The organism is Nostoc sp. (assembly GCF_036919815.1).
In the GTDB taxonomy this organism is placed as follows: domain Bacteria; phylum Cyanobacteriota; class Cyanobacteriia; order Cyanobacteriales; family Nostocaceae; genus Nostoc.
This window is the reverse complement of sequence record NZ_JBALCE010000111.1, coordinates 1-53,030: the sequence shown is the minus strand read 5'-3', so window position 1 is coordinate 53,030 and position 53,030 is coordinate 1. Positions and strand designations below refer to the sequence as shown.

At 42.6% G+C, this 53,030-nt stretch carries 51 protein-coding genes and 2 pseudogenes; 30 read left to right on the top strand and 23 right to left on the bottom strand.

The features are described from left to right. From V7K15_RS25490 to nifB, 6 genes are all read right to left on the bottom strand, one after another. On the bottom strand, window positions 1-317 hold a 317-nt coding region (locus tag V7K15_RS25490), incomplete at its 3' end, for an AAA family ATPase (RefSeq protein ID WP_334910055.1). Window positions 318-616: 299 nt separating this feature from the next. Continuing rightward, window positions 617-973 (bottom strand): globin domain-containing protein, encoded by a 357-nt coding sequence (locus tag V7K15_RS25485; RefSeq protein ID WP_334910053.1) that lies wholly within the window; start codon window positions 971-973, stop codon window positions 617-619. Window positions 974-1,255: 282 nt separating this feature from the next. Beyond that, window positions 1,256-2,155, bottom strand: a complete 900-nt coding sequence (nifU, locus tag V7K15_RS25480) for a Fe-S cluster assembly protein NifU (RefSeq protein ID WP_334910051.1) — start codon at window positions 2,153-2,155, stop codon at window positions 1,256-1,258. Between the two features lie 111 nt (window positions 2,156-2,266). Beyond that, on the bottom strand, window positions 2,267-3,475 hold the full coding sequence (gene nifS / locus V7K15_RS25475) for a cysteine desulfurase NifS (protein ID WP_334910049.1): 1,209 nt from the start codon (window positions 3,473-3,475) through the stop codon (window positions 2,267-2,269). A 26-nt stretch (window positions 3,476-3,501) separates the two neighbouring features. Then, window positions 3,502-3,864, bottom strand: coding sequence for a DUF362 domain-containing protein (locus V7K15_RS25470; RefSeq protein WP_334910047.1), 363 nt, complete (start codon window positions 3,862-3,864; stop codon window positions 3,502-3,504). 127 nt (window positions 3,865-3,991) lie between these two features. After that, complete coding sequence (gene nifB, locus V7K15_RS25465; protein ID WP_334910059.1) at window positions 3,992-5,446, bottom strand: nitrogenase cofactor biosynthesis protein NifB; 1,455 nt, start codon at window positions 5,444-5,446, stop codon at window positions 3,992-3,994. 1,284 nt (window positions 5,447-6,730) lie between these two features. Between nifB and V7K15_RS25460 the strand changes: the two genes are divergently transcribed. Further along, window positions 6,731-7,309, top strand: a complete 579-nt coding sequence (locus tag V7K15_RS25460) for a Uma2 family endonuclease (RefSeq protein ID WP_334910045.1) — start codon at window positions 6,731-6,733, stop codon at window positions 7,307-7,309. Window positions 7,310-7,427: 118 nt separating this feature from the next. Here V7K15_RS25460 and V7K15_RS25455 read toward each other — a convergent pair whose 3' ends face one another. Together V7K15_RS25455 and V7K15_RS25450 are read right to left on the bottom strand one after the other, a co-directional pair. Continuing rightward, window positions 7,428-7,769: a XisI protein gene (locus tag V7K15_RS25455; RefSeq protein ID WP_334910043.1), complete on the bottom strand. Its 342-nt coding sequence runs from the start codon at window positions 7,767-7,769 to the stop codon at window positions 7,428-7,430. Continuing rightward, the gene (locus tag V7K15_RS25450; RefSeq protein WP_334910041.1) at window positions 7,751-8,173 is read right to left on the bottom strand and encodes an element excision factor XisH family protein; all 423 of its coding nucleotides are present in this window, start codon (window positions 8,171-8,173) and stop codon (window positions 7,751-7,753) included. The genes V7K15_RS25455 and V7K15_RS25450 overlap by 19 nt, the downstream gene beginning before the upstream one ends. A gap of 211 nt (window positions 8,174-8,384) precedes the next feature. Here V7K15_RS25450 and V7K15_RS25445 point away from each other — a divergent pair, with 211 nt between their 5' ends. The 14 genes from V7K15_RS25445 to V7K15_RS25380 all read left to right on the top strand — a co-directional run bounded on the left by V7K15_RS25445 (window position 8,385) and on the right by V7K15_RS25380 (window position 20,632). After that, complete coding sequence (locus V7K15_RS25445) at window positions 8,385-9,350, top strand: NAD(P)-dependent alcohol dehydrogenase (protein ID WP_334910039.1); 966 nt, start codon at window positions 8,385-8,387, stop codon at window positions 9,348-9,350. A gap of 157 nt (window positions 9,351-9,507) precedes the next feature. Continuing rightward, entirely contained in the window at window positions 9,508-11,547 is a 2,040-nt protein-coding gene (locus tag V7K15_RS25440) for a HEAT repeat domain-containing protein (protein WP_334910037.1), read from the top strand. Between the two features lie 138 nt (window positions 11,548-11,685). Then, a complete protein-coding gene (locus V7K15_RS25435) occupies window positions 11,686-11,940 on the top strand; it encodes a hypothetical protein (RefSeq protein ID WP_334910035.1) in 255 nt (84 codons plus the stop codon). A gap of 9 nt (window positions 11,941-11,949) precedes the next feature. After that, a complete protein-coding gene (locus V7K15_RS25430) occupies window positions 11,950-12,393 on the top strand; it encodes an HNH endonuclease (protein ID WP_334910033.1) in 444 nt (147 codons plus the stop codon). A 90-nt stretch (window positions 12,394-12,483) separates the two neighbouring features. Further along, window positions 12,484-12,960 (top strand): hypothetical protein, encoded by a 477-nt coding sequence (locus tag V7K15_RS25425; RefSeq protein WP_334910031.1) that lies wholly within the window; start codon window positions 12,484-12,486, stop codon window positions 12,958-12,960. A gap of 1,322 nt (window positions 12,961-14,282) precedes the next feature. Further along, on the top strand, window positions 14,283-15,113 hold the full coding sequence (gene cysE / locus V7K15_RS25420; RefSeq protein WP_334910029.1) for a serine O-acetyltransferase: 831 nt from the start codon (window positions 14,283-14,285) through the stop codon (window positions 15,111-15,113). Continuing rightward, window positions 15,103-15,345 carry an Asr1405/Asl0597 family protein gene (locus tag V7K15_RS25415; protein WP_334910027.1) on the top strand — a complete coding sequence of 81 codons (243 nt, stop codon included), beginning with the start codon at window positions 15,103-15,105 and terminating at the stop codon, window positions 15,343-15,345. Before cysE ends, V7K15_RS25415 begins: the two co-directional genes overlap by 11 nt. Window positions 15,346-15,649: 304 nt before the next feature. Continuing rightward, complete coding sequence (locus V7K15_RS25410; RefSeq protein ID WP_292795422.1) at window positions 15,650-15,847, top strand: DUF2949 domain-containing protein; 198 nt, start codon at window positions 15,650-15,652, stop codon at window positions 15,845-15,847. 370 nt (window positions 15,848-16,217) lie between these two features. Then, on the top strand, window positions 16,218-17,348 hold the full coding sequence (nifV, locus tag V7K15_RS25405) for a homocitrate synthase (RefSeq protein ID WP_334910025.1): 1,131 nt from the start codon (window positions 16,218-16,220) through the stop codon (window positions 17,346-17,348). Continuing rightward, window positions 17,338-17,625 carry a nitrogen fixation protein NifZ gene (locus tag V7K15_RS25400; RefSeq protein ID WP_334910023.1) on the top strand — a complete coding sequence of 96 codons (288 nt, stop codon included), beginning with the start codon at window positions 17,338-17,340 and terminating at the stop codon, window positions 17,623-17,625. Before nifV ends, V7K15_RS25400 begins: the two co-directional genes overlap by 11 nt. Beyond that, entirely contained in the window at window positions 17,600-17,803 is a 204-nt protein-coding gene (gene nifT, locus V7K15_RS25395) for a putative nitrogen fixation protein NifT (protein WP_196516559.1), read from the top strand. Before V7K15_RS25400 ends, nifT begins: the two co-directional genes overlap by 26 nt. Before the next feature lie 207 nt (window positions 17,804-18,010). Further along, on the top strand, window positions 18,011-18,553 hold the full coding sequence (locus V7K15_RS25390; protein WP_334910020.1) for a (2Fe-2S) ferredoxin domain-containing protein: 543 nt from the start codon (window positions 18,011-18,013) through the stop codon (window positions 18,551-18,553). 252 nt (window positions 18,554-18,805) lie between these two features. After that, window positions 18,806-20,005: a PD-(D/E)XK nuclease family protein gene (locus V7K15_RS25385; protein ID WP_334910018.1), complete on the top strand. Its 1,200-nt coding sequence runs from the start codon at window positions 18,806-18,808 to the stop codon at window positions 20,003-20,005. 51 nt (window positions 20,006-20,056) lie between these two features. Next, window positions 20,057-20,632, top strand: coding sequence for a Uma2 family endonuclease (locus tag V7K15_RS25380; RefSeq protein WP_334910016.1), 576 nt, complete (start codon window positions 20,057-20,059; stop codon window positions 20,630-20,632). Window positions 20,633-20,686: 54 nt separating this feature from the next. Here V7K15_RS25380 and V7K15_RS25375 read toward each other — a convergent pair. The 3 genes and pseudogenes from V7K15_RS25375 to V7K15_RS25365 all read right to left on the bottom strand — a co-directional run bounded on the left by V7K15_RS25375 (window position 20,687) and on the right by V7K15_RS25365 (window position 23,028). Beyond that, a pseudogene (locus V7K15_RS25375) lies at window positions 20,687-21,115 on the bottom strand (type II toxin-antitoxin system VapC family toxin). Next, window positions 21,079-21,360: a FitA-like ribbon-helix-helix domain-containing protein gene (locus V7K15_RS25370; RefSeq protein WP_334910014.1), complete on the bottom strand. Its 282-nt coding sequence runs from the start codon at window positions 21,358-21,360 to the stop codon at window positions 21,079-21,081. Before V7K15_RS25370 ends, V7K15_RS25375 begins: the two are co-directional and overlap by 37 nt. A 291-nt stretch (window positions 21,361-21,651) precedes the next feature. Then, window positions 21,652-23,028, bottom strand: coding sequence for a 1-acyl-sn-glycerol-3-phosphate acyltransferase (locus V7K15_RS25365; protein ID WP_334910012.1), 1,377 nt, complete (start codon window positions 23,026-23,028; stop codon window positions 21,652-21,654). A 736-nt stretch (window positions 23,029-23,764) separates the two neighbouring features. Between V7K15_RS25365 and V7K15_RS25360 the strand changes: the two genes are divergently transcribed. Together V7K15_RS25360 and V7K15_RS25355 are read left to right on the top strand one after the other, a co-directional pair. After that, complete coding sequence (locus V7K15_RS25360) at window positions 23,765-25,579, top strand: proline--tRNA ligase (RefSeq protein ID WP_334910010.1); 1,815 nt, start codon at window positions 23,765-23,767, stop codon at window positions 25,577-25,579. Between the two features lie 295 nt (window positions 25,580-25,874). Continuing rightward, entirely contained in the window at window positions 25,875-26,489 is a 615-nt protein-coding gene (locus V7K15_RS25355) for a GerMN domain-containing protein (protein WP_334910008.1), read from the top strand. A gap of 71 nt (window positions 26,490-26,560) precedes the next feature. Here the strand turns inward: V7K15_RS25355 and V7K15_RS25350 are convergent, their stop codons facing one another. The 3 genes from V7K15_RS25350 to efp form a co-directional block, all read right to left on the bottom strand. Next, window positions 26,561-26,908 carry an ArsR/SmtB family transcription factor gene (locus V7K15_RS25350; RefSeq protein WP_292795443.1) on the bottom strand — a complete coding sequence of 116 codons (348 nt, stop codon included), beginning with the start codon at window positions 26,906-26,908 and terminating at the stop codon, window positions 26,561-26,563. A gap of 62 nt (window positions 26,909-26,970) precedes the next feature. Beyond that, entirely contained in the window at window positions 26,971-27,528 is a 558-nt protein-coding gene (gene accB / locus V7K15_RS25345) for an acetyl-CoA carboxylase biotin carboxyl carrier protein (protein ID WP_334910006.1), read from the bottom strand. Window positions 27,529-27,638: 110 nt separating this feature from the next. Beyond that, entirely contained in the window at window positions 27,639-28,196 is a 558-nt protein-coding gene (gene efp / locus V7K15_RS25340; RefSeq protein ID WP_334910004.1) for an elongation factor P, read from the bottom strand. Between the two features lie 185 nt (window positions 28,197-28,381). Here efp and V7K15_RS25335 point away from each other — a divergent pair, with 185 nt between their 5' ends. Then, window positions 28,382-29,488 carry a peptidylprolyl isomerase gene (locus V7K15_RS25335; protein ID WP_334910002.1) on the top strand — a complete coding sequence of 369 codons (1,107 nt, stop codon included), beginning with the start codon at window positions 28,382-28,384 and terminating at the stop codon, window positions 29,486-29,488. Window positions 29,489-29,533: 45 nt separating this feature from the next. Here the strand turns inward: V7K15_RS25335 and V7K15_RS25330 are convergent, their stop codons facing one another. After that, a complete protein-coding gene (locus V7K15_RS25330) occupies window positions 29,534-30,142 on the bottom strand; it encodes a Uma2 family endonuclease (RefSeq protein ID WP_334910000.1) in 609 nt (202 codons plus the stop codon). 130 nt (window positions 30,143-30,272) lie between these two features. On the opposite strand from V7K15_RS25330, the gene thiL reads away from it, so the two are divergent. Beyond that, the gene (thiL, locus tag V7K15_RS25325; protein WP_334909998.1) at window positions 30,273-31,316 is read left to right on the top strand and encodes a thiamine-phosphate kinase; all 1,044 of its coding nucleotides are present in this window, start codon (window positions 30,273-30,275) and stop codon (window positions 31,314-31,316) included. 52 nt (window positions 31,317-31,368) lie between these two features. Here the strand turns inward: thiL and V7K15_RS25320 are convergent, their stop codons facing one another. Next, complete coding sequence (locus V7K15_RS25320; protein WP_334909996.1) at window positions 31,369-32,382, bottom strand: type I glyceraldehyde-3-phosphate dehydrogenase; 1,014 nt, start codon at window positions 32,380-32,382, stop codon at window positions 31,369-31,371. 116 nt (window positions 32,383-32,498) lie between these two features. Next, window positions 32,499-33,125: a nicotinate (nicotinamide) nucleotide adenylyltransferase gene (nadD, locus tag V7K15_RS25315; protein ID WP_334909994.1), complete on the bottom strand. Its 627-nt coding sequence runs from the start codon at window positions 33,123-33,125 to the stop codon at window positions 32,499-32,501. 404 nt (window positions 33,126-33,529) lie between these two features. Here nadD and murC point away from each other — a divergent pair, with 404 nt between their 5' ends. The 4 genes from murC to V7K15_RS25295 all read left to right on the top strand — a co-directional run bounded on the left by murC (window position 33,530) and on the right by V7K15_RS25295 (window position 37,242). Then, a complete protein-coding gene (gene murC, locus V7K15_RS25310; RefSeq protein ID WP_334909992.1) occupies window positions 33,530-34,993 on the top strand; it encodes a UDP-N-acetylmuramate--L-alanine ligase in 1,464 nt (487 codons plus the stop codon). Window positions 34,994-35,098: 105 nt separating this feature from the next. Then, window positions 35,099-36,133, top strand: coding sequence for a UDP-N-acetylmuramate dehydrogenase (gene murB, locus V7K15_RS25305; protein WP_334909990.1), 1,035 nt, complete (start codon window positions 35,099-35,101; stop codon window positions 36,131-36,133). Between the two features lie 212 nt (window positions 36,134-36,345). Beyond that, window positions 36,346-36,693: a YbaB/EbfC family nucleoid-associated protein gene (locus V7K15_RS25300; protein ID WP_069070420.1), complete on the top strand. Its 348-nt coding sequence runs from the start codon at window positions 36,346-36,348 to the stop codon at window positions 36,691-36,693. A 69-nt stretch (window positions 36,694-36,762) separates the two neighbouring features. After that, window positions 36,763-37,242 carry a low molecular weight protein-tyrosine-phosphatase gene (locus V7K15_RS25295; protein WP_334910057.1) on the top strand — a complete coding sequence of 160 codons (480 nt, stop codon included), beginning with the start codon at window positions 36,763-36,765 and terminating at the stop codon, window positions 37,240-37,242. A gap of 41 nt (window positions 37,243-37,283) precedes the next feature. Here V7K15_RS25295 and V7K15_RS25290 read toward each other — a convergent pair whose 3' ends face one another. Beyond that, the gene (locus V7K15_RS25290; protein ID WP_334909988.1) at window positions 37,284-37,967 is read right to left on the bottom strand and encodes a response regulator transcription factor; all 684 of its coding nucleotides are present in this window, start codon (window positions 37,965-37,967) and stop codon (window positions 37,284-37,286) included. 691 nt (window positions 37,968-38,658) lie between these two features. Between V7K15_RS25290 and smpB the strand changes: the two genes are divergently transcribed. Both smpB and V7K15_RS25280 read left to right on the top strand, forming a co-directional pair. Continuing rightward, complete coding sequence (gene smpB / locus V7K15_RS25285) at window positions 38,659-39,126, top strand: SsrA-binding protein SmpB (protein WP_334909986.1); 468 nt, start codon at window positions 38,659-38,661, stop codon at window positions 39,124-39,126. Window positions 39,127-39,308: 182 nt separating this feature from the next. Further along, complete coding sequence (locus V7K15_RS25280; protein WP_334909984.1) at window positions 39,309-39,596, top strand: WGxxGxxG family protein; 288 nt, start codon at window positions 39,309-39,311, stop codon at window positions 39,594-39,596. 78 nt (window positions 39,597-39,674) lie between these two features. Here the strand turns inward: V7K15_RS25280 and V7K15_RS25275 are convergent, their stop codons facing one another. Together V7K15_RS25275 and V7K15_RS25270 are read right to left on the bottom strand one after the other, a co-directional pair. Continuing rightward, complete coding sequence (locus V7K15_RS25275; protein WP_334909982.1) at window positions 39,675-41,093, bottom strand: IctB family putative bicarbonate transporter; 1,419 nt, start codon at window positions 41,091-41,093, stop codon at window positions 39,675-39,677. A gap of 485 nt (window positions 41,094-41,578) precedes the next feature. Beyond that, a complete protein-coding gene (locus tag V7K15_RS25270; protein ID WP_334909980.1) occupies window positions 41,579-43,132 on the bottom strand; it encodes a GAF domain-containing sensor histidine kinase in 1,554 nt (517 codons plus the stop codon). A gap of 531 nt (window positions 43,133-43,663) precedes the next feature. On the opposite strand from V7K15_RS25270, the gene V7K15_RS25265 reads away from it, so the two are divergent. The 5 genes from V7K15_RS25265 (at window position 43,664) to V7K15_RS25245 (ending at window position 50,878) form a co-directional block, all read left to right on the top strand. Next, window positions 43,664-44,857 (top strand): DegT/DnrJ/EryC1/StrS family aminotransferase, encoded by a 1,194-nt coding sequence (locus V7K15_RS25265; RefSeq protein ID WP_442949716.1) that lies wholly within the window; start codon window positions 43,664-43,666, stop codon window positions 44,855-44,857. Between the two features lie 98 nt (window positions 44,858-44,955). Then, complete coding sequence (gene crtB / locus V7K15_RS25260; protein ID WP_334909975.1) at window positions 44,956-45,849, top strand: cyanoexosortase B; 894 nt, start codon at window positions 44,956-44,958, stop codon at window positions 45,847-45,849. A 297-nt stretch (window positions 45,850-46,146) separates the two neighbouring features. After that, a complete protein-coding gene (locus tag V7K15_RS25255) occupies window positions 46,147-46,869 on the top strand; it encodes a cyanoexosortase B system-associated protein (RefSeq protein WP_334909973.1) in 723 nt (240 codons plus the stop codon). 238 nt (window positions 46,870-47,107) lie between these two features. Then, window positions 47,108-48,469: a polysaccharide biosynthesis/export family protein gene (locus V7K15_RS25250; protein WP_334909971.1), complete on the top strand. Its 1,362-nt coding sequence runs from the start codon at window positions 47,108-47,110 to the stop codon at window positions 48,467-48,469. A 219-nt stretch (window positions 48,470-48,688) separates the two neighbouring features. Beyond that, window positions 48,689-50,878: a GumC family protein gene (locus V7K15_RS25245; RefSeq protein ID WP_334909969.1), complete on the top strand. Its 2,190-nt coding sequence runs from the start codon at window positions 48,689-48,691 to the stop codon at window positions 50,876-50,878. A 109-nt stretch (window positions 50,879-50,987) separates the two neighbouring features. On the opposite strand, the gene V7K15_RS25240 is transcribed toward V7K15_RS25245, so the two are convergent. The 3 genes and pseudogenes from V7K15_RS25240 to V7K15_RS25230 form a co-directional block, all read right to left on the bottom strand. Beyond that, complete coding sequence (locus V7K15_RS25240) at window positions 50,988-51,659, bottom strand: rhomboid family intramembrane serine protease (RefSeq protein WP_334909967.1); 672 nt, start codon at window positions 51,657-51,659, stop codon at window positions 50,988-50,990. Window positions 51,660-51,786: 127 nt separating this feature from the next. Beyond that, the gene (locus V7K15_RS25235) at window positions 51,787-52,506 is read right to left on the bottom strand and encodes a rhomboid family intramembrane serine protease (protein ID WP_334909965.1); all 720 of its coding nucleotides are present in this window, start codon (window positions 52,504-52,506) and stop codon (window positions 51,787-51,789) included. A 93-nt stretch (window positions 52,507-52,599) separates the two neighbouring features. After that, window positions 52,600-52,935, bottom strand: a pseudogene (locus tag V7K15_RS25230) (SDR family oxidoreductase); the annotation flags it as partial. Window positions 52,936-53,030 lie beyond the last annotated feature (95 nt).

Genomic DNA, 53,030 nt, shown 5'->3' with positions numbered 1-53,030 from the left:
ATACCACGACCAGCACAACCTACACCGGGTTCTGGACCACCAGATTCTACGCAACGAACGTCCCGGAAGCCGGTCAGCATTACTTCATGGAGTTCTATATCTTCAACAGCGCCTCGTTCAGCAGCCAATTGGAGAACGCTTGTTTGAGCTTTGCTGTGCAGCATCAAACGGGTGGAGTCAGCTTTCGGGTCGCAACCAACGATAAGGATGCGTTGACCCATTTCTGCCATAGCTGCTAAGGTGTTTTGGGAGGTGGTAGATTTACCGATACCGCCCTTACCGTAGAAAGCTATCTGTCTAATCTTTTCTTCAGTCATGATTCGTGTTATCCTGCAATTGGTTGGTGGGTTTGTTGGCTCTCACACCTGTTGAGCTACAGCAGTGAGGGTATGTAGAACGGCGCCGGGGGCGATCGCTCTACAGCTAAAATGATCGAAAGCAAGTACATATATTTCCTGGCTAAATTTTTTTTCTTTTGTCCTTAGTCATTAATCATTTATCCTGACTAATGACTAAGAGATTACGCAATTTACAAATACGTCGTAATGTGTTTCAGCTTGAAAGACTAAATAGGACTTGATGTTGCTATTTGTCAACAATCAATGCTTAAGTCCGATTACTTGTTCAAAATAGCGCCCTTCATATTTGTGACGCGCTCTAGTGCAGCTTTGGTGTCTTCTGCTGACTCTCCACGCACAGCCATTGCTTCACCGAGATGCTTGGCGATCGCATCGAAGTGTGGTTGCTGTAGGTTCATTCCCGCGTGGGTTTTGTCCATTGGACGACCGGCGTATTGCTTTGGCCCCTCAAAAATTTGAGATAAGAAAGCAACTAGATGATTACGTTGCTTGTCCATATCTGTACCAGCAAAAATGGGATTGAGGAGGCTGTCTGTGGCAATGCGTTTGTGGAGTTCATCTACTATTTGTTCAATAGCTGGTTGTCCGCCCAGTTTGTCGTACAATGTACTCATATTCTGTTCCTTTGAAGCGAGTTAGATGATGAAAGAAAGCAAGTAGGCACTTAATCTATGAAGCCTATATGCTGTTAGCAGTAATAGTGGTAGGATTGATACCAATTCGTAATTCGTAATTTCGTAATTAAGAGAGTTAGATTTGAATCTGTCACTTTCTTTTGGCGAATTGGTATGAAGCATTGAGTGGAGACAATGATTCAGTTCAAATCCTACTTTCTGTTTCTGGCTGAATGCATATTAGGGCGTATTTGTAGAGTACGTTAAGTCCTACAGCAATTCCTAAACTGCTTCGACTACAAGGCTCTTGCTGACACGATCTTGTAATCTTGCTTCGATCGCAATTTTCAGAGTTGCTGTACTACTAGAACACGAACCGCAAGCACCTTGTAGCACAACTTTCACGCGATCGCCTTCGACATCATAGAGTTCTACGTCTCCCCCGTCAGCGATGAGTACGGGTCTGACTTCTTCATCCAGAACTTTTTGAATTAGAGCAATCTTTTGGACATTGGTTAGCGATCGTTCTTTAGACGTAACAATTTCTGTGGCAACTTTTACGCCGTAATCGTTGAGACCAGGTGAGGCGTATTCCTGTTGAACTGATTTTATTATATCATCGATGTTCGCCAAACAGGAACCGCATCCACCACCAGCTTTCACATAATTTGTTACCTCTTCGGCACCAGTGAGATTATTTTCTAGAACGACGCGGCGAATTTTGGCCTCGCTGATCCCAAAGCAACTGCAAATTAACGCGCCTTCATCATCATCATCATGGGTAGCTAGAGGTATGCCACGATAATTATAGATAGCGGCTTCTAGCGCTTCTTGTCCCATAACAGAGCAGTGCATCTTTGCTTCTGGTAAACCACCCAGGTAATCTGCAATGTCTCTGTTGGACACTTTCAGGGCTTCATCTAAGGTTAAACCTTTGATCATTTCGGTTAATGCACTAGAAGATGCGATCGCACTAGTACAGCCAAAGGTTTGAAAACGAGCATCTAGAATCTTATCAGATTCTACTTCCACTTTCAGGTGCAATCTCAGAGCATCACCGCAAGCAATGCTACCTATTTCTCCCATTGCAAGCTTAACCCCAGGTTCGCCAGATTCTTCAATGGCTCCCTGATTCAGGGGATTGTAAAACAGTTCTAATACTTTATCGGTGTAGTCCCACATAATGAATTTTAGATTTTAGATTTTGGATTTTAGATTGAGGTATGGGGCATTGGGGGGCATCGGGCATTGGTTTTATTCTCAATCCGCTATGCCCTATTCCCTATTCCCTAATTAACGATGAGCCAGTGCTTGCTCTTGTTCTTGCAGCCAACCCGCATTATCATTTTTGAAGGGTGAGAGGGCGCGTAAACGTTCTACAATAGTGGGCATTACCTCTATAACTTGATCGATTTCGGCTTCTGTAGTGTAGCGACAAAGGCTGAAGCGAATGGAACCATGCAAAGTTGTATAGGGTAAGCCCATCGCCCGGAGGACGTGAGAAGGTTCCAGTGAGCCGGAGGTGCAAGCAGAACCAGATGATGCACAGATACCGTATTTATTCAAGGATAGTAAGATGGCTTCACCTTCAATATACTTGAAGCCGATATTGGTGGTGTTGGGCAATCTCTGCGTAACGTCACCGTTAACTACACAATCGGGAATTTTAGCGAGTAAAGTTTGTTCCAGGCGATCGCGCAGCCTGATTTCTCTTTTGGTCGCTTCTTCTAAGTGTAACAGTTCCAGTTGGGCAGCTTTGCCCAAGGCAATAATTGCTGGAACATTCTCTGTTCCCGCCCGACGTCCGCGTTCTTGGTGTCCCCCAATGATGAAGGGACGGAACCGAACCCCGCGCCGGATATATAAAGCACCAATTCCTTTCGGCCCGTGCAGCTTGTGACCAGACAGGGTTAACATATCCACGGTGCTAGTCTTCATATTCAAGGGGATTTTTCCCACTACTTGCACCGCATCTACATGGAAGATAGCGCCATATTCTTTCACCCGTAACCCAATCTGCTCAATCGGGAAAACTGTCCCTGTTTCGTTATTAGCATACATAATTGTCACCAGGGCAGTGTTACCCGTCAAGGAAGCTTCTAGTTCATCTAGATCCAACTGCCCTTGATGATTTACTGATAGATAGGTAACAGTGTAACCTTGGGTTTCTAATTGTTTGCAGACATTGAGTACTGCTGGGTGTTCAACTTGGGTGGTGATGATGTGTCGCTTTTCTGGTTGCGACAACAGTGCGGCTCGAATCGCGGCGTTATCTCCCTCAGTTCCACAACTTGTGTAGACAATTTCTGACTCATCAGCTCCGAGGATGGCTGCAAGTTGTTCTCTTGCTGTTCTCAGTGCTTTACCGACTTGCCCACCAAAGGTATGCATACTGGAGGGATTGCCGTAATAGTCCGTCAGGTAAGGTAGCATTACCTCTATAACTTCTGGGTCTACCTTAGTGGTGGCATTATTATCGAGATAGATGCAGTTGTTTTGCATTGTTGTCTTCAATTAAGAATTACGAATTATTTAACGTAAGCTTCAGACCCCACCGATTGGGGTTGACGCTTTTGCAACTGTTCGGAGTATTTCTGGGAATAGCAGTTAAACCAACGCTCCCAGTAATCTTGTTTATTAGTTAATTTAGCAACTACGTGGTTGTAATTGGTAAACCAGCCTTCCCAATAATTGCTAGGCTGCTTAACGCAACCGTCGCAAGTGGGACAACCAGCTTTACACTGAGGCATAGTATGAATGCTACCAACGCAGTTTGTACAAAGTTCAGAGTCAATCCAGTGTTGTCCTTCAACTATCTTAATTGCACCAGTGGGACATATAGATAGACAGAGATTGCAGGAAATACACTGGCTAGTAATTTTGTAAGCCATGATTATTCTCCTTTTTTGGGAATTGGGCAAACAGGGCATTCGGCATTCGGCATTGAGGATTGGGTTGTAGGGCAGGGCATTAGGGATAATTCTTGTCCCATGCCCCATGCCCTGTTTGGCCGATGCCCTATTCCTTATTCCCTAATTCCTGAACGTATTGCTCGTAAAATTCCAAAGCAACCTTCTCAATCACGTCGTAAGCTTCAACACTCTGTATTCCAGCTTTTTGCAATTTTTCTTGAGGACTGTTACCAATTTTGGAGACTAAAACTGCTTTGCAATCTGCGATCGCTTTCATAATATGCTCAAAAGAAGCTTCCTCGCTGTATCCACCTTGGCAGTATTGGTCAATTTTGCGATGACCGACAAAACGAGCGTCGTTTCCATCCACTTCGTAAATTTGGAATTCTTTCGCATGACCGAAGTGCTGATTAACCACTCCACCGCCCTTGGTTGCTACTGCAACTAGGATTTTGGGACTGTTGGCAAATTTCTTGCCTTCTAGCGCCTTGTCTTTGGCAACTTTAAGTTCTTCTTTAAACTTCTCAATCCCTTGGTGAACTTCTTGACGTTTCTCCATGTCATATTCTGGAGTCATTTCCAAGAATTTCTCTTTGGAAAATTCTTGACTGCGGTCTTCTCCCAACAATCCGACGGCATCGGCACGGCACTGGCGACAGTGACGCATCATTTTCATGTTACCGGAGCAATTGTCTTGAACTTCTTTGAGTTCTTTGGGTGTGGGCCCGCGTTGACCAGTTAAACCAAAGTGTGTGCCATGTTCTGGTGCAGAAATCAATGGCATGATGTTGTGTAAGAATGCACCTTTCTCACGAATGACTCGATTCACTTCGACTAAGTGATGGTCATTAATTCCGGGAATCATCACGGAGTTAACTTTGCACAAGATATCAGCATCTTTCAGGGCTTGCAATCCTTCCATCTGTCTTTCGTGGAGAATTCTTGCGCCTTCAATGCCTCTGTAACGCTTGCGGTTGTAGTGAACCCAAGGATAAATCTTAGCACCGATCTCTGGATCTACCATGTTAATGGTGATCGTAACGTGATCTATATTTAATTGTTTAATGCGATCGATGTAGTCGGGCAGCATTAAACCATTGGTTGATAAACACAGCTTGATATCTGGTGCTTGTGCTGCAATCAACTCAAATGTGCGGAAGGTCTTTTCTGGGTTTGCCAATGGGTCGCCAGGGCCTGCAATTCCCACAACTGTCATTTGAGGAATCTTGCCGCCAATGACCAAAGCTTTGTGTGCAGCTTCTTCTGGTGTTAGCAACTCGCTAACTACTCCAGGACGGCTTTCGTTAGCACAGTCATATTTACGGTTGCAATAGTTGCATTGAATGTTGCAGGCGGGAGCAACTGCAACGTGCAACCGGGCATAGTGGTGATGGGCGTCTTCGCTGTAGCAGGGATGTTTAGCAATGCGTTCTTCGAGCTTTTGATCCCTTTCCACGGTAGCGCTGCTGGGGCTGTCGCAGCCGCAACCACCGGATTTTGCTTGGGTTGTTGTCGATTCCGTAGCAGGGGTGTTGAGGAGTCGTGTAGACGGTGATGTCATTGAGTTTTGCAAAAGGTCGGTGGACTTGGCTGCCACTGTGGGAGATGGTGTTGCTACTCTTATATGCCGAGGAATTGAAGTCGCGTCTTCCACACTGCCTGCAAACCCTTGGGTTTGGGTGACTTGTTATCAAGTAAGGCAGGCAATATATATTTGATGTTCGGCTGGTGTGTGTCAACGTTCGGTTCTTGGGTAGAATTTGTGCTTACAGCCGCGACTTCTATTCACTTTAGGCATGGTGCTATGTCATCCCTCCACTCACTCTCCGCTTTGTTTTGTGTCAGAGCGTTAAGTGATTGGCGATATAAGATTTATAGCAGTTATCTCCCAGCTAGATGTTGCGTCTCTCCAGCATAGAATTTATTGGATTTATTACATTTGTACTCAAGTAATAAAAACCCTAATTCTTCAAGCATTACAAGGATTAAAAATTTATTTTTAGGGTAGGGGTTCTAGTATTTTTTGGTTGGGGTTCTAGTGTTTATAGATAGGGGTTCAGGATTTATTTGTACTCAGTCATAACCCAACTCCAGCAAGGACTTTAACTAACTTAAAACTGGGTTTGGGTTATTTAAATGTGTACTCAGATTGCCCTCATTTTCCGTCAAAAGCAATAAATGCCAAGGGTTTGAGGGTGAAAAACTGGAGTAATCTATATTGTTTTACTCCAGAAAAAAGCGAAATTCAATTCTGTATCTAACATATCATTTTTTTTGGGGTAAAAATGCACTTTATATTTTTTTAATTTTTGCTTTGGGAATTATATTCAATTGTGGTTCTAAGTCTTATCTGGCAACCTATACAGGCTTATAAAAATAGATGTCTTGCTGCACATATTTTTCAAAAAGTTTAACTTTCCAGTTCTTTCTTTTCATTTCCACAATCAGGAGATGGCTAGAAAACTCTCGGATTTTGTGTTTGAGAGAAACAAGAAACTATAATCTAACATGATTCTGCGATCGCAATGAATTTTTTTAATTGCTCATTACAAACCTTAGCGAAAAACCTAACCCCCTAATTCCCTTCCCGACGCGGAAAGCTACGGTGTACACACAAGTCATCGAATTACCCAAAACAAAAGAAAAACCTCACCCTGTCCTGACTTTAATCCCTCTCCTTAGTAAGGAGAGGGACAGGTTTTACACAAGCAAAACCAGGGTGAGGTTTCTTTGGGCTATTCGATAAACCGTAAATTGCGTCAACAGAGACTTGTGTGTACACGGTAGCCTTTTAGGAGAGAGATTTAAAAGCTACAATCAAACCAAGCTAAAAAAATCTTAGTATATGGTAGCCATCCCGCAAGAATTGCCAAAAATGACCGTTGAGGAATATCTCGAATGGGAACCTCAGCAAGACTTTCGCTACGAATATGCCAATGGCGAAGTATTTGCCATGACAGGCGGTACAATTCCCCATAACGACATTGCACTTAACTTGTACACTGCCTTACGCCCCCATTTGCATTCCAGGGGTTGTCGAGTGAATGTGTTAGACGTGAAAATGCAACTCACTCCCCAGAGCCGCTACTATTATCCTGATGTTATTGTCAGTTGTGACCCTCAAGACCTAAATGCCCGCAAATTTATTCAACATCCCAAGCTAATTGTCGAAGTTCTTTCCCCAGGTACAAGCGCTAAAGATCGGGGTGAAAAATTTACTTATTATCTGACAATTCCCAGTTTGCAGGAGTATATCTTGATTGACTCAGAAAAAATCTCCGTCGAGCGTTACTGTCGGGGTGAGGGTAGGATGTGGCTTTACTATCTCTACACGGCTTACGATATCATCACTCTATCGAGCATTGAATTTGAATGTCCGATTGAACTGGTGTATGAAAGTGTTGTATTTACGACAGAAGAATAAACAGAATGTGTTTTCTCACAGAGCGTTGGCGATCGCCCGCCATACCTTTCTCCTGTCGGAGACGCTACGCGAACGGGAAGCAAGCTACGCGTAGCGTCTGGTAGAGAAGGCATCGCTATCAAGCAACTGCATAGCCAGTGTAGGGTCTTAACTCCGGTGGACGAAACCCAAGTACGATATGTTCTTTAGGAATTCCAGCCCGTTCTAAATCGGCGGCAATGCCTTCTTCAGTGCCATCCCGTTGAATCCAGATTTTGCCATCAATCAGGTCAATATGAACCAGACAGCCATGAATGCGGCGATCGCTATCCCAACCTAGATCCATCCACAAATAGCGATCGCGCCTTCGATCAAACACCACTTCCGATTGAATATCCGCATAGGAATAAATCAGTGAAGCATATTCACTAAGGATAGTTTCAATCACCTGGCGATAGTGGTCTAAGTGGGTGTGATCCATTGTTTGATGACCTCCTGTTTTGGATCAAAGGTAATCAGCTTTAAACGGCGATTTTTCAGCAACAGTTTGCCAATCGGTTCTTCAAACAAATCATCAAAAACTCTGTTAGGTACCGCAAGATACAACATTCGCTCTGGCTCCAGCTCAGTCAATATATCCTGATATAAAATATACTGACCTAATGCTTTTTCTAAATCATCAACATCTGATCTTCCCATAAAACTTTTAATCTCAACTGCGATCTTGTATTCTGCTTTTTGTGCCGCGAACAATTGTCTAGCACCTAAATCAACATACAAGTCTTTTTTACCAAACTTAAGAGTCAGTGGGTCATGAGTAATTGTCCATTTGTCTTTAATCAAAGCATTTTTGACATTGTTGTGATAGATGTCTCTAGCTGGCATACAGGTGCAGTTTTAGACTGATATTTTTATTTTAGTAAGTCCCATGCGTCACCGATAGCGAGTCTTCTCCCAACGCCAAGGAGCGTCTCCAAGAGTTGGGGAGACGCTCTTTGGCGTTGAACGAGCGTCACAGCCCGTCGTAGACATCGCTACACTGTAGTCATAAGCTGTCTGAGTTCATTCAGCAAAACAGGGTAGCAGGAGGAATGCGATGAAAGCAGTGGTTATCCGTCGGTATGGCGCGGCTGAGGTGTTGCAGTATGAAGACGTGGAACAGCCGAAAATTGAGCCAATGCAGTTACTTGTGAAAGTTCGTGCCAGTAGCGTTAATCCCATTGATTGGAAAATTCGCCAAGGCATGTTGAGTTTGATTACCGGCAGCAAATTCCCGAAGATTTTGGGGTTTGATGTGGCCGGAGAAGTCGTGGCGGTTGGCTCTGGTGTCACACGTTTTAAACCAGGAGATGCTATTTATGGCAGTACTAGCTTTCCTGGAGGAGGTTACGCGGAATTTGCAGCCGTTCCAGAAAATTTGGTGGCTCTCAAACCAACGAACCTTTCTGATGAAGAAGCTGCGGCTGTGCCTTTAGCAGCACTTACGGCTTTGCAAGCACTGCGAGATCAAGGGAATATTCAAACAGGACAAACTGTTTTGATTAATGGGGCTGCGGGCGGTGTGGGGATTTTTGCAGTGCAAATTGCTAAGGCTTTAGGGGCAGTGGTGACGGGAGTTAGCAGTACTAAAAACTTGGATTTGGTGAAATCTCTTTTAGCAGACCGCGTGATTGATTATACGCAGCAAGATTTCACCGAAGATACAGCGCAGTATGACATTATCTTTGATGCAGTGGGTAAGCGATCGCTCTCTCAAACCAAAAGAGTCCTCAAACCCAACGGAGTTTATATCACGACGTTACCTAGCCCGGAAGTCTTGTTAGAGAGCGTCTTAACAGCGTTCCTTCCCGGTCAAAAAGCGAAATTTATCCTGCAAAAACCCAACACTCAAGATTTAATTTATGTCAAAGAATTGATTGAAGCGGGTAAAATTCGTGTGGTGATTGATCGCACATATCCCTTACAAGAACTCGCGGCGGCTCATAGTTATAGCGAAACTGGGCGTGCAGTGGGGAAAATTGCGATCGCGCAGCCGGTCGTAGACATCGCGGTTTCCAATTGATTGCTAGTCCCAACAATCGCCTGGTAATGAATTTCCAGGCGGGATATAGGGTTAAGTGCGATCGTGTAAGATGTTTCTACAATAACTCTGAAAGTCGAAGACATTACTCAAGCTAGTGTATATACTCGTAATCAAACTCTCAACAGAAGCGAGTATTATGCTGGACTGGTTAGCTATTTGGGGTGTAACTCAGGCCGCCGGGTTTATTTTTAAACCCATTCTGGAAGACTTAGCCAAGGATGCTGCTAAAGATTGGGCTAAAGATTTATTAAAAGGCATCCCTGGCAAGATTGTCCAGAAACTTAAGCCAGAAGACATAGAAATTGCTGCTGGTAAAGCGTTAAAGGAATTCTTGCAACTCATGCAGCAGCAGTTAAAGGTTCGTTGCAAACTTGCTGAAAGTGAGATCAAAGAGTACACCCAAGACATCCAGAAATTTATCAGCGATAAGTTGGTTACAGAAATTCTTGGTAAGGCTTTTGATATTAATTGTGAATCTCTAGATGCTAAAACCCTAGAAGATAGTTGGAACAGGCTGCAATTAAAAGCTCTGCCATCTAAGTTTAACTGGCAATCAATTACAGAACAGTATTTTACACAAGTCCAAGAACTTCTTTTAGATTCAAAAGAATTACACCATATCCTAGAATTACAAAAGTTATCTGATATTGAAACAAATACAAAAGAAATTGCTGGTGTTATTGTAGATTTTAATTTAGTTAAATATCAAGAAGGAATCCGTGAACGCTATGGCAATCTGAAGTTAGATAGCTTAGATACTAGCGGCTATGCCTATAACGAACTTAAATTATGGCGGATTTTTATTGCTCAAAATGTCCGGGAAGATCATCAAGTTTTAGCACAAGTTCACGAACTGCCTAAAGAACATCTGAGACGGCTGCGAGGAAGTGGACAAGTAGAAGTAGAAGCAGAAGTTGAATTAGAAGAATTAAAACGCCACAAACGGGTTGATTTTGAACAGCCGATACTTTCAGTCTTAGATGTTGTCAATAAAAAGCAAGATTATAAATATCTTGTGATTTTGGGTGATCCTGGTTCTGGTAAGTCTACATTGTTGCAATTTCTGGCTTTGAATTGGGCTGAGTCACCACTTGATAATGTTATATCATTACCAATTCCGTTGCTAATTGAATTACGCACTTATATGCGGCGACGGGAAGATAAAGAGTGCAATAATTTTCTAGAATTCTTTCATAACTGTAGTGGTGCAATTCATCATCTAAATCAGCTTGAACTAGATAAAAAGTTAAAAGCTGGTAATGCCTTAGTGATGTTTGATGGTTTGGATGAGGTATTTGACCCTGGTAAGCGAGAGGATGTAATTACTGATATTCATCGCTTTACTAATGAATATCCTGATGTGCAGGTAATTGTCACTTCTCGGATTATTGGCTATAAACCGCAACGATTGCTTAATGCTGGGTTTCGCCACTTCACATTACAAGATTTAGACTCAGAACAAATTCAGGATTTTATCAACCGTTGGCATGAGTTAACTTTTACCGATGCAGTTGATAAAGCGAGAAATTGGAAAGAACATCTAGATACCCTTCCCACGCTTAAAAAACTTGCTTTTAATTCTGAGGATATAGTGCAATATGTTGCGGTGGTAACATTAGCACGGAATTTTAAAGATGATCCTAACACTCTGTCTTGGTTAAAGAATGACGCTATGAAGCATGAAGGTGAGATAAATATACAAGCAGCAGTAGAAGCAGTAGCGCGGTATTTTAAAGAAGATCCTGAAACGCTACTTTGGTTAATAACTACAGCTTCTAAGGATGAATATGATTATACACGATACCAAGCAGTGGAAGCATTAGCACGGCATTTTAAAAAAGACTCTGTTACTTTACCATTTCTCAAACAATGCGCTCAAAATGATGATTGCTGGACTGTACGATGTCAAGCTTTAGAAGAATTAGTAAAGGGATGGAAGGATCAATCTAGTATGTTTGAATTTTTCCATGATATTACGCTCAACGACCCCTTTCAACGTACTAAAGATGAATATATTGAAACAAACCCGCGTCAAACAGCACTAGAGATAATTATCAAGCAATATCCTCAGCATCACCAGACTTTACCACTGTTGCGCGATCGCGCCAAAAATGACCTAGATGAGCAAGTGCGGGAGTATGCTCAGAAGAAGTTGGCACAATTAAGCAATAATTGACGAGAATATTCCTGTAGAGACGGCGATTTATCGCGTCTAACGTGCCAGTCTTTCAGACGCGATAAATCGCGTCTCTACATGAGGGCTTTCTGCTTATGCCATGTAAATCAGTAAAATTAAATAAAAATAGGTAATCTCATGACTACATCTGTAAATACCACCAAAGTTTACGACGAAATTATAGAGTTTATTGCTACTGGAACCACTCCCCAAAGTGTTATAGATTTCAAACTCTCGGATGCAGCTAAAGACCGTTTAGAGGAACTGGTTTATCGAGCAAAAACTGAAGGTCTTAATGGAAGTGACCAGCGAGAGTTAGATCATTTCCTCACGCTAGAGCATATTATGACTTTGGCAAAAGCAAAAGCTTATCAGTACATTAACCCTAAGTAAGTATTCAAAATGTCTCGTCCATATATTAATGTAGAATTGCGACGTTTAGTTGCATCTCGCGCCGAGCATATTTGCGAGTACTGTCTCGTCTCCGAAGTAGATAGATCATCAGGTTGTCAAGTTGACCATATCATCAGCGTTAAACACGGTGGCGCTACAACAGCAGACAATCTCTGCTATGCCTGTATCTTCTGTAACCTGCAAAAAGGGACGGATTTGGGGTCAATTAATTGGCAAACTGGCGAACTTGTGCGGTTTTTTAACCCACGCAGAGACTTTTGGGGTGAGCATTTTCGGCTAGATGAGGCTGTAATTCAACATCTTACAGATATTGGAGAAGTGACAGCACGCATTCTAGATTTTAACGGTGATGAAAGCCTTCTAGAGCGACAAGCTTTAATCGCATCTGGTCAATATCCCTCAGCATCGGCGCTAAAACAGATAAATAAATAGGTTATGATGTGCGATCGCGCTGACAAATGGGAACTCTATACTTAGCAACGATTGCTACTTCACCGTTAGAACTACCAAGGTAAAGACATAATGGCCTATCAAAATATCGCCGCCGCCCTTTCGCCACAAGATATCCAAGAAATTAAAGCCGCGCTACAGACAGTCCAAAAAAAGCTGCCCTTTCTGATTACTCTCAGCACACAAGAACGGCGCAAGTTAGTAAAAATGGGCGATAAAAGCCTAGCTTTTGTAAACAATAGCGTCACTGCTGCTCAGTCTAACCGCGAAATTCTTCCAGCCACTTTTGACGTTGCAGAACTGGTTCGGGATTATCAGTTAGCCACTGCGCTCACTGAACTTTTAATCTCAATGCAGCAACTCACCGAACAGGTAGATGATACCCTAATGGCAGTCGGTAGTGAAGCTATGACTAGCAGTTTGACAGTTTATGATTACGTGAAGACTGCATCAAAAAAGACTCCAGGCTTAAAAACTGTCGCTGAACAGTTGGGCGAACGTTTTAAGGCTATTGGTAGAGGCAAATCTGCTAAAATTTCTGTCTCTTGATAATTTAATACTTGTCGACGAGTCTCATATCATTTTAAAAAATCTTTGCAATATACCGCTTCTCGTTGTATGCAATACACTTTGACCTCTCTCCAAATCTCTCTCCTAAAAGGAGAGAGGCTTTGAATCTTGCTCCCCTTCCCTTGTAGGGAAGGGGTTGGGGGTTAGGTCTTTATTGGAGTCAACTCAGAAGCGCTATAAATAAATTGGCTGTAGGGGCGTACAAATGTATACCCCTACTTTGTTTATCCACCTCAGAACTCCGTCAACGAGTCTTTGAACTGGATGAATCCACCTCAGAACTCCGTCAACGAGTCTTTGAACTGGATGAATCCACCTTAGAACTCCGTTAACGAGTCTTTGAACTGGATGAATCCACCTTAGAACTCCGTTAACGAGTCTTTGAACTGGATGAATCCACCTTAGAACTCCGTCAACGAGTCTTTGAACTGGATGAATCCACCTCAGAACTCCGTTAATGAGTCTTTGAACTGGATGAATCCACCTCAGAACTCCGTCAACGAGTCTTTGAACTGGATGAATCCACCTCAGAACTCCGTCAACGAGTCTTTAGACCTCTTGCAAAAGTCCCCTAACACCCCACCCTCAGCCCCTCCCCGCTTGCGGGGAGGGGAGACTTTGACGTAAGTCAAAGGCGGGGTGGGGTTCTTTCTTTGATTTATGCAAGAAGTCTTTTGAACTGGATGAATCAATCTCGAAAATTAAAATGCTCAGTTTTCGCGTAGAGGCGTTCGCGGAGCGTCTCGTAGAGAAGCGGCTTGCCGTTAGCCTCTCGTAGAGAAGGCATCGCAACTTCCACACATCTATATAATAAGATATTCACTATGAGCTATAACTATATTTGCAAACGTATGCATACATACAGACAACAAATCCTAAAAGAAAATAAAGAAAGCTGTTATTCCCCTAACCAAATAATAAGATAGTAATAGTAGTAGGATATACAAAAAATTGAGTTTTATTCTCATATAACTCATATTTGAGTGCATCTGAGTACAGCTTAATATATTGCAAAATATCTTGACTAAATGTTTGCAAAAGCTTACAGATAAAGTTTCTTGTAGCGAGTACAGAAATTCTTAAACCCTGACCCAAAAATACTAGTACCCCCATGATTAAATACTAGCACCCCTACCCCAAGACGAATTTTAAGTTTATCTTGAGTCGGGGTTTTGGCGTTTGAGTACAACCTTAATCAATCCAATAAATCCAATCAACATTGGGTTTCCTGTCTAGTTGGAAGTCGCCTGATATAAGCATAAAAATAGCATATAGCTCTTTCAACCAGATAGACATTACCGATGCAACAGTCTTTAGACAGTATGAGCGATGTCTGCGACGGGCTGCGCCTACGCCAGACTACCAAAACGCAGGATTCTGCACATACATCCATGCTGAAAAATCTACTCTCTGGCGTTTTTTTTGAGCCATTATTGAGTGATTTTCGGATTATTTTTGAGCGCGATCCAGCAGCACGTAATTGGCTAGAAGTGGTGTTTTGCTACCCAGGATTGCACGCACTATGTTTGCATCGTCTGGCTCACTGGTTACATTGTCGAGGTGTGGGTTTTATCCCTCGCTTAATTTCTCATTTGGGGCGATTTTTCACCGGAATTGAAATTCACCCAGGCGCAGAGATTGGTCAGGGCGTATTTATCGACCACGGAATGGGTGTTGTGATTGGCGAAACTGCGATCGTCGGTGATTACACATTAATTTATCAGGGTGTCACCCTTGGCGGAACTGGTAAAGAAAGCGGTAAGCGTCATCCGACAGTGGGCAAAAATGCAGTGATCGGGGCGGGTGCGAAAGTTTTAGGTAATTTAGAAATTGGCGATCGCGTCCGTATTGGTGCAGGTTCGGTTGTTTTGCAAAATGTACCTAGCGATCGCACAGTTGTCGGAGTTCCCGGCCGAATTATTTCTCGGAATGAAAGCGCCAGCCTTTCTCCTTTAAAACATGGAAAGCTACCCGATATGGAAGCAACCGTAATTCGTTCTTTGCTCTCGCGCATTGAACAACTTGAAAAACAACTGCAAACTTTAGAAGTCAAGAGTCATTTGCAAATGACAACTGACATAGACGCGCCAGCGGCTTCCCGCAGGGTAGGACAAAGGACAAATGACAAATAACACTTTAGGCGATCAAGTTTTGCAGATTCCTTTGAGCGATCGCTGGCGAATCTATCACCGTTTGCAAGAGTTAAAAATTAAGAGTTCTTGTCCCCCTGATGGTTCTTTACGAGTGCAAGTGAACAATTTGTTAGAAGTAATTCTAATTCGCAGTACACTTATGCAACTTCTTGCTTCTCGTCACGAATTATTAGAGTGGCTAGAGCGTTGCTGGCATTACAGTGATCGGTAGAGACGCGATTAATCGCGTCTGTTCAAGACAACATTAATCTTGAAGTCATGACGAAATCACTGCATTTCATCCGTTTTGTTCATAGATGCACAAATCTCGAATAGGTTTAGAAGTTGAAGCTACTGTCCCTTAGCAGATTTTGTTGCAGACTGAGAGAGATTAACCGAGTTTTAGATTTTGTTTAGTCTACTAAATCTGAAGTTTTCCTGACATATAGCAACAATTAAGAAGGCGAAATTACCAAATAAAATTGGAGTTTCTGATTTTTAATTATTTTCCAAATTAAGAAGTTTAAAGTTCAATTATGGCGACTCGTAACAGAAATATAAAACTCCTCAATTTTTTGCACAATGAACTTGAACTTTCAAATGCTGATATTGCTGTAGCTCTCCGACACCGAGAATTAGAAAATGGTCCACTACCGATGCTCCTCTGGCAATATGGTTTAGTTGATTTGGAGCAGCTAGGAAAGATTTTTGATTGGCTAGCAGAACAAAGTTAGCTAATTTTTACCCATTAGCTTTGAGTCCCATTACTGCCTAAATTACACCCCAATGCTCTAGAAAATCTGAGGTTTCTAAGATGATTACATCCTTAATTGCTGGATTCTGTGTATTACTTTGTTCAGGATTTGCTAATAGTTATATTAGTTCATTGCTACTCGAACAAATTTCAACTGACATCGGTAAAAGCGATTAAAAAAATATACATGGTTTTAGTTCCCTGCCATACAGATGTGATGCTAATAATCGGGCAATAATTAAGGATCATGTATCCTACATTATGAATTGTGATATTTTTAGCATTTACCATCACTAGGGATTGTAGAGAGAACGGATATTAAGAATACTTCCAGAAGAGGGATATTTGCAATGAATCAAATCATAATTAATGACACTACATTACGTGATGGCGAACAAGCAGCAGGTGTTGCTTTTACCCTAGAAGAAAAAGTAGCGATCGCTAAGTTTCTCGATGCCATTGGTATTCCCGAATTAGAAGTTGGTATACCGGCAATGGGTGACGAAGAAATACGTGCGATCGCCGCAATTTCTGACTTGGGTTTACAAGCAAAACTCCTGGGCTGGAACCGCGCCGTCATCTCAGATATTAAGGCTTCTATCGCTTGCGGTCTGAACCGGGTGCATATTGCGATTCCCGTCTCTGGTATCCAAATTGCCACTAAATTTCATGGTCAGTGGCGAGTAAGTTTACAAAAACTTAAAGACTCAATCAACTTTGCCCTCGATCAAGGTCTTTGGGTAGCAGTTGGCGGAGAAGATTCTTCTAGGGCGGATGAAAACTTCCTCTTAGATGTAGCGCTTTATGCCCAAGAATGGGGTGCATCCCGCTTCCGCTTCTGCGATACCGTAGGAGTTCTCGACCCCTTCACCACCTATACAAAAGTCCAAAGGCTGGTTTCAGCGTTGACGATTCCCCTAGAAATCCACACGCATAATGATTTTGGTATGGCAACTGCCAATGCCCTTGCGGGTATCAAAGCCGGAGCCTCATCAGTGAATACCACAGTCAACGGATTGGGTGAAAGGGCGGGAAATGCAGCTTTAGAAGAAGTTGTCATGGCGATCAAACGCATCTACGGCGTTGATTTGGGCATCAACACTCCCAGTTTGCTGGAACTGTCTCAACTAGTTGCAGCCGCATCAGGTGCTAGTGTACCACCCTGGAAAGCGATCGTGGGCGAAAATACCTTTGCTCACGAATCTGGCATCCATGCTCACGGAGTACTGCAAAACCCCATTACCTACGAACCATTTGCTCCTGAAGAGGTGGGTTGGGAACGGCGTTTAGTATTAGGTAAACATTCTGGACGGCATTTGGTTTCAAACTTGCTAGAGCAGCATGGAATTTTCTTGAACCCCCAAGAAACCCAGTCTGTTTTAGATGCAGTGCGCCATAAATCGGTACAGAAAAAACGCAGTTTGACGACAGAAGAACTATTAAATTTGGTCAGAGAACAGAGGTATTCTCATGCAACGTGATGAATTAGAACTAAACTTGCCACCTGCTTTTGAAATTGGTGAAAAAGTAAGAGTTCGTAAACTGCTCAAAAACGATGGTACTTTTCCTGGTAAGGAAGTCGGCCAAGTTTTAGTAAACAAGGGAGATATCGGCTACATATCGAGTATAGGCACATATTTGCAGAGTTCCTATATCTATGCTGTGCATTTCTTAGAAACAGGGTTCGTCGTCGGCTGTATGAAAAAAGAACTAGAATCTGTTGAGGAATCTCATGAAAGTAATGCTACGCATGAATGACGCCGGCACTTTAGTAGTTTACGTTGCTAAAAAAGACCTGGAAGAAGAAGTCGTCAAACAAACCGATGGAAATGATGGTAAGATTCTCACCCTAGCAAATGGTTGGGAATTGGAATTTAGTGAATTGCCAGATGCAGCCAATTTACCCAAAACTGTAGAAGCTAAACGCCTCGCTTAAAAGTGCTGTAGTAGTGATGAGTTAGGAGTGATGAGTTATGATATATGATTTTTAACTCCTAACTCCTAACCCTTCTCTACGAGACGCTGCACTTCTCTACGAGAGGCTACGCCAACGGCGCTGCTCAGTGACCACGCGAACGACAGGCTCAGGGCATCGCTTTTAACTCCTAACTTTTAATTCTCCCCTCCTAACTATTTATCAATCATGGGTGACAAGTATTTGACTTTATCAGAATTGAACCTTGAAGGACAGTTATTAGGTTTTGTTGGTGGTGAACCAGGAAAATATAAATACTTGCAATTGGCAGTTCCATCTGGAAATGTGGAAATTAAACTGCCTAAAGAATTGCGCCGTTCTCTAAGCTTATCCTTAGTTCCTGGTCAGCAAATTCGCGTTTGTGGTCATAGTAAGGTAGACTCGCGCACAAGTAAAATTAAAATAAAAGCCTATCGGGTGACACCAATTGATGCGTGTCCAAATCAAGATTTACCACCTCAAACCAAAGCGAGGATTATGGTATGTCAAAAGCCTGGTTGCCTCAAACGTGGTGGTAAAGGGTTATTATCAGAATTAGAAAAAACTTTGTGCGATCGCGGTTTGTCAGACAAAGTTACCATTGAACATACTAGTTGCCAAAAATGCTGTAGCAGCGCCCCCAACTGTGTTTTACAGATTGGTAAAAAGAAATACAAGAATATTCCTACCGATGCGATCGCATCTTTGCTAGAAAGTCACTTAACAGAATAATAACCTTCTCTAGCTATTCTTCAAATAATACACAATTTTGTAGGGGTAAAATTTTACCCCTATTTGTTGTAAATATTCTTTATATAGCACTCTTGTCAAACTGCGATCGGCTAAGTTATAACTGCTGCAACCCTAGTAATAACGAATACAAACAGAACTTATAAAAGTTTTGTGTAGTCTTGTTCAAGCAGGACTACAAACTTAGTTATTATGTATAACTTTTTTGGAATTACCTTAAATACTTAAAAATAAATGTCTTTGTTTACCAATTTACTCAATCTGCATTTAGGAAATAAACCGCGTGAAGATTTTTTTACTGAGATAATTGCTTATTTTTTGTCCCTGAATAATGATATTTTACTTGGTTGGCTAAAACATCACTCAATCATTAGTGATGATAATTATTCCAGCATCAAGATTTCAACTCAACAAGAACACAAAAAACTTGAAACCCATCCAGAGGATAGCAGACTTGATATTGCGGTTGAACTTTCAACTGGTTTAAATACAGATGTAATATTTCTTGAATCAAAAATTGGCGCTAAGGATGGAAATAATGCTTTAAGAAAATATGCTGATATTTTGAGTAATTTACCAAATGTCAGACATCGAATTTTAATTTACATCACCCGTGATTATGACCCAAAAGATGAACTCAAACAATATGATTATGATCCAAAACCAGCAATCAAAGAATATTGCCTTGAGTTATCACCCAAGGTAAATTTTTTCCAACTCAGGTGGTATCAGTTTTATAGCTTCTTAAAAGAACGCACATCTGATATCTTAGCTCAAGAAATATTAATTTTTATGAGGAATAACAGAATGTCTCAGAATAATCAGTTTTCATCAGTTGACTTATTGACAATGGTAAATTTTAACAAAACTCTCAATCTCATGGAATCAACTCTCAGTGAAGAAGTTAAAAAAGAATTCAAGCAAGCTTTTGAAGGTGTCAATAAATCTGAACTGGATAGCTTTTATCAGTGGAAATCTAAAAATAGATATATAATTGGCACTAGTTTATCTAGCAGAAAATGGGATTTATGGTGCGGTCTTGGATACTTCAATTTAAATGCAAGTAATTTAACTGATTATCCATATCTAGGTATATTTTTGCAGGTTTCTCCGAATTTTGGAGAACGTCCAAAAATTATTAAATCAATGCAGAAAGTAATTAACGATAAACCCAATATCTGGACTCCTGCTAATTTAACAATTTTGCCAGCATGGTCAGCTATATTTTATCAAAAAAGCCTACAAGAATTTATATCTGAAAAAGACCATTTATCTGCTATTAAATTATTTTTCAAAGACTCAATAAAAGAATTAAAAACGGTTCAAGAACAATATTCTGACTTTCCTTGGAAGGGTGTAACTATAGAAGAAGCTACAGAACCTGATAAAGAAGAAGAGCTAGATATCTTATCATCTTCTATCGGTGGAGTTTAATCAGTTATAGCTATATTAAGATAAAATTAAGTCTGCATTCTCGTAGTTGTTATGAGCCTTACCACCGCTAAACGCTTTACTATCGCTGAATATCACCGTCTAGCTGAACTTGGCTTCTTTGAGGAGAATGACCGAGTAGAGCTAATTAAGGGTGAAATAATCCAGATGGCAGCAAAAGGTACACCACATTCTGTTTGCAGCACCCGCTTATATCGGGAGTTGTTCAAGCTGGTTCTAGAAAAGGCGATTCTTCGAGGACAAGAACCAATTATTATACCTGATGACAGCGAACCCGAACCCGATCTAGTCATTGTCCGAAATCGTACTGATGACTATTTAGAAGCTCATCCTAGCCCATCTGATGTATTGCTGGTAATTGAAATTTCTAATTCCACTTTAAAATATGACCAAGATGTAAAATTATCTGTTTATGCAGAAGCTGGTATTTCCGACTATTGGATATTTAATTTAGTAGATAACTACCTAGAATCTTACAGCGAACCTTATAAAGATTTACAAGGTAAATTTGGTTATCGCCGCAAGTTAATTTTTCTGCAAAATGAATCACTTAGTCTGCCATATTTTCCTAATTTAGTTCTGGATTTATCTAAAGTATTTCCAGGTTAATGTATGAGAGGCAATGTCTAATGACAAACCACTGCCTATCTACGTTCCACACCTCTATGTTTTGAAGACTTCCCAAGGATTAATAATAGAAATACCACACCCTTCAAAGTCAGAAAAGTTGCGTGTTGCTATAGTTGCTGCATGAGTGTAACAAATAGCTGCAATCTGAGCATCGGCTTAGGAAATAGGAGTACCATTATGTCTTCTTTGAGACGCAATATTAGCAAAAGCGACAGCAGCAGCTTGATCAAAAGGGAGAACACGCCCAGCGAAATCTTCTGAGAACATCAGTTGTGCTGCTTGACTAAGTTCATCTCGTCGTTTTCCCGCAGGAACTAAGGCTATACCATACAGAATTTCTGCTTGAGTAATTGTTGTGGTAAACAGACTCATTAACGATTGTTGAGCAGCCCAATTACGAACTAGTTCAGAGTTTTTAGGTTTCATTAATTCTGACAACACATTTGTATCAAGAATAATAATTCTTCAAACGTTGATACGGTGCGAATAGGTTCTCTAGGAATTTCCGGTAATTCAAAGTCTCCCAAATTCACAAAACGCTTCTCAATCAGAGTAGCTAGGTTTAAGGGCTGTTCATGATTTTCTATTAAAGCCATACGAATAATTTCTCTAGCTTCTTCTTCGAGAGAACAACCATGTTTTTCCGCTCGTTTTTTTAAACGAGATTTGATGTCATCATCAAGATTAGATATACTAATATTATTCATAATCAATTGATAGCATTTTTATGTCAATCTTATTATAAGGAGTATACTTGCTAATCTGATGCAAAATTCCGAATATCTTGCAGAGTTGGTAAAAGACTTTTATCCATCAGGCTATGATAAAGCTTAACAAGCAATGCTGATTTCTGAGGATCTGTTTTTTTTAGCTCCTTTAAGAATGACGGATAAGAGATACTTGCAGGTAATCAGAAAACGATACATCCTCTAAACTTTATTGTATATATAGAAACATAAAATTTGAGGTATCTGAAGCAATTGTCCTCTCCGTCCTTCTTAAATCAATCTTTCCAAGGCGTGTTGCAAATCATTTGTCACATCAGCAACAGCTTGTCTAGCAGCCAAACGATTCCCTTGATACGCCGAGTAACGCTCAGAAATAGATATGGGTTCACCCACAGTAATTTTGACTTTTTGCTTACCCAATTGCGGACGCCGCACAGCTTTATCGCCTTTGATTTTAGTAATCATCTGCCATAAAATTAAAGTTGTCTCTGCAAACCTTTCTGCCGTTGGATTTTCACGAATATAATTACCAGAAACGGCTACAAAACTTTCTACTAAACGCATGTGCCACATCCGCGCATTCGCTTCTTCCGCAACGCGATCGCCTAAAGCTTTCTCTACAGCAGATACTCCTTTTACATCCTTAAAATCTTCTCTAAATATATAATTCCAACCTGCTTGTTCTACTCGCTGACACCGATCCCTTAAACTACCTTTTGCCTGCAAATCAAAATACTGTTCTGATATTTGTAGCGCCGCATTTAATAAAGCTTGTAAACGAACTGCTAACGCTTCGTTTCTATCTTCGATCTCTACTGTTTTGGCATCTGCCAGTTTTTGATGATAGAACCGCGTGTAAAATTTTTCCATCAACGAAAGTAAATGTTCTGCCAAAGTCAACAACCGGGGATAAAGCGACTCCACAGAAGCAAGTTCTGGTGGATTCACAGGTAAACCACTAGCCGCTTCCAATTCACTTAAAAGATTTGCGATCGCATCCCAAGGAGCATCAACGTAACTATATTTAATCCCGACTGGTACAATTAGAACCTGTTCGTCGCGTCCAGCTTTTTGCAAATCTTCAGCACACCAAAAGCCTAATTGGGCGATACCAGGTTCTAGAGGGCTAATATTCTCTGATAAACCATTGGTTGCACCTTCTGGCGCAGCCGCCATCGGGAATTTCCCATTGGCGAACAAGTCACGCGCCGAACGTAACCCCGTCCAGTCAGCCTTACCGCGCTGAATCGGAGTAGCACCTAAACGAGAAGCAATCCAACCTACATAAGAACCTGCCCAGAGAGGAATGCCGCGATCGTAGATAAAATGAGCGTGAATCGGAAGTTGTAGCATTCTACCTTGCGATCGCGCTACCTTCGGCACGAGCTGAGAAAACAAGTAGCTCAAACAAAATGGATCATCTGTTTTCGGATGGCGAAATGCCAACATAAAACGGATCTTACCATCCTGAAACTGGCGATAAAGATCCACCAGAACCTCTACGTTGTCTGCTTCAATTTGGGTAATGGCTGTTTGCCAGTTAATGTAAGTTGGTAATAAAAGCTGGACAACTTGTAAAAATAAGGGGTTAAACGCCGGAGGAATAAATTCTAAGGGTGCCTGTGCTTGATAAATTACATTTGCCAAAGTAGTTTCTCCTAAAGATGCTGCGATTTCTAATCGCCCGGTGGTTATTTCTTTTAAGATATCTTAACGGCTGTAAAATGCCCCGACATTACGAGTTACGTTAGCGTAGCGGTAGCGAGTCTATGAACGTTATTACGAATTATTTTAATGAAGCGCATCTACGCAGACTTATAGACTATTTTCTGGGGAGCATCTAAGTGTTGCAAATATACCAGATGAGAAACAAAATTTTTGCTCCCTCTCCTTAGTAAGGAGAGGGTTGGGGTGAGGTTTTACAAGGCTTTTTACGAAAGATGAGATACTCCCATTTACTGCTGCGATGGAAAGCGTTGGCAGATAGTGGAGGTTTAGCAACACTTGTAAATATCAATAACAGGATAGACTCAAGCTAAATCTTGGCAATACATCTTCACTCGATAATTGTGTGGGCAGATTTCGGGCTTCCACAGTGATAAAATTGTTCGTCACTTAGGTTAACGGTGTCTAGTTTTAATGTCAGAGGACTCATAACCTAGACCTAGATTAAATAGTTGCAAAAATTAGTTGCAAAAATTATATGATGCCATATCTTAACGGCTGTAAAATGCTGATCGCGCTTGCGCTTCGCACACCACGCAGGTTTAAAAACTAGGATACCTTCTTAGTCCGCCCAGGCGGACGAAAGTTTGTGTGTCCGCGATTTATAGTCGCCTAGTGGTTTATAAACAAATTAGTGATTCTGGAAAGGAAATAAACGATGCGACTTTCACAAATGTTATTCGTTACACTGCGGGATGATCCAGCTGATGCTGAGATTCCTAGCCATAAATTATTACTCCGTGCGGGTTACATTCGTCGCATCGGTAGCGGTATTTATGCTTATTTGCCTTTAATGTGGCGGGTGCTGCAAAAAGTTTCCCAGGTTGTGCGGGAAGAAATGAACGCTACAGGCGCACAAGAATGTCTCCTACCACAATTGCAACCGGCTGATTTATGGAAGGAATCGGGACGCTGGGACACTTACACCAAAGCTGAGGGGATTATGTTTTCCCTAATCGACCGCCGTGAGCAACAATTAGGATTAGGCCCAACTCATGAGGAAGTTATTACAGCGATCGCTCGTGATATGATTCGCTCTTATCGCCAATTACCACTACATCTCTACCAAATTCAAACCAAATTCCGCGATGAAATTCGTCCCCGTTTTGGTTTGATGCGCGGACGGGAATTTATCATGAAGGACGGCTACTCTTTCCATGCCGATGAAGCCAGTCTCAAAGAAACTTACCAGGATATGTATAAAGCCTACAGCAATATCCTGCGGCGTTCTGGTTTAGCTTTTCGGGCAGTGGAAGCTGATTCTGGTGCAATTGGTGGTTCTGGTTCCACAGAATTTATGATTTTGGCAGAAGCTGGTGAAGATGAAGTTCTCTACACTCAGGATGGGAAATACGCCGCTAACGTAGAAAAGGCTGTTTCTTTACCAATTGACGCTGAACCTTCACGGTTTACAAGCTATGAGAAACGCGATACACCTGGAACAGAAACCATTGAAAAAGTCTGTCAACTCCTCAACTGTTCTCCCACTCAATTAGTGAAAAATGTCCTTTATCAGACAGTTTATGATAATGGTATAACGGTATTGGTTCTGGTGAGCATCCGAGGCGATCAGGAAGTTAATGAAGTCAAGTTGCAAAATCAATTGACCAAACTAGCTTCTGAATATGGTGCTAAAACGATTATTAGTTTAAATGTACCAAATCTAGAAGCCCAGGAAGCATGGACAGCTAAATCTCTACCTTTAGGCTACATTGCGCCAGATATTGCCGATGAGTATATTAGCGCCAATAAACAGATTCATCCCAAGTTTTTGCGCTTGGTGGATCAAACAGCCGTTGATTTAAAAAACTTTGTTACAGGTGCAAATGAAGCTGGCTATCACGTAGTTGGGGCTAATTGGGTTGAGCAACTTAAGTTACCAAACCATGTAGTAGATATACGCAAGGCAAGACCAGGCGATCGCGCCATCCACAACCTAGAACAAACTCTTGCAAGCGCCCGTGGAATTGAAGCAGGTCACATCTTCCAATTAGGCACTAAATACTCCGATGCGATGGGAGCAACTTATACCAACGAACAGGGTGAAGAAAAGCCGCTATTTATGGGTTGTTTTGGTGTAGGTGTGTCACGATTAGCACAAGCTGCCGTAGAGCAATCTTACGATAAAGATGGGATTATTTGGCCAGTTGCGATCGCACCCTACCACGCGATCATCACAATTCCTAACATTAAGGATGCTCAACAAGTCGAAATCGCCCAAAAACTTTACACAGAACTGAATCAAGCTGGAATTGAAACCCTACTAGATGACCGCGACGAACGTGCGGGAGTGAAATTTAAAGACGCTGACTTAATTGGCATACCTTATAGAATTGTAACCGGACGTGCGATCGCTAATGGCAAAGTCGAAGTTGTAGAAAGAGCCACCCGTAAATCGCAAGAAATTGTCATTGATCAACTTACAACAACACTAAAACAGTGGATTACCGCAGCAATAGAGGGTAAAAATTAAACACAAAAAGATGCATAGGTTCGCCGAGGGACTTTTGTGAAAAATACTCCGCGTTCCTCTGCGTTCCTTTGCGTTATAAATTCACTCCTCAATCATCTCCACAAAGAAAGAGATTTACATAATTTGGCAGGTGACGGATTAGAAGTAAAAATTCTAAAATTGAATCAGCGACTTACAGAATAAAAATAATCGCATTTCCCGGTTGTGGGAAACTCTCCACTTGTAAGTATCGTCCTTAACCAGGCTGCTCCTCACACAACTAGCATATCAGCCCTCAGTCAGGAAGGTTTTGAACATGAAAGACCAACAAGGATCTAATCGTATTTCTTCAGGCGTAATTGCAGCCGTATCAGCTGCGGTTGTAGCGGTGGGTGGCGGTGTAGCTTGGTTTACTTCACACTCCACCAATACTCCCGCGCCGTCAAATCCCTCCGCGCGAATCGTTCAGCCAGCACAGCCATCAACTAAGCAGCCAGGTAATGAGCAAACCGCTAACGTTTATTGGCTAAGACCAAAGGACAAAAATGTTGCTTTGGTTCCCCAGCCTGTTAAAGTAGCTTCTGTACAGCCCAACCAAGCTTTAGAAGCAGCTTTCCAAAGTTTGTTAGCAGGACCACCGGCAGGAGGGACAGATTCGACAACTATCCCCAAAACAACCAAATTGTTGGGGCTGAAAGCCGAAAATGATGAGGTTCACGTTAATTTATCCGAAGATTTTACCAGTGGTGGTGGTAGCACGTCAATGATGGGTCGCGTGGGACAAGTTGTTTATACTGCGACAACTTTAAATCCCAAAGCCAAGGTATACATTGACGTGAACGGCAAACCGTTGGATGTTTTAGGCGGTGAGGGTGTAGAGTTACAACAACCGCTAACTCGTGAAAGCTTTCAGAAAAATTATCCGCTTTAAAAAAGGAGGAGAGACGCGATTAATCGCGTCTGTACAGGAGTGAGGAGTTTTAACTCATAACTCATTTAAGCTTACCGATTACTATTTAACACACGAAAATTACGGGCTTGCTCTTCTAACCTTGTGGCAAGGCGATCGCAAACCCGATTACACAAATCAAAAATCATTTCATCTTCCACCCGGTAATAGGCACAAGTTCCTTCACTGCGGCGGCCAAGGATACCTGCTTGCCACATTACCTTCAGGTGTTTTGACACATTTGCCTGAGAAGTCTGTGTTGCCTCTACCAACTCTTGCACGCATTTTTCTTCATCCCGTAATAAGTGTAGCAGTCGCAAGCGCATCGGCTCACTTAACAGGCTGAAGTATTCAGCTACTTGTTGCACCACTTCTGGTGGTAAAGGCAACGTTTGTTTCATCAGGATTAACCCGCAAGGACTGAAAGTTTTAACGATGACTCATTTCATATATACATTAATACTTAATCAGGGTTAATTCGCATCAAAGGTTGACCATATTCTACAGCGTCACCATTTTGGAGGAGAATTTCCATCACCTGTCCAGAGACTTCGGCTTCAATTTCATTCATCAGCTTCATCGCCTCAATGATACAGACTGTTTGACCCTTGCGGATGCGATCGCCTACTTCCACAAATGCCACTTCACCCGGCGCAGGAGCGCGATAAAATGTTCCCACCATTGGGGAAGGCACTTCTACTAATCTCTGGTCAATCGTTGAGGGAGGATTTACTGGCAACTGCAATTGTGTGCCAGTCCCAGTATTCTCAAACACGCGACCTGTGGACACCTCCGTTACCTGACTTGGGGTTCCCTGGTTTCCCAAAGATGAACCCGATGTCAAGCCGGAACCTACCACACCGCCCAAGGTCGTTTGACCTATCGGTAACACCTGATTGCTGATGCTCACAGCCTTACGGACTGTTAGTTCAAAGTCATTGCTTTTGAGCGTAACTTCTGCAATATCTGTTTGTGCGATAGTTGCCAGTAGTTGGCGGATTTCATTAAAGTCCAATGGCACAGTTTTTATTACCTCGACCTATCCGTAAATTAGTATCTTAAGTGTGGCAAGGATTTAATCCCTATGTAGGGATTTAAATCGGGGGGCAAACATCTCCGTAGAGATGAAAGTTATTCCCTGCTGATATATTTATCTTCCTGAGTATCAATTTTGATGCGTTCTCCTTGGGTGATAAACAAAGGAACCATCACAATTGCACCAGTTTCCAGAGTTGCTGGTTTTGATCCACCTGTGGCAGTGTCACCTTTTATACCTGGATCTGTTTGGACAACTTCCAGAATCACAGACTTAGGCAATTCTACTCCTAGCACCTGTTCGCCCCACCGGATTACTTCGGCTTCCATACCTTCCTTGAGGTATTTGACGCGATCGCCAATTTGTGCACGAGTCAATCTACCTTCTTCATAGGTTTCCATATCCATAAAGACGAACTCATCGCCCTCTTTATAGGTATGCTGCATGGTGCTTTTTTCTAGGGTGGCTTGCGGCAGCGATTCCCCTGCTCGGAACGTTTTTTCCATTACACTCCCACTTTGGACATTTCTGAGTTTGGTTCTGACAAAGGCGGAACCTTTGCCTGGCTTGACGTGCAGGAATTCAAGCACTCGCCATACAGACCCATCTAATACAATCGAAACACCGGGTCGAAAGTCGTTACTGGAGATCATGAAACTTTCAAATTTTGGAAGACAATCGGCATTTATTGTACCCTTCTAGGGTCGTCATTGGGCATTTGTCATTAGTAATTTGTCCTTCATCCCTCCGCCCCTCTGTTCCATTCAGCACCTAACATGGGAAGATTATTGATGGGTTACGTCCAGTCAACAATTTAATACTGCATTTGAGTTATCCCATGCTTAACTTATTAAAATCCTGGCTGAAGAACAGCCTAATGGCAATACTGCTGGTAACAATATTTTTAGGCATAACTACAGCTGGGTGGACTCCCTCCAGTAGCGCCGCACTACCAGCCGGCAATGCAATTACCGACGGCAAGGCTTTGTTGCGGTATGCACTCCCGATAGATAACAAACCTGTGCGGCAACTACAAGCCAGTTTAGAGGACATCTCTGCCCAACTGCGGGCTAATCGGCGGTGGGGTGCGATTTCCAAAGATATCAGTAAAGCATCCCGCATTCTTGATAAACCCTCCCAAATCTTAACAAGCGTTCCCGAAGAACGCCAACCCCAAGCCGAAGCTTGGATTACCGAGTTGAAATCTGGGGTGGGTAAACTGCAAGAATTAGCGAACAGCAAAGATAAAGAACAAATTCTCCAAGATAGAGCTAAACTGCTGAATCTCGTTACTCGGCTAGAAGAGTCAATGGTGAAACAATTCCCCTTTGAAGTGCCTGCCCAGTATAGTAACCTGCCGCAATTAAAAGGTCATGCCACTGTAGAATTGAAAACTAACAAAGGCGATTTGACCCTGGTAGTAGACGGTTACAGCGCCCCTGTTACTGCTGGGAATTTTGTAGATTTGGTACAAAGGGGTTTTTATAATGGCTTAGAGTTTACCCGTTCTGAAGAATCTTACTTTCTCCAAACTGGAGATCCGGCTGGAAAAGAGGTCGGTTTCATAGACCCAACAACGGGGAAATATCGCGCTATTCCCCTAGAAGTCTTAGTTCAGGGCGATAAAGCGCCTACCTATGGCATTACTTTAGAAGAAGCTGGTCGTTACCTTGATATGCCAGTTCTGCCTTTCTCTGCCTTTGGTGCAGTAGTGATGGCTCGTCCCGAAAGTGAAGTAAATGGTGGTTCATCACAATTTTTCTTCTTTTTGTTTGACTCCGAACTCACGCCCGCCGGCCGCAACCTATTGGATGGTCGTTATGCCGTTTTTGGCTATCTCACCGAGGGCAAAGAAGTTTTGGATAAGCTGAAGGCGGGTGACAAAATCGAATCAGCAAAAGTGGTTCAGGGGATAGAAAATCTGGTTGAACCGAAAGCTGCATAAGAAGACACAGGGGACAGGAGAAGAATAATTCTTGTACAGACGCGATTAATCGCGTCTCTCCTGATTCAGATTTCCGGCGGTGAACACTTGATCAACTGCGTTCACGAAGTGTGCCGCAGGTATCGCTAATTCGGGAAAAGTCCGCGATTCAACTTGCTGAATCCCTGTAAAAACTGTTTCTTCGTAAAATCCATCTTCCAGTACTAACACCGAAATTTTCGCTTCCAGTGGGTCTACAATCCAATATTCAGTAACCTCTAAGGCTGCATATTCCGATCGCTTATAACGATAATCCCGTTTCACCGATTCAGGACTAACCACCTCGACAATTAGTAACGGTGGTGATTCAAATACTGCTGAAGCATTCAACAATTCTCTGGCTTGCTCTATTGTCACTACACACAAATCAGTCAACCTAGATTTATTTCTACCCGTTCTCACCCCACTTACCCGAAAACACAGCCAAGTAGAATTACAACGTTTGATTTCTGCTTTCAAGGCAGTATCCAAAAAATCGACAATCAGGAAATGTTCAATAGTCGGTGGATTCATTAGCTCTAGCTTGCCATCCACCAGTTCATAATGAAAATCGTTGCCATCATCATAGGTTAAGTACTCCTCAAAGGTGATGCTGGTTACTGGTGTACTGACCATCCCAACTGTCTCCTAAACAATACCCATATCTTAAATCGTAAAGCGAGGGAAATGAGAGATAAAGAAGCAGGGTGAGAAATGCCCAATACTTCGGCTTCGCTCAGTACAAGTGCCCAATGCCCAATGCCCAATGAACAGTGAATTATCTTCTCAACAAGTAAAAGACATTGGTGAACAAGGTCTTTTAGAAAGATTACAGCGCTTCTGCCCTCCAGAAATTATTGGCGATGATGCCGCAGTAATTGAGACTGCACCAGAGCAATCTTTAGTAGTGACTACAGATGTGCTAGTTGATGGCGTACATTTTAGCAACCTCACCACTTCCCCAGAAGATGCTGGTTGGCGAGCTGCTGCTGCCAATTTATCAGATTTAGCGGCAATGGGTGCTTCGCCATTGGGAATCACCGTCGGGTTGGGACTTCCGGGTGAAGTTAGGGTGAGTTGGGTTGAGCGACTATACCAGGGAATGACAGAATGCCTGCAAAAATACAATACTTCAATTGTCGGGGGTGATGTCGTGCGATCGCCTGTTACCACTCTGGCAATTACTGCTTTTGGTCAAGTTCACCCTCATCAAATTATCCGCCGTTCTGCTGCTGTTGTCGGAGATGCGATCGTCGTTACAGGTGTTCATGGAGCCTCCCGTGCTGGCTTAGAACTGCTCTTGCATCCCGAAGTACGACAAGACCTCAACCACGAAGAAAAGACGGCTCTAATCCGCGCACACCAGCGCCCACAGCCCCGATTAGATGTCTTACCAATCCTCTGGAAAATCTTAGCATCCCCATACCCAATGCCCAATGCCCAATGCCCAATGCCCATTTCTGGTATGGATAGCAGCGATGGTTTGGCAGATGCGATTATCCAAATTTGCCGCGCCAGTGGCGTTGGCGCTGTTCTAGAACACAGACAAATTCCCTTACCAAAAACTTTTAACCATTGGCTGACAGAAGACCAAGCGCTAGAATATGCTCTATACGGTGGCGAAGACTTTGAATTAGTGCTGTGCTTGCCACAAGAGTTAGCATCAGCCTTAGTGCAACATCTTGGTGAAGGTGCTGCGATCGTGGGCAGGATTACAGCTGGATCAACAGTATTATTGCACGACGAACAAAAAAAACTTCCTGACCAAGTTCTGAGTCTTAGCCAGGGATTTCAACACTTCAAGAGTTAGAAGTTATGAGTTATAAGTTTTAATTCCTAACTCCTAACTCCTAACTTTTTAATTATTCCCACTTCTCGGCTACTAATTCAGCCAAATCCAAAACTCGTTGGCTATAACCCCACTCGTTGTCATACCACGCCATAACTTTCACTAAGTCATTACCTAAGACAAAAGTCAAGTTGGCATCGACAATCGAAGAAGCATCATGACCTTGATAATCAGACGATACCAATTCTAGTTCGCTATAATCCAAAATGCCTTTGAGTGGACCTTCAGCAGCATCTTTAAGAGCTTGGTTAACTTCTTCCGTAATAGTACGCTTCTCAACCTGAACTACGAAATCTACCATTGAAACGTTCGGGGTAGGTACACGCAAGGCAACGCCATTTAGCTTGCCTCTAAGCTCTGGGATAACCAGCGCTACTGCTTTTGCTGCACCCGTGGAGGTGGGTACAATATTTATTGCTGCTGCCCTCGCCCGTCGCAAATCTCGGTGAGAAGCGTCTAGCAAGCGCTGATCGCCTGTATAACTATGGGTGGTGGTCATCGTGCCTTTGATGATCCCGAACTTATCATTCAACACCTTGGCGATCGGTGCCAAGCAGTTGGTTGTACAGCTAGCGTTACTGATAATGTGGTGTATGTTGTGGTCATAGTCGTGATGATTCACACCAATTACAAAAGTACCATCCTCGTTTTTACCAGGAGCGGTAATCAGAACTTTCTTGGCTCCAGCTTTCACATGCTTGAGCGCTCCTTCTTTGCTAGTAAACACCCCGGTTGCTTCGATAATTAGGTCAATTCCCCAATCTTTCCAGGGTAACTTTTCTGGGTTGCGATCAGATACGCACTTAATGGTCTTACCGTTAACGATGATCGAGTTATCATCGGCACTAATCTCAGCACCCTTAATCTTCCCTAGCATTGAGTCATACTTCAGCAGGTGAGCATTAGTTCTAGGGTCTGATGTGTCATTAATAGCGACAAGATCGATTTTACTATTTTCTCTACCCACCCAGCAACGCGTAAAGTTACGTCCAATCCGCCCGAAACCGTTGATTGCAACTCTAATCACAGTGTCTTGCCCTCTGTATTTATGCTTATATGTTGATATCGTTGACCCCAATCATATCGCAAAGGGGGGAAGGACTCTTAACCATAAAGTGTTAGATCAATAAAAAAACACATAATTTATTCAGATTTGTGGGAATAGAGGTTGTTGTTAGTGATATATGATCTAACCGATTCCGGGACTAAATAACGAATTGACTGGCATTCGTGGCAAAATTTGCGAATTAGACTTGACGAAACTCCTACTAAAGGTATATCCAAGAGTTGCCAGTGAATGGTATATGACTGCTCCCTGATTTGTTCCTCCACTTGCTTGCAGATTAATTTGCTTTGAGTTATAGTCTCACCACCTAGCAGTCGGGGTGCGATTAACCAATCACACATTTGTGCTAGTTCGTGTCCACGATACCAACGGGGTAAGGTTTGGAAAGCATCCAAACCCACAATCCAGTACCAGTGAGTATTTGGGTAACAAGCAGATAAGTCGATCACGGTGTTAATGGCATAGGAAGTCTCAGAGCGATTTGCCTCCAGTAGTGAGACAGTAAACGCTGGGTTATCTTTTATGGCTAATTGCAGCATTTGGACACGATGCTCAAACAAAGCTGCTTCTTTGTGAGGAGGATTTAGGGATGGCACCCAAATTACCTTTTCAAGGGATACTTGATGCAAAGCTGTCTCGCCTACGAGCAGGTGTCCCCAATGAATTGGATTAAATGTGCCACCAAAAATTGCCAGTTGTTGCATCCAGTTATGCCTGGGTTTTATGCAATTGAAAAATAGTTTCATTACCAATGTACTATTGTACTCAATTGACGCCTAGACTTGATGCAATTTCAAATCAGTTTCACTAAACAATGTATTATGTAGCCAATTCCAGTAAGGTAGCCAAAAATATGTATTTGACATTACAAGAATTTCTTTCCCGATGCGGCCAAAATTTTCCGAATAATTTTAACAACAGTTCAAAAATAGCAAAAACCTCCAACCAAGGTAAAATCATTCTGAACAAGGAAAACCATAGCGGAAACATCATTCGGGCATCAAACATGAACATGATATAGGAGCAGTTACGGTAGAAAATCAAATTCCTGTTATGATACGCGTGTCATTTGTGATTATGGTGTGGTTTGGTGTAAGAGGAGCAATAAATGACTAATTCTGTAGATTTTAGTGGTAGACCATTTCATTTCATTGGTATCGGTGGCATAGGTATGTCTGCTCTGGCATACGTTCTCGCCAAGCGTCAATTTCCAGTATCAGGTTCGGATCTTCGTGCAAACCACATTACGCACAAGTTGGAATCTATCGGTGCTCATATTTTTGATAGACAAGAGGCAAGCAATCTCGAATTCTTTCGCCCTCAGGTATTGGCGAATGCAGTAGTATTAAATTCACAAGAACAATTATCTACTACTACTAAGTCAAAACTGCCTCAAGTCATTTGTTCAACAGCAATTAACACGAATAATTTAGAATACAAAGCAGCGCTGGAATTAGGTTGTCCAATTTTACATCGTTCAGATGTACTGGCAGCTTTAATTGCCGATTACTATAGTATTGCAGTGGCAGGAACACACGGCAAAACTACAACCAGTAGCATGATTGGCTATATGCTTCTGCAAGCTGGTTTAGACCCAACGATTTTAGTCGGTGGCGAAGTTAATGCTTGGTCTGGTAATGCTCGATTGGGACAAAGCCAATATTTGGTAGCCGAAGCAGATGAATCTGATGGTTCCTTGATAAAACACGCTCCAGAGATTGGCATCATCACCAATATTGAACTCGATCATCCTGACCATTACGATACATTAGAAGAAGTCATTGACATCTTCCAGACATTTGCTAAGGGTTGTAAAACGTTGATAGGTAGCATTGATTGTGTTACAGTCCGCGATCGCTTGCAACCGACAATTAGCTACAGCTTATACTCAGATACAGACGCTGATTACACCGTCACTAATATTGATTATCGTGCTAATGGCACCACGGCTCTAGTTTGGGAAAGAGGCAAAGCTTTGGGTGTATTGAAGTTGCGGCTGCTCAGTCGGCACAATCTCAGTAATGCCCTAGCAGCAGTGGCTGTTGGTCGCGTCTTGGGCTTAGAATTTGGAGAAATTGCCAAAGGTATCGCCACCTTTGAAGGAGCAAGACGCCGCTTTGAGTTCCGGGGTGAAGTCGATGGCATTACCTTCATAGATGATTATGCTCATCATCCCAGCGAGATTCGCGTTACTCTTGCCGCAGCACGTTTACAGGCAAGACCAGGGCAAAGAGTGGTTGCCATCTTCCAGCCCCATCGCTATAGCCGTACACTCACCTTTTTAGAAGAATTTGCCGAGTCGTTTACCCATGCTGATTTGGTTGTGCTGACAGATATTTACAGTGCAGGTGAACCAAATTTAGGGCAAATTAGTGGTGAACATCTAGCGGGGGAAATTGCTAAACAGCATTCGCAGGTAGTTTATCGACCAACTTTACCCTCAGTGTGTGAGTTTTTGGTGCAAACACTACGCCCAGGAGATTTGGCGCTGTTTCTGGGGGCTGGGAACTTGAATCAGGTGATTCCTGAAGTAATGGCGACACTTTCCGAACCTGTTAAAGCCACATCCTAAGTGGAGACTTTGCAAAGTTTTATTTCTGAGCAAAGCGCCCGGTTAACTCTATTACCGTATTTTTGCGGTAAATAAATGTAAAAATTTTACCAATATAAAGTAAAAATGACAATTTCCCAGGCAGCTGCAAACGTCTGCACGGTTTCTGCTTTGAATACAAAGAAACACCAAACAACTAATTCGGTGGAGAGTGAAGTAATTTACTTACCCAATACTGATTGTGCGATCAAGTCTCAGGCTTCCTTGTCAGCGTTTACTTCCTATAGAGTTGGGGGAGCCGCTGATTGGTACGTTGCCCCCCGAAACTTAGAAGCACTGCAAGCAAGTCTTAAATACGCAAAAGAACGTGATTTAAAGGTGACAACACTGGGAGCAGGTTCTAACTTACTGGTGAGCGATCGCGGTATAACAGGGTTAGTCATTGCTACTCGTCATCTCCGCTTCAGCCACTTTGATCCAGATACAGGTCAATTAACCGTTGCTGCTGGAGAATCAATTCCCAGTTTGGCATGGGCAGCAGCAGAATTAGGCTGGCAAGGATTGGAGTGGGCTGTTGGCATCCCCGGAACAGCCGGAGGTGCCGTGGTGATGAATGCCGGGGCACATAATAGCTGTATCGCAGATATGTTAGTTAGCGCCCAGGTACTTTTACCCGATGGTACGCTGGAAACTCTTACCCCCGATCAGTTAGGTTATAGCTACCGGACTTCATTATTGCAAAGTGGGGAGTCTCCTTCTCCTGGCGGCGAGAGGCGTTGCCAACGTATAGTCACCCAAGCCACCTTACAACTCGCGCCAGGTGCTGACCCCGCAAAAGTTGTGGCAATCACCAAACAACACAAAAAGCATCGATTGAGTACCCAACCATACAACTTCCCCAGTTGTGGCAGTGTGTTCCGCAATCCTAAACCTTACAGTGCTGGCTGGTTAATTGAACAAACTGGTCTGAAAGGCTATCAAATTGGTGGAGCGCAAGTAGCACTACTCCATGCTAATTTCATCGTTAACCGTGGTGGAGCAAAAGCTAGTGACATCTTCTGTCTAATTCGCCACATCCAACATCAGGTACAAGAACATTGGTCTATTAATTTAGAGCCAGAAGTCAAAATGCTCGGAGAGTTTCAAGCTGCTTGTGGATAAAGAATGGGGACTGGGGGAGGCACGGGGAGAAATAACCGATGCCCAATTCCCAATTCCCACTCCCCACTCCCATTCGGCTACGCTCACGGCAAGCCCACTCCCGACTCCCCATTTTATGACGCATTAATTATTGGTAAAAAAAGAGGCAAATTACTTACCGCATCTATAATTGAATTTGATTTGTTATTCAACGCACACGCGTACAAATAATTATGACAGGAAAAGGACAGGGATTCGGCTTTGGCTTAGGAAAAATGAAGGAACTGGCCGAAGCTTTTAAGAAAGCGCAGCAAGTTCAAGAAGGCGCAAAGCGACTCCAAGAAGAATTGGAGCAAATGGAGATTCTAGGAGAATCTGGCGGTGGTCTGGTAAAGGTGATTGTCAGTGGGAACCAAGAACCCAAGCGAGTGGAAATTTCTCCAGATGCTTTAGGCGAAGGTGCAGAAGTACTTTCCGATCTGGTGACAGTGGCAATGAAAGAAGCCTACAACAAGTCCACTGCAACAATGCGGGAACGTATGGAAGAATTAACCAGTGGACTGGAACTTCCTGGATTTTAGTCAAGAGTCATTGGTCATTAGTCATTGGTCAAATGACTAATGACTATTGACAAAGAACAAAAAATATCTATGCCTTACAAGTTGCTATTTGTCTGCTTAGGTAACATCTGCCGATCGCCATCGGCAGAAAACATTATGAATCATCTAATTGAGCAGGCTGGCTTGAGCGCTAGCATCCTCTGTGACTCTGCTGGTACATCTAGTTATCACATTGGTAGCCCACCTGACAGACGCATGAGTGCTGCGGCTGCTACAAAGTTGGGAATTAAACTGCGTGGCCGAGGACGCCAATTTCAAAAATCAGACTTTCAAGACTTTGATTTGATTTTGGCAATGGATGAAGAAAATTATCAGAATATCCTCACTCTGGATCAAACTAAGCAATATCAGCATAAAGTGCATTTGATATGCGAGTTTTGCTCTCGACACACCCTAAAGGAAGTTCCAGACCCCTATTACGGTGGTGAAGAGGGATTTAATCAGGTTATTGATTTACTGATCGATGCTTGTGAAGGTCTGCTGACAAAAGTTATGAGTTATGAGTTATGAGTTAAAACTCCTGTACAGACCCGATTAATCGCGTCTCTCTTTTATTCCACCAAACCATGCTTAATCGCAAAACGTACTAATTCCGCTCGGTTGCTGGTTGAGGTTTTTCTCAATAAACTGCTAACGTACTTTTCCACGGTTCTAGGACTCAGATGTAGCTGATGACCCATTTCGGCATTAGAAAGACCATGAGTCAATAACTCTAAGACTTCCTGTTCTCTACGAGTTAGGGGTGAGTGCAGATGGGATTTCTGAATTTGAGTGGAGAGAGAATTATGGGTGTTCGCTGCTTTTGTCGAGGCGGAAATATCCAAATTCTCTTTATGAGAAAACTGGTACGCTGATTGAATGATTTGCGATCGCTCCAAAAGATTGCGGATTGCTGCTGCTAACTCTTCCAGTTCAAAAGGCTTGGGTAAGTATAAATCGCACCCTGACTGGTAGCCCAGAATTCTTTCCTGGGTCTTAGTGCGTACCGTTAATAAAATTACAGGCAATAAACGAAACACTGCTTGTTGACGCACCCGGCGCACCAGTTCATAGCCATTCATCTGTGGCATGACGATATCCGTGACAATCAAATCAGGATGATACTCATCCACCATAACCAAAGCCTCTTGACCGTCATTAGCCGTGATCACGGAGTAGCCAGCCAGTTCCAGATAGTCGCTAACAGACAGACGAGTGCCCAAATCATCATCCACTACAAGGATCGTTAAGGGCATGGACAATACACCCCTAGCATTTTTTGACTCAGAAATTTGCTTTTACGTACTCCATTAGTGAACACAGACAGGTAAGAATAGTGTTCTTATGTTTCATACTATGACAATATGACCAGCTAATAACTGCATCAAGTTTTATTTATAAAGAAAATCTTAAATCTTTAGGATATGTTTATGAAGTGTAGCTCACCTTTGAGTCCCTCTGCTGGGGAGGGATAGAGAGCTTTGTAATTTGTAACAACTCCTCAATAAAGCACAGTAAATGCTCCCCATAGTGTAAATTAATATTAAATTAATTAATAATTTCCCAAAAGCTAGGTAAGTGGGCGTAAATAATCAAAGGTTTGTAGTCAGGGCTTCAGCCCGGAAAATCTGGCTGAATTCCTTACTAAGAGCCAATTTTAATTAATTTTAGATTGCGTAATATAGTTTAATTTATTCTTGCCTACTTACTGAAGTAAGTATAAATATCTTTTGTTTTTTTGTCCTTAGTGATTAATCCTTAGCCAATCACTAAGGATTATTGGTGTCAGGTAACTTCAAGTTCTCAGAAAACTTTTAATTGCCAACTTATAAAAGTTAAATTAGTGATATACACTTGAGCATTTATAGCGGTTTTAAAATACACCCTATAAATCACAAAGCAATCCCAATAATTTTTTAGGTACATTTAAAGCACACAAAATTATCAATGAGCGACAAGAACGAAGGTTACAAAGTTATTAGTGACAACCGTCAAGCCCGTTATTTGTATGAAATTCTGGAAACTTACGAAGCTGGAATTGAATTGACCGGAACCGAGGTGAAGTCAATTCGTGCCGGTAAAGTTAATCTCAAAGATGGCTATGCATTGCTTCGGAATGGCGAAGCATGGTTGATCAATGTGCATATCTCGCCTTATACCGCTAGTGGACAATATTTCAATCATGAACCACGGCGTACACGCAAGCTGCTGTTGCATCGCAAAGAACTCCGTAAGCTAATTGGCACAGTAGAACAGCAGGGTTTAACTTTAATCCCTTTGAAAATGTATCTCAAACGAGGTTGGGTAAAAGTGAGTATAGCCCTTGGCAAAGGTAAAAAGCTCCACGATAAGCGAGAAGACCTGAAACGACGCGACGATCAGCGTGATATTCAACGGGCAATGAAAAACTATTGAGGGTCAGTGTAGCGAAACTATCACACCAGAGTCAGAAACGGCTTGTGGTGAAAAGCATCTTGTCTATCTATAGCGTGAGTTATGAAAATGCCTAATTTATAGCCGCAGATTGATTTTCCTAAGGATGGGACTCTATATAATTGTGAGTAACTTTGGATGGCATTGAGTAATTGTCACAACTTATGAAAAGTAACTTCATTACAGCTGTTGGCGCTGGCGTTCTCAGCTTGAGTATGGGAATTTTACCCTTAACTCTATCCGCACAAGCTCAGACCACTACCACTCCTAACCCCGGAGTCACTACTGCTCCAACAACGACCACTTATGAGGAGCATAATGATTTTGATTGGGGTTGGTTAGGATTAATTGGTCTATTAGGTCTAGCTGGTTTGACTGGGAAAAAGCGTGATGCCGAACCCACTGCTTATCGAGACCCTAATGCCCCAGGTGGCACCACCTACAAGGACTAGACAATTAAAAATTCACTCATTCAAAATTCGCTCAGTTGTCAGTTGTTCAGTAGAAAAACAACTGACAACTTACTGATGTTACTTTATTGTTGGTTCTAAATTAGATGAATTTGTCTGGTTTTGAGCTAAAGGTGTCCAATAACTGGCAATTAAGGCAACTATGAGCCACCACAGGGTATTTACTTCAGGACGATACCAGACAGTATCTACGGTGCCGTGAGCTAGCATACCCAACAAAATAGCGATCGCTCCAATTAACCAAAATCCCTCTACACTTTTCAATTGTCGCATTCGTTGCACTTGCAAAAATGCCGTATTAAATGTGACGATTATTAGCCAGACAAAGCAGGCTAAACCAACAAAGCCGGTTTCTACAGTCACCTCAAACAAAATCGAATAAGCACTCAAAGCAGTGTAACGAGGATGTTGGTAGAGGGGATAAACTTTATTAAAAGAGGCGTGACCAGGACCAATGCCGAAAATGGGGCGATCGCGAATCATTTCAAAGACAGCATCCCACACATTTCGGCGAAAATTATTACTGCTATCTTTGCGATCAGCAAAAATACTGAACACCCGCAGGCGCACTGGCTCTACAAATATCACTGCTACCACCAATACCCCGATCAAACCTCCCAAGACAATCGGTAGCGACCAAGTACGCCAGAAACGAGGCATTTCCCCGCTTTTCCAATAAACTAGCAATGCCATCACAGCCAAAAATGCCACCACTAGTCCAATCCAACCGCCACGACTAAAAGTCAAAATCAGGCAGGAGGTATTGACAATTAACATTGTTAATGCTAAGACTTTTTTAGGCCAGCTTTGCCATACAAAAATTGCCACTAGACTAAAAATTACTGCTGGTAAGAGGTATCCAGCCAATAAGTTGGGATTGCCTAAATAACTATAGACTCTTGTAGTCTTAGACAAAGGAGATTCTGGGTCAACCCAAGTTGCCAGTGCTGTGGCTCCAAAAAACCATTGGCGCAACCCATATAGACTGACAATTAACGATACGTGCAGGTAAAGGATGATAATCCAAGAGCGGAGGCGAGGCGACCTTAATACCCTGGCACAAAGGGCAAATAGTAGCAAATACAAAGTCAACGTTCCCAAGTCGTTAAGCGCCGCCTTTTTCACAGGTGATAATGCTGTTGCGACTGCGGCAACTCCCCAGTAGAGGAATACCAGCACGTGAATGGGCGTGAATGAGGAGACATTTGCTGGTGTGACTTCATCAGATAAAGTCAATAACAGCCAAAATCCCACACAAGCCACCAGCAACAAGCCCACCAATGAACTCGCAGCAAAAGGTGCAACGGCATATATTAAGCTGAGTAAAGCAGCTGCTGCCGCATCTCCCCATTGGAGTAAGACACTGGTTTGCCGCCAAGAACTTAATAGTCCGACTAGAGAACGATGTACGTAACTGCTAGCAAGATATTCTTTGAGCGGTAAAGATGATAAAGTAAATCGTTGCCAGACTAAATTCATAAAAAACATTGCGATCAATTAGCCTGCCGATGCAGAACTTGGAATTGATCATAATGCCTATGGCAAGAAAAAGGTAATAACGGAGATTGTTTTCTTAGTGATGGCATTCTGATTGCTAGCCATCAGCTACTACCTTTAATCCAAAACCACTCAGCTAATACTAAGTCAAAACAGCCCCGTTAGATACTTATACCATTTTAGATTTTAGACTTCGGCGTGAGCGCTCAGTCGAACGCTTTTAGATTTTGGATTGTGAAACATCCATTGGATAAGCGTTTCAGGTTTCCATCTGTCGCAATCATTTTTCAAATTGGTATTAGTATACGTCACCGTCAAAGGGGTTCGGAAATATTCAGACTTGATGTTGGATTTCAGTTCCTTCTACCCAACCTACGAATGATTAAATTCCATACCCTTTTTGTGGTGTTCTGTGCTTAGTACACAACAAATAGATAGAAAATACGTCTTTCCTAATCCCCATATAATCAGACATCGCTAATTCCTTTTGAGGGAGTCGGCAGTTGCAATGGCAAAGAAAGCACATAACGATATCCTGATTCTGGTGAACCTTGAATCAAAATTTGTCCACCGTGCAACTCTGCCAGCTGACAACTTAGCAATATCCCCAAGCTTTCACGAGAAAGACTTCCATGTGATTTAGCTAAATTTATACCTGAACTAGTAGCAAAGAATTTTGAGTGGGAATCACTCAATTTTTTGGAATTGTCCACTGTTACTGATGAAGTATCTGATTGCTCTTGGCTTTCTGCAAGAGTATTGTAATTTGCTACCTCACCTGTCAGATCCAGCAGCGATAAAGAATTAAGACGGAAGTAGGGATCAACCTCAGTTATGCCGTCCCCTAGCCAAGGATGGGAAACCCAAATAGTCATGTTAAGTGTATCTTCCTTGTAAGAGACATGGATACGAACAACGCTACCTGTAGCTGCAAGTTGAATGACACTGAAAACCAGGTGATAGAGGATTTGCCGCACCTTGTCTTTATCTAAAGGCCAAACCCGATTGCGTCCCGGTTCTATAGAGAGGCGAATATCTTGCTCGCGGCGATTAGCCACTTCTTCAAGGGTATTGATCGCTTGTTGGCATAGCATTTCGATATCCACAGGAGCTACATTCAGCACAGTAGCGTTTTCATCCATAGCTCCTAGTTCGGTAATTTCGTTTACTAGGGAAAGTAAATACCGACCACTGTGTTGGATAATTTCCAAATATTCTCTCTGCTTTGTCGTCAAAGGCCCATAAATCTCACGTCCTAAAACACTAGCCATACCGAGTACAGATGTTAAGGGCGTGCGTAATTCGTGAGTTAGCTGGGCTAAAAGTTCCAGTTTCAATTGCTTGGTAGAAACAGAGTCGCTATCTTTAGTGGGTGGGGTGATTTTAATCTCAGCGTTACGTTCGTCATTGAGTGAAAATATCGGAGCGATCGCCGGAGTCCTTGATTTGAGTTTCCCTTGCAGGAGTCGGTTACGCTCAAATTCACTCATACTCCAACGAGCGATGATTTGTAAAAACTCAATGTCTCGCGGTGTAAAATTGCGCGGCACTAAATCCATCACCGCCAATGCACCCAAACAATTTCCCTCAGCATCAATCAGTGGCGCTCCTAAGTAAGCACGGATACCATAATCCTGTACCAACTTGCTGCTAGCAAGGACTGAATCTGTAAGTTTATGTGTATCATTAACTACAAACACTTGACAAATCTCTACTACCTGAGTGCAAAAGGATTCCCGGCGTGAGAGTTGGCGGCTTTGTGCCAAATGATTCATTAGTCCCAGCCTAGATAAGCCCACCGCCGACTTAAACCAGTGGCGTTCTTGATCCACAAATCCCAGAATGGAAATTGGTACTTCCAAAAAGTGGGCGGCAGTCTGTGTGGCTTCTTCAAAAACCGGAATCGTTTCTGCTTGCCGCAAACCTAAATCTGACAAAGCTTTGAGGCGTTGTTGTTCTCTTGATTCAGGAGAATCCCAACCATCCTTTAGGGCAAATAATTTGTTTTCAGGCTCTACCATTGCCACTACTACCTTAATAATTTCTCGATACTGTAATTGATCGAAGTCCTATTTCTAGGTTATCAATTCCTATCTTTAAGCATTCCCTAATTTTGCCTCTGACAAACAAGTTTGGCACAAAAACTTTTTACCCCTTCGATTAAGTCGCCAAAGCGCTCTTTACTACTTAGTATTTCCTAGTGCTGAATGTTCTATATTTAGCACGGGTGTAGTCTCGATTGCTTGAGATTTTGCAATCAGACTGCGTTAGATTTTGATTCAGTCAGGGTAAGCTAATGCTAAGGATATAATAGCAACAGAAGGGAAAATTTCTCTGGAAATCTTTAACGTAAATTTACTTACGACAACCATATTTATGTAATCTTTATAGCTATTTTCACAGATGACAGCTAGCAGTGATCGCTGACAATCCTAGATAGTTGATATAACTCTTGATCCGATAGATTGAAGCTATTACAATTTCACGCTGAAAATTGAGCAGACTTTTCTATTTTTTGCATAGGATAAAATCTTTTTTGAGGACAACTGGTAATGAATAAAATGACTATTAGAGTTCCTTTTGTAGACTTGAAGTTACAACACGAACCAATTCAAAGGCAATTACAAGATGCAATCCAATCTGTATTGGAACGGGGAGATTTTATTTTAGGGCAAGCACTCTCAGATTTTGAAGCAGCATTTGCGGCAGTATCTGGGGCAGAATATGGAGTTGGTGTGGCATCAGGAACAGATGCGATCGCTCTGGGATTGCAAGCGTGTAATATTGGTGCTGGCGATGAAGTGATTTTACCAGCAAACACTTTTATTGCAACCTTAATTGGGGTGCTACGTGCTGGTGCCAAACCAATTCTAGTAGATTGCGATCGCCAAACCGCTTTAATTGACTTAGAGTCCGCAGCAAAGGCAATTACACCTCATACCAAAGCAATTATCCCTGTGCATCTCTATGGTCAGATGGTATCACCAAGTGAACTATTCAACTTTGCCGATACCTACAAACTACTAATTTTTGAAGATGCGGCACAAGCACACCTTGCCCAAAGAGACGGATATCACGCTGGTTCAGTCGGAATAGCAGCAGCTTTTAGTTTCTATCCCAGCAAAAATTTGGGCGCATTTGGGGATGGAGGAATGCTGCTGACACGAGATTCAGACGTAGCTCAGAAGATGAGGCGCTTGCGAAATTATGGGGCATCGCAAAAGTATTTTCATACTGAAGCAGGTACAAATAGCCGCTTGGATACTTTGCAAGCAGCAATCTTGCACCAGAAACTACCATATTTACCACAGTGGAATCGCGATCGCTTGACTATTGCCCAGCAGTATGATAAAGAACTAGCACCCTTGGCGACTGCTGGGATTATCCCTATGGAAAACCAAAGTGGTACAGGGCACGTTTATCATCTTTATGTGATTAAAGTAGATGATTCTTGCCCAATCAAACGCCAGCAACTGGAGGAAAAACTCACAGCAGTAGGAATTCAAACTGGTATTCACTACCCAATTCCTTGTCATCTCCAGCCAGCATTCACCAACTTAGGCTATCAGCTTGGAGATTTTCCCCAAGCCGAAAAACTGTCAAACCAGATATTATCATTACCGATGTATCCTGGTTTGAGCAGTAGCCAAATCAAAGAAGTTGTCGCTGCGATCGCTCATGCAGTTTCAACGAGTTATAAACCAGATAACGTATCTCCTGCTGACCTTAGCAGCGTGGTAGCCTGAAGCTAATTCATGCCTATTTTTTCGTTAAGACAGTCAGTTGTTCTTTATTCTTTGCTAATGACTAATGACAAATAACAGTTTTTAAATTACTTAAAATCATGGCACTCCAGCAACAGATTAAAAACAGAAACGCATCAGGCTTATTAAATCTAGCTATTTTAGGTGTTTTGCTACTGCTTTATGCTCCAATATTGCTGCACTGGTTGGATGGTTGGTTAAACAAAAATATCAGTACAGAACACGAATATTTCAGCCACGGGATTATCGGTTTACCATTTGCTGCTTATCTGGTCTGGATCAACCGGAAAAAGTGGAAACGTTTGCCAGATACTAGCCATCCTTTGGGCGCTGTTTTCTTGTTATTAGGGGCAGTGTTTTATCTTAGCGGTGTTACAGAGTGGGTTAACCTTTCCTTGCCCGTTATACTCGCAGGATTATGCTTGTGGTTTAAGGGAATCTCAGGTTTGCGATCGCAAGGATTCCCCCTGCTATTAGTATTTCTGGCAACCCCAACAGCAGTACCCTATCTCATTGCTCCCTATACCATGCCTCTCCAAAGCTTCATCGCTGGCACCGCAGGCTTCATACTGAATCAGTTTGGTATGGAAGTAACCGTGTCTGAGGCAAATCTCTACGTGGGAGGACGGATTGTGGAAGTTGCCCCCTATTGTGCAGGGCTGAAAATGTTGTTTACGACTCTCTACGTAGGCTTGATGTTGCTTTATTGGACAGATGGTTTATCTTCACGCCGCACAACCATATCGTTTTTATCTATTGCTGCGATCGTTAGTATTAGTGCCAACATCATTCGTAACACTTTACTGACTTTCTTTCACGGCACAGGTCAAGAAGCGGCTTTTAAATGGCTGCATCAGGGTTGGGGCGGCGATCTTTACTCTGCTTGTATGCTGGTGTCATTAGTGCCCTTGTTGAATTGGATTAATAGCTATTTCTCGGCATCTCTAAAAACTCAGCAACAAGCAGAAAGTTAGAATCACTGGGCATTGGGCACTTGTACTGAGCGTACCACTTCGTGGAAGCAAGCTACGCGTAGCGTCTCGTAGAGAAGTCGTTGGCGCAGCCTCTCGTAGAGAAGTATTGGGCATTGGGCATTGGGACTGAATTCTTCCCAATAAACAACTCCTAACTCCTGTACAGACGCGATTAATCGCGTCTGTACTCCCCACTCCCTTAATTTTTCGTCACTGCTGCCTAAGTCATAAATATTACTGAATTCATATTGTGATTTTATAAAGTAAAATTTTGCCTAAGTATTACAATTTTTACTGATGATTTCCTTCTCCAAGTTTTTCAAGCAAAACCAATTGAGTCAAGTAGCAGCACTTTTGTTATTGCTACTGCTGCTAGCAATAGGAGGGGTTCCCGGATACCTGACAGGACACTGGCAATGGAAACAGCCGCCACCAGTTACTACCCTCAAGGAATTAAAACAAATCCGCAAAACCGGGTTAACTCTTCCTGGTTGGCAAACCATTGAACAAGCAGAACAGCAAATTGGCGAACATAAATGGTCTTTGCAGGTAACTAAAAAAGAAGGTTCCCAATCGCAGGCAATCCTGCTTTTGCTGCCCCAAAATGGGCCGATGGATCAACCAGAGGTAGAGTGGGCAGAGGTTAACGGCTGGGGAAGGTCACGCTGGGGAAAGTGGGATGTAGCTCAATCTCGCTCTGCTGAATTTACTGTGAAACCGCCTGCAAAGTTGACTTCTAATGTTGAAACTAAAGTAGAAGCTAACTTTTTTCGTGCCTCAACACCACAGCAAACCTTCGCTGTCTTGCAGTGGTACGCTATGCCAGACGGCGGAAATCCATCACCCTTACACTGGTTTTTGGCGGATCAATTGGCACAGTGGCATAAGCAACGCACTCCTTGGGTGGCCGTCAGTATTATGATTCCAATGGAACCTTTGGGGCAAGTAGAAACATCTTGGCCTTTAGCCCAGTCTATCGGTGAAACAGTGCAAGCTGTATTGATGGCAGGCCCTTTGTAGAGTCTGTTAGATATACGTTTGTCCAGAGATTCATCAACAGGATCTCAATAAATTGCGTTCAGGCTGAAACTGAGCTAAAAGATGTTAACAATATTAATTATGAAGTTAGAAATAAAATTTTGGTAAACTCTCCTGTTCTTCTTGGTAAATACTTGCAGACAGAAGAGACATTTAGGACATTCATAGGTAAAATAGCCACTCGGCGCGACTAATTCCTATATCAGTATTTCCTGCACCGATGTTCATAGATCCCAGTTATTATATGCGTGGATTCAGCGCCCTGTGTTTTGTCAGTCTTCAAATAGGAGTTTTCTTAACAACACCTATCCAACTTGTCGTTGCCCTGCCTTTTCCATCTCAAGGACAATCACCAGGGCAACCCCCCTCGCCAGTGCCAGGTACTGAGGTTGTGCCTCTAGGTGCAAATGAGGAAATTTCCCCCCAACTTAGCCGCTACCTCTTGGGGCCAGGAGATGTAATTGGCGTTGTGCTTCAGCGTCCTCCTGGCCCATACCGCTTAGGAATAGGAGATGGAATTAGCGTTTCAGTTCAGCGCTTTCCAGATTTGAGCTTTCAAGCTTTAATCAACCCAGAAGGTAATATTGTGGTGCCGTTACTGGGAACAGTTTCCTTACAAGGTTTAACTTTACAAGAAGCTCAAGAAAAAATTCGCTTGGGTTTAAATCGTTATGTAGTTGATCCGGTAATAGTTTTAGGTTTAGCAACGCAGCGTCAAGACATCAGTTTTCAAGCTGTAATTAGTCCAGAAGGTAACATTGTAGTGCCGCAAGTGGGAACGGTGTCATTACAAGGTTTAACTTTGGAAGAAGCTCAAGAAAAAATTCGCTTGGGTTTGAGTCGCGTTTTACCAGATCCAATCGTGGTAGTATCCTTGGCAGGGACGCGACCAGTTCAAGTTACTATTAGTGGGGAAATATTTAAACCAGGAATTTATCCGATTAATTCATCAACACCCCGCGTTGCTGATGCCTTGCTAATATCTGGTGGTTCAACGTTAAATGCAGACCTACGACAAGTGCAAGTACGCCGGAAGTTAATCGATGGTTCCGTGATTTCACAAACTATTGACTTATATGCCGCACTGCAAAATGGCGGTTCAATCCCTAATTTACGCTTACAAGACGGAGATGCGGTACTCGTGCCGCGTCGTGAAGTTGGTAATGATGATGGTTATGACCGCAATTTGGTAGCACGTTCATCCTTGGCGACACCACAGATTAAAGTCCGAGTTTTAAACTACGCTGGGGGAGGTTTTACCACTCAAGCGTTGCCTAACGGCAGTACATTTGTAGATGCTTTGGGAGGAGTAAATCTCGACGCTGCTAACCTCCGGGATATCGCTCTGGTTCGCTTTGATTCTGAACAAGGTAAAGCTGTTACGCAGAAACTTGATGCTAAAAAAGCTCTAGGCGGTGATGCCTCTCAAAATGTGCCACTTCAAGATAATGATGTTATTGTTGTTGGTCGGAACCTCATCGGTAAGATTACTAATTTACTGACCACCATTACCCAACCGTTCTTCAATGTCCAATCCTTTCTCCAATTTTTTAGAAACGTCGGTGGCAATGGATCAAATTAGTAATTATAAAATCAGGATACGATCTGGAAATAGTTGGGAGTGGAGCAAGCCACATCTCCAACTCATCTTTGAATTCATTAATGGAAAAATATTAAAGATATCAACTGATATATAGAGTAGGAAGTTGATAGCGTTATTGTATCAAAGCCACTATCTTTAGTTTGGTGCTTCCTAATTTTTAATTTTTAATTTTTAATTTTTAATTGGAGCGAAGCGACCATGACCCCACCAATTGTTAAGCGCTATCTGATTGCTTTTGAGAAGTACAAGTGGATTGGACTAGCTAGTTTTGCTTTAGTTGTAGCAGGGTCAACTGTGGTGGCTATGCAACCAGAGCCACCTATTAGTTATATCGGATCTGCTGCACTTACGTATAGTGGCCCACCAGTTTCTTTCTCTACAACTGGTAGTCAAATCCAACAGCAAGGAAAGGAACTAAATGAGGATATTTTACTATCAAACCAGATAATTGTAGGAGTGGCAGAAAAAGCCGGTGTCCAACCGAAAAAGCTCGCTAGCAGTATTGCCCTGACTTTACCTAAAAAAAACCCCAGGACAGGAGAATTGGAATCTAGTATCTTGGATTTGAAATATGTAGATACTGACGCCAAACGAGCTATACAGGTCTTAGGGGAATTGATGCAATCAATGATCAAGTTGAGCAGTGATATAAATACTAAGCGATTACAGGACATTATTCAAAAGATTAACGAGCGCACACCACAAGCTAAACGGGAATTGCAAATCGCGGAAAACAAGTTGGAACAGTACGATCGCATCGAGCGAACGGCAATATTAGCAGCCGAGAATGGCAGTTTGTTAAGTGCCATTACTGCCAGCCAAAATCTGCAACGGCAAATTCAATTAACTATTTCTGGGGTTGATGGTCAAGTTCGCAGTTTACAAAATAAGTTAGGCTTAACAGTTGGACAGGCTTATATTTCTTCTGCTTTGAGTGCCGATCCAATTATTGCCAACTTGCGATCGCAAATTTATCAAAGTGAGTCGCAAATCGCCGTACTCAGAAAAGATTTGCGACCGGAACACCCAACTATGGTTCAGTTGCTGCGTCAGAAACAAGCTGCTGAGGAATTGTTGCAACAACGTGCCGCAGAGGTGTTAGGTGGTGAAGGTACGGCGGCTCCACTTCCGGGTAACATTGCAAATATTCGCAGCCAAAGTAGCTTAGATCCAGCACGTCAGCAGTTGGCAAACCAAATGGGGTCTTTGCAAACCCAAGGGGAGACGCTGCAACAACAACTAGCTCAAGAAATTCAACAAGAAGCGCGACTGCGGCGAGAGTATTCTCTGATACCCAATAAGCAATTAGAGCGATCGCGTTTAGAACAGGAGGTTACACTCAAAAAAGCCATCTATGACCAAATGCAGGTGAAGCTAACCGATGCTAAAACCGCAGAAGCAGAAACCACTAGCAGCCTCAGCATTGCCAGACTCCCCACATTCGTTGCTGACATCAAACCTCCTAAGAGTGTGCCTATTACCCTTGCTGTGGGTGGTTTCTTAGGTGTATTGATTGGTGGCGGGGTGATATTTTTTTTGGGAGCGATGGAAGCGACTTTCAAAACCAGGGAAGATATCCGCCAGAGCCTCAAACAACGGGAAGTGGCATTGTTGGGAGAATTGCCTTTAATGCCAGTTGATGATTTGGAGCTTGAAGCGGTACCTGTGCTACTTTCTGCCGATTCTCCTTATTTAGAATTTTATGAGAAATTCCGTAGTAATCTGCGCCGGATTGGTGGTAAAAACTTAAAGGTGGTGTTGATTACTAGCACCAGTAGCCTAGAGGGAAAAACGGCAAGTGCATATAACTTGGGTATAGCTTCAGCCCGTGCTGGTAAAAGAACCTTGATTATCGAAACAGATTTGCGATCGCATTCCCGTTGTACATCTCTGAAAGTAATTCCTGACCCCAACGCCACTCTTGAACCCCTGCGTTATTACGCTAACTTAAGTGAATGTATTCGTTTAGTTCCTGATGTGGAAAATTTATACATTCTTCCCAGCCCTGGCCCTGTGCGGCAATCAGCGGCTATTCTTGAATCTAGCGAAATGCGGCGGCTGATCGAAGATGTCCGCCAACGTTTTGATTTAGTTATTTTAGACACTAGTCCCCTCAGCATATCCAATGACCCTTTGTTAATCCAACCCTACAGCGATGGGATTGTATTAGTGGCGCGACCACACTATACAGAAGAGAATATGCTAGGTGAGGCTATTGATCAATTGGTTGAATCGGAACTGGGGTTATTGGGAGTAATTATCAATGGCGCTGATATTATTGTTTCTCTACCTGAACAAGTTGCACAATCATCAATATTTACATCTGAGGTAAAATCGAAAATTGTAGAAGAATCAGAAGAAGTTTCAGCGAGTGCCAGCAAAAACTAATAGTTTACTTGCCAAGTTGAAATTGCTTGTACAGCTTTGGGTAAAAGTTTTAACACACCGGGCGCAGAGTTACACAGAGAATTCCCTACGAATTAATTAAATGTTGTACTTAGTCGCGCCTAAACAACCCTAATATAGGAGCGAGAATTACCCCAAAAACAAAACCACCGATGTGCGCCCAATAAGCAACTCCACCAGTTTCCACACTCATCTTAGCGGCTGTTTGCAAAGTAGCAAGACCGGAGATCACATTCTGCACAAAGAAAAGTCCAATTATGATTAGTGCTGGAATTCTGATTGTGGTGATGAAAAACCCTAAAAAAACTAAAGTCCTGACTCTCGCGTGGGGAAAGCGGATAATATACGCACCTAAAACCCCAGAAATTGCACCACTTGCGCCCAAAGAAGGAATCTCAGAATTCATCCCAATAAACCATTGAGACAAGGCAGCTAAAGCACCACATACTAAATAAAAAATCAGATATTTGAAATGACCTAATCGATCTTCAATATTGTTGCCAAAAACCCAGAGAAACAACATATTCGAGATTAAGTGCCACCAACCGCCGTGTAAGAATTGCGACGTAAATAACGTTATCCATTCTCCACTCCAATTGGTGGTTAACTCTTGAGGTATTACTGCATACTGACTTAAAAACTGACTTAATTGTGGCTGTGATAGGTTCACCTCGTGAATAAAAACTAAAATATTCATGCCAATTAACCCGTAGGTAAAATACGGGGTGATTCGCGTCGGATTTTCATCGTAGAGGGGAAACACAGGTGTTTTTCCTAAATTTATTCACTAATTGCAATATACCCTGTACGGCTGGCATTTGCGAAGTTTAGGCAATTTCACCTGTTAAATCAATCAGTATAATTCCGGGGCATTATGATACCATAAAAAGTTACTTATACCAAGATTCTTCCTGGGATTTATCGCTAAATAAACCCAACAGTGGGCCGAGAATTGCCCCAAATATAAACCCGCCTGCATGCGCCCAGTAGGCAATACCGCCGCTTTCCATACCGATGTTAGTAGGTGTTTCGAGACTAGCAAATCCGTAGAAAGCTTGTTCGAGAAACCAGAATCCCAAAAAGAAATAGGCTGGAACGCGGAAAGTTGGGAAGAAAAACCCTAAAGGTACAACACCGAGAACTTCGGCGTTGGGAAAGCGGAGAATGTATGCACCCATGACGCCTGCGATCGCACCACTTGCACCCAACGAAGGAATGCTAGAATCTTGAGCGAAGAACCACTGAGTCAAGGATGCCAAAATACCGCAAGATAAATAAAACAGTAAATATTTGGCATGACCTAACTTATCTTCAACATTGTTACCAAAAATCCAAAGAAACAGCATATTGCCAGCTAAGTGCAAGAAACCACCATGCAAAAATTGTGAAGTAATCAAAGTTGCCCACTCTGGCACTGGTTGATGTAGAGAGGTACCAGCAAAGCTTAAGGTGAGTTCTCGTGGAACTACAGCCGCAAGGTGTAAAAACCCATTTAATGCTTGTGGGGGAAGATTTGCTTCATAAAGAAAAGCGAGGACATTGGCAGCAATCAGTCCATAAGTTACATAAGGCGTGATTGTTGTCGGATTATTATCTCTAATGGGAACCACGAGCGTTTTTTCCTGATTTTAAGACAGCGATTTTACAATACTAAATTTTGCAAGTAGTTTCTTCTACCTCGTGGATGGATCTCGCTTTTAGACTTAAAAACCGAAAGCCAAAAATCCACCATCAACGGTGATACATTGTCCAGTGATAAAAGATGCCGCAGGCATACAAAGAAATGCCACTAAACCCGCCACTTCTTCTGGTTGACCAACTCTTCCCATAGGTGTTTGGGACAGAACTAAAGTGAGAAAATCTTGGTTATCTAGTACAGACTCAGTTAGAGGCGTGCGAATAGCCCAAGGTGCTACGGTATTTACCCTAATATGATCTGAAGCCCATTCAACTGATAGCGATCGCGTCAGTTGATTTATAGCCGCTTTCGTCATACCATAAGGAGCGCCTGTACGATTCGAGACTAAACCCGCTACAGAACGGGAGCAACGCGATTTTGTGAAGTCGGATCAAAATCAAGCGATGCCTTCGGCGGGCTGCGCCTACGCTAAAAATCATACTTAAGTTAATAGTG

What these genes read in the sequence shown, in the direction of transcription:
- V7K15_RS25485 (WP_334910053.1), bottom strand. Translation starts at nt 973, where the DNA reads ATGAGTACATTGTACGACAAACTGGGCGGACAACCAGCTATTGAACAA.
- nifU (WP_334910051.1), bottom strand. Translation starts at nt 2,155, where the DNA reads ATGTGGGACTACACCGATAAAGTATTAGAACTGTTTTACAATCCCCTG.
- nifS (WP_334910049.1), bottom strand. Translation starts at nt 3,475, where the DNA reads ATGCAAAACAACTGCATCTATCTCGATAATAATGCCACCACTAAGGTA.
- V7K15_RS25470 (WP_334910047.1), bottom strand. Translation starts at nt 3,864, where the DNA reads ATGGCTTACAAAATTACTAGCCAGTGTATTTCCTGCAATCTCTGTCTA.
- nifB (WP_334910059.1), bottom strand. Translation starts at nt 5,446, where the DNA reads ATGACATCACCGTCTACACGACTCCTCAACACCCCTGCTACGGAATCG.
- V7K15_RS25460 (WP_334910045.1), top strand. Translation starts at nt 6,731, where the DNA reads ATGGTAGCCATCCCGCAAGAATTGCCAAAAATGACCGTTGAGGAATAT.
- V7K15_RS25455 (WP_334910043.1), bottom strand. Translation starts at nt 7,769, where the DNA reads ATGGATCACACCCACTTAGACCACTATCGCCAGGTGATTGAAACTATC.
- V7K15_RS25450 (WP_334910041.1), bottom strand. Translation starts at nt 8,173, where the DNA reads ATGCCAGCTAGAGACATCTATCACAACAATGTCAAAAATGCTTTGATT.
- V7K15_RS25445 (WP_334910039.1), top strand. Translation starts at nt 8,385, where the DNA reads ATGAAAGCAGTGGTTATCCGTCGGTATGGCGCGGCTGAGGTGTTGCAG.
- V7K15_RS25440 (WP_334910037.1), top strand. Translation starts at nt 9,508, where the DNA reads ATGCTGGACTGGTTAGCTATTTGGGGTGTAACTCAGGCCGCCGGGTTT.
- V7K15_RS25435 (WP_334910035.1), top strand. Translation starts at nt 11,686, where the DNA reads ATGACTACATCTGTAAATACCACCAAAGTTTACGACGAAATTATAGAG.
- V7K15_RS25430 (WP_334910033.1), top strand. Translation starts at nt 11,950, where the DNA reads ATGTCTCGTCCATATATTAATGTAGAATTGCGACGTTTAGTTGCATCT.
- V7K15_RS25425 (WP_334910031.1), top strand. Translation starts at nt 12,484, where the DNA reads ATGGCCTATCAAAATATCGCCGCCGCCCTTTCGCCACAAGATATCCAA.
- cysE (WP_334910029.1), top strand. Translation starts at nt 14,283, where the DNA reads ATGCAACAGTCTTTAGACAGTATGAGCGATGTCTGCGACGGGCTGCGC.
- V7K15_RS25415 (WP_334910027.1), top strand. Translation starts at nt 15,103, where the DNA reads ATGACAAATAACACTTTAGGCGATCAAGTTTTGCAGATTCCTTTGAGC.
- V7K15_RS25410 (WP_292795422.1), top strand. Translation starts at nt 15,650, where the DNA reads ATGGCGACTCGTAACAGAAATATAAAACTCCTCAATTTTTTGCACAAT.
- nifV (WP_334910025.1), top strand. Translation starts at nt 16,218, where the DNA reads ATGAATCAAATCATAATTAATGACACTACATTACGTGATGGCGAACAA.
- V7K15_RS25400 (WP_334910023.1), top strand. Translation starts at nt 17,338, where the DNA reads ATGCAACGTGATGAATTAGAACTAAACTTGCCACCTGCTTTTGAAATT.
- nifT (WP_196516559.1), top strand. Translation starts at nt 17,600, where the DNA reads ATGAAAGTAATGCTACGCATGAATGACGCCGGCACTTTAGTAGTTTAC.
- V7K15_RS25390 (WP_334910020.1), top strand. Translation starts at nt 18,011, where the DNA reads ATGGGTGACAAGTATTTGACTTTATCAGAATTGAACCTTGAAGGACAG.
- V7K15_RS25385 (WP_334910018.1), top strand. Translation starts at nt 18,806, where the DNA reads ATGTCTTTGTTTACCAATTTACTCAATCTGCATTTAGGAAATAAACCG.
- V7K15_RS25380 (WP_334910016.1), top strand. Translation starts at nt 20,057, where the DNA reads ATGAGCCTTACCACCGCTAAACGCTTTACTATCGCTGAATATCACCGT.
- V7K15_RS25370 (WP_334910014.1), bottom strand. Translation starts at nt 21,360, where the DNA reads ATGAATAATATTAGTATATCTAATCTTGATGATGACATCAAATCTCGT.
- V7K15_RS25360 (WP_334910010.1), top strand. Translation starts at nt 23,765, where the DNA reads ATGCGACTTTCACAAATGTTATTCGTTACACTGCGGGATGATCCAGCT.
- V7K15_RS25355 (WP_334910008.1), top strand. Translation starts at nt 25,875, where the DNA reads ATGAAAGACCAACAAGGATCTAATCGTATTTCTTCAGGCGTAATTGCA.
- V7K15_RS25350 (WP_292795443.1), bottom strand. Translation starts at nt 26,908, where the DNA reads ATGAAACAAACGTTGCCTTTACCACCAGAAGTGGTGCAACAAGTAGCT.
- efp (WP_334910004.1), bottom strand. Translation starts at nt 28,196, where the DNA reads ATGATCTCCAGTAACGACTTTCGACCCGGTGTTTCGATTGTATTAGAT.
- V7K15_RS25335 (WP_334910002.1), top strand. Translation starts at nt 28,382, where the DNA reads ATGCTTAACTTATTAAAATCCTGGCTGAAGAACAGCCTAATGGCAATA.
- V7K15_RS25330 (WP_334910000.1), bottom strand. Translation starts at nt 30,142, where the DNA reads ATGGTCAGTACACCAGTAACCAGCATCACCTTTGAGGAGTACTTAACC.
- thiL (WP_334909998.1), top strand. Translation starts at nt 30,273, where the DNA reads ATGAACAGTGAATTATCTTCTCAACAAGTAAAAGACATTGGTGAACAA.
- nadD (WP_334909994.1), bottom strand. Translation starts at nt 33,125, where the DNA reads ATGCAACAACTGGCAATTTTTGGTGGCACATTTAATCCAATTCATTGG.
- murC (WP_334909992.1), top strand. Translation starts at nt 33,530, where the DNA reads ATGACTAATTCTGTAGATTTTAGTGGTAGACCATTTCATTTCATTGGT.
- murB (WP_334909990.1), top strand. Translation starts at nt 35,099, where the DNA reads ATGACAATTTCCCAGGCAGCTGCAAACGTCTGCACGGTTTCTGCTTTG.
- V7K15_RS25300 (WP_069070420.1), top strand. Translation starts at nt 36,346, where the DNA reads ATGACAGGAAAAGGACAGGGATTCGGCTTTGGCTTAGGAAAAATGAAG.
- V7K15_RS25295 (WP_334910057.1), top strand. Translation starts at nt 36,763, where the DNA reads ATGCCTTACAAGTTGCTATTTGTCTGCTTAGGTAACATCTGCCGATCG.
- V7K15_RS25290 (WP_334909988.1), bottom strand. Translation starts at nt 37,967, where the DNA reads ATGCCCTTAACGATCCTTGTAGTGGATGATGATTTGGGCACTCGTCTG.
- smpB (WP_334909986.1), top strand. Translation starts at nt 38,659, where the DNA reads ATGAGCGACAAGAACGAAGGTTACAAAGTTATTAGTGACAACCGTCAA.
- V7K15_RS25280 (WP_334909984.1), top strand. Translation starts at nt 39,309, where the DNA reads ATGAAAAGTAACTTCATTACAGCTGTTGGCGCTGGCGTTCTCAGCTTG.
- V7K15_RS25275 (WP_334909982.1), bottom strand. Translation starts at nt 41,093, where the DNA reads ATGAATTTAGTCTGGCAACGATTTACTTTATCATCTTTACCGCTCAAA.
- V7K15_RS25270 (WP_334909980.1), bottom strand. Translation starts at nt 43,132, where the DNA reads ATGGTAGAGCCTGAAAACAAATTATTTGCCCTAAAGGATGGTTGGGAT.
- V7K15_RS25265 (WP_442949716.1), top strand. Translation starts at nt 43,664, where the DNA reads ATGAATAAAATGACTATTAGAGTTCCTTTTGTAGACTTGAAGTTACAA.
- crtB (WP_334909975.1), top strand. Translation starts at nt 44,956, where the DNA reads ATGGCACTCCAGCAACAGATTAAAAACAGAAACGCATCAGGCTTATTA.
- V7K15_RS25255 (WP_334909973.1), top strand. Translation starts at nt 46,147, where the DNA reads ATGATTTCCTTCTCCAAGTTTTTCAAGCAAAACCAATTGAGTCAAGTA.
- V7K15_RS25250 (WP_334909971.1), top strand. Translation starts at nt 47,108, where the DNA reads ATGTTCATAGATCCCAGTTATTATATGCGTGGATTCAGCGCCCTGTGT.
- V7K15_RS25245 (WP_334909969.1), top strand. Translation starts at nt 48,689, where the DNA reads ATGACCCCACCAATTGTTAAGCGCTATCTGATTGCTTTTGAGAAGTAC.